Source organism: Actinosynnema sp. NPDC004786, from assembly GCF_053601135.1.
This window is the reverse complement of the sequence record NZ_JBSGBG010000002.1, coordinates 173,015-230,685: the sequence shown is the minus strand read 5'-3', so window position 1 is coordinate 230,685 and position 57,671 is coordinate 173,015. Positions and strand designations below refer to the sequence as shown.

General features: G+C 73.5%; 45 protein-coding genes (2 of these 45 running past the window's edge). 28 read left to right on the top strand and 17 right to left on the bottom strand.

Features of this window, described 5'->3' with window-relative positions:
* Positions 1 to 409, top strand: partial view of an EamA family transporter gene (locus ACWEFJ_RS03185; RefSeq protein WP_378093810.1) — the final stretch only. The gene continues 440 nt to the left of window position 1, outside the view; 409 of the gene's 849 nt are visible here — the last part of the coding sequence; the start codon falls outside the window, past its left edge; its stop codon occupies positions 407 to 409.
* 45 nt (positions 410 to 454) lie between these two features.
* On the opposite strand, the gene ACWEFJ_RS03180 is transcribed toward ACWEFJ_RS03185, so the two are convergent.
* The 3 genes from ACWEFJ_RS03180 to ACWEFJ_RS03170 all read right to left on the bottom strand — a co-directional run bounded on the left by ACWEFJ_RS03180 (position 455) and on the right by ACWEFJ_RS03170 (position 2,845).
* Positions 455 to 991, bottom strand: coding sequence for a hypothetical protein (locus tag ACWEFJ_RS03180; RefSeq protein ID WP_449712768.1), 537 nt, complete (start codon positions 989 to 991; stop codon positions 455 to 457).
* 132 nt (positions 992 to 1,123) lie between these two features.
* A complete protein-coding gene (locus tag ACWEFJ_RS03175) occupies positions 1,124 to 1,624 on the bottom strand; it encodes an ATP-binding protein (protein WP_378090869.1) in 501 nt (166 codons plus the stop codon).
* A 672-nt stretch (positions 1,625 to 2,296) separates the two neighbouring features.
* Entirely contained in the window at positions 2,297 to 2,845 is a 549-nt protein-coding gene (locus ACWEFJ_RS03170) for a YceI family protein (RefSeq protein ID WP_378090870.1), read from the bottom strand.
* A gap of 91 nt (positions 2,846 to 2,936) precedes the next feature.
* On the opposite strand from ACWEFJ_RS03170, the gene ACWEFJ_RS03165 reads away from it, so the two are divergent.
* The 5 genes from ACWEFJ_RS03165 to ACWEFJ_RS03145 all read left to right on the top strand — a co-directional run bounded on the left by ACWEFJ_RS03165 (position 2,937) and on the right by ACWEFJ_RS03145 (position 10,675).
* Complete coding sequence (locus ACWEFJ_RS03165) at positions 2,937 to 3,431, top strand: MarR family winged helix-turn-helix transcriptional regulator (protein WP_378090871.1); 495 nt, start codon at positions 2,937 to 2,939, stop codon at positions 3,429 to 3,431.
* Positions 3,432 to 3,882: 451 nt separating this feature from the next.
* Complete coding sequence (locus ACWEFJ_RS03160) at positions 3,883 to 6,054, top strand: hypothetical protein (protein ID WP_449712767.1); 2,172 nt, start codon at positions 3,883 to 3,885, stop codon at positions 6,052 to 6,054.
* Between the two features lie 55 nt (positions 6,055 to 6,109).
* Positions 6,110 to 7,096, top strand: a complete 987-nt coding sequence (locus ACWEFJ_RS03155; RefSeq protein WP_378090873.1) for an AAA family ATPase — start codon at positions 6,110 to 6,112, stop codon at positions 7,094 to 7,096.
* 5 nt (positions 7,097 to 7,101) lie between these two features.
* The gene (locus ACWEFJ_RS03150; protein ID WP_449712766.1) at positions 7,102 to 8,241 is read left to right on the top strand and encodes a DUF58 domain-containing protein; all 1,140 of its coding nucleotides are present in this window, start codon (positions 7,102 to 7,104) and stop codon (positions 8,239 to 8,241) included.
* Positions 8,242 to 8,257: 16 nt separating this feature from the next.
* On the top strand, positions 8,258 to 10,675 hold the full coding sequence (locus tag ACWEFJ_RS03145; protein ID WP_449712765.1) for a DUF3488 and transglutaminase-like domain-containing protein: 2,418 nt from the start codon (positions 8,258 to 8,260) through the stop codon (positions 10,673 to 10,675).
* On the opposite strand, the gene ACWEFJ_RS03140 is transcribed toward ACWEFJ_RS03145, so the two are convergent.
* Positions 10,672 to 12,273, bottom strand: coding sequence for a serine/threonine-protein kinase (locus ACWEFJ_RS03140; RefSeq protein WP_449712764.1), 1,602 nt, complete (start codon positions 12,271 to 12,273; stop codon positions 10,672 to 10,674). The two genes, ACWEFJ_RS03145 and ACWEFJ_RS03140, sit on opposite strands and share 4 nt — an antisense overlap.
* Positions 12,274 to 12,490: 217 nt before the next feature.
* Between ACWEFJ_RS03140 and ACWEFJ_RS03135 the strand changes: the two genes are divergently transcribed.
* The 3 genes from ACWEFJ_RS03135 (at position 12,491) to ACWEFJ_RS03125 (ending at position 15,768) form a co-directional block, all read left to right on the top strand.
* The gene (locus tag ACWEFJ_RS03135) at positions 12,491 to 13,360 is read left to right on the top strand and encodes a universal stress protein (RefSeq protein WP_378090878.1); all 870 of its coding nucleotides are present in this window, start codon (positions 12,491 to 12,493) and stop codon (positions 13,358 to 13,360) included.
* 94 nt (positions 13,361 to 13,454) lie between these two features.
* Positions 13,455 to 14,756: an MFS transporter gene (locus tag ACWEFJ_RS03130; RefSeq protein ID WP_449712763.1), complete on the top strand. Its 1,302-nt coding sequence runs from the start codon at positions 13,455 to 13,457 to the stop codon at positions 14,754 to 14,756.
* A gap of 226 nt (positions 14,757 to 14,982) precedes the next feature.
* Positions 14,983 to 15,768 carry a sugar phosphate isomerase/epimerase family protein gene (locus ACWEFJ_RS03125; RefSeq protein ID WP_449712762.1) on the top strand — a complete coding sequence of 262 codons (786 nt, stop codon included), beginning with the start codon at positions 14,983 to 14,985 and terminating at the stop codon, positions 15,766 to 15,768.
* 49 nt (positions 15,769 to 15,817) lie between these two features.
* Here the strand turns inward: ACWEFJ_RS03125 and ACWEFJ_RS03120 are convergent, their stop codons facing one another.
* Positions 15,818 to 16,942, bottom strand: coding sequence for a glycerate kinase (locus ACWEFJ_RS03120; RefSeq protein ID WP_449712761.1), 1,125 nt, complete (start codon positions 16,940 to 16,942; stop codon positions 15,818 to 15,820).
* 52 nt (positions 16,943 to 16,994) lie between these two features.
* Complete coding sequence (locus ACWEFJ_RS03115; RefSeq protein ID WP_449712760.1) at positions 16,995 to 17,618, bottom strand: hypothetical protein; 624 nt, start codon at positions 17,616 to 17,618, stop codon at positions 16,995 to 16,997.
* Positions 17,619 to 17,737: 119 nt separating this feature from the next.
* On the opposite strand from ACWEFJ_RS03115, the gene ACWEFJ_RS03110 reads away from it, so the two are divergent.
* Entirely contained in the window at positions 17,738 to 18,949 is a 1,212-nt protein-coding gene (locus tag ACWEFJ_RS03110) for a cytochrome P450 family protein (protein WP_378090883.1), read from the top strand.
* Here ACWEFJ_RS03110 and ACWEFJ_RS03105 read toward each other — a convergent pair.
* Complete coding sequence (locus ACWEFJ_RS03105; RefSeq protein WP_378090884.1) at positions 18,946 to 20,040, bottom strand: serine hydrolase domain-containing protein; 1,095 nt, start codon at positions 20,038 to 20,040, stop codon at positions 18,946 to 18,948. The two genes, ACWEFJ_RS03110 and ACWEFJ_RS03105, sit on opposite strands and share 4 nt — an antisense overlap.
* Positions 20,041 to 20,206: 166 nt before the next feature.
* Between ACWEFJ_RS03105 and ACWEFJ_RS03100 the strand changes: the two genes are divergently transcribed.
* On the top strand, positions 20,207 to 21,904 hold the full coding sequence (locus tag ACWEFJ_RS03100) for a cholesterol oxidase substrate-binding domain-containing protein (RefSeq protein WP_449712759.1): 1,698 nt from the start codon (positions 20,207 to 20,209) through the stop codon (positions 21,902 to 21,904).
* A gap of 130 nt (positions 21,905 to 22,034) precedes the next feature.
* Here the strand turns inward: ACWEFJ_RS03100 and ACWEFJ_RS03095 are convergent, their stop codons facing one another.
* Positions 22,035 to 23,393: a cellulose binding domain-containing protein gene (locus ACWEFJ_RS03095; protein WP_449712758.1), complete on the bottom strand. Its 1,359-nt coding sequence runs from the start codon at positions 23,391 to 23,393 to the stop codon at positions 22,035 to 22,037.
* A gap of 200 nt (positions 23,394 to 23,593) precedes the next feature.
* On the opposite strand from ACWEFJ_RS03095, the gene ACWEFJ_RS03090 reads away from it, so the two are divergent.
* The 4 genes from ACWEFJ_RS03090 to ACWEFJ_RS03075 all read left to right on the top strand — a co-directional run bounded on the left by ACWEFJ_RS03090 (position 23,594) and on the right by ACWEFJ_RS03075 (position 28,442).
* Positions 23,594 to 24,625, top strand: a complete 1,032-nt coding sequence (locus ACWEFJ_RS03090; RefSeq protein ID WP_449712757.1) for a LacI family DNA-binding transcriptional regulator — start codon at positions 23,594 to 23,596, stop codon at positions 24,623 to 24,625.
* A gap of 74 nt (positions 24,626 to 24,699) precedes the next feature.
* Entirely contained in the window at positions 24,700 to 25,437 is a 738-nt protein-coding gene (locus tag ACWEFJ_RS03085) for a helix-turn-helix domain-containing protein (protein WP_378090888.1), read from the top strand.
* Positions 25,438 to 25,534: 97 nt separating this feature from the next.
* On the top strand, positions 25,535 to 27,325 hold the full coding sequence (locus ACWEFJ_RS03080; RefSeq protein ID WP_449712756.1) for a glycine zipper domain-containing protein: 1,791 nt from the start codon (positions 25,535 to 25,537) through the stop codon (positions 27,323 to 27,325).
* A gap of 349 nt (positions 27,326 to 27,674) precedes the next feature.
* The gene (locus tag ACWEFJ_RS03075) at positions 27,675 to 28,442 is read left to right on the top strand and encodes an AAA family ATPase (RefSeq protein ID WP_449712755.1); all 768 of its coding nucleotides are present in this window, start codon (positions 27,675 to 27,677) and stop codon (positions 28,440 to 28,442) included.
* Positions 28,443 to 28,546: 104 nt separating this feature from the next.
* Here the strand turns inward: ACWEFJ_RS03075 and ACWEFJ_RS03070 are convergent, their stop codons facing one another.
* Positions 28,547 to 29,083 carry a hypothetical protein gene (locus ACWEFJ_RS03070; RefSeq protein ID WP_449712754.1) on the bottom strand — a complete coding sequence of 179 codons (537 nt, stop codon included), beginning with the start codon at positions 29,081 to 29,083 and terminating at the stop codon, positions 28,547 to 28,549.
* A gap of 61 nt (positions 29,084 to 29,144) precedes the next feature.
* On the opposite strand from ACWEFJ_RS03070, the gene ACWEFJ_RS03065 reads away from it, so the two are divergent.
* From ACWEFJ_RS03065 to ACWEFJ_RS03005, 13 genes are all read left to right on the top strand, one after another.
* Entirely contained in the window at positions 29,145 to 29,585 is a 441-nt protein-coding gene (locus ACWEFJ_RS03065; protein ID WP_449712753.1) for a MarR family winged helix-turn-helix transcriptional regulator, read from the top strand.
* Positions 29,586 to 29,905: 320 nt separating this feature from the next.
* The gene (locus tag ACWEFJ_RS03060) at positions 29,906 to 30,664 is read left to right on the top strand and encodes a GntR family transcriptional regulator (RefSeq protein ID WP_378090894.1); all 759 of its coding nucleotides are present in this window, start codon (positions 29,906 to 29,908) and stop codon (positions 30,662 to 30,664) included.
* Positions 30,665 to 30,803: 139 nt separating this feature from the next.
* Positions 30,804 to 31,031: a 4Fe-4S dicluster domain-containing protein gene (locus tag ACWEFJ_RS03055; protein ID WP_233817622.1), complete on the top strand. Its 228-nt coding sequence runs from the start codon at positions 30,804 to 30,806 to the stop codon at positions 31,029 to 31,031.
* A 26-nt stretch (positions 31,032 to 31,057) separates the two neighbouring features.
* Positions 31,058 to 32,407, top strand: a complete 1,350-nt coding sequence (locus tag ACWEFJ_RS03050) for an ABC transporter substrate-binding protein (protein WP_378090895.1) — start codon at positions 31,058 to 31,060, stop codon at positions 32,405 to 32,407.
* Positions 32,404 to 33,174 carry an ABC transporter permease gene (locus ACWEFJ_RS03045; RefSeq protein WP_378090896.1) on the top strand — a complete coding sequence of 257 codons (771 nt, stop codon included), beginning with the start codon at positions 32,404 to 32,406 and terminating at the stop codon, positions 33,172 to 33,174. Before ACWEFJ_RS03050 ends, ACWEFJ_RS03045 begins: the two co-directional genes overlap by 4 nt.
* Positions 33,171 to 33,836, top strand: coding sequence for an ABC transporter ATP-binding protein (locus tag ACWEFJ_RS03040; RefSeq protein ID WP_378090897.1), 666 nt, complete (start codon positions 33,171 to 33,173; stop codon positions 33,834 to 33,836). Before ACWEFJ_RS03045 ends, ACWEFJ_RS03040 begins: the two co-directional genes overlap by 4 nt.
* Positions 33,836 to 36,487 (top strand): fumarate reductase/succinate dehydrogenase flavoprotein subunit, encoded by a 2,652-nt coding sequence (locus ACWEFJ_RS03035; protein WP_449712752.1) that lies wholly within the window; start codon positions 33,836 to 33,838, stop codon positions 36,485 to 36,487. Before ACWEFJ_RS03040 ends, ACWEFJ_RS03035 begins: the two co-directional genes overlap by 1 nt.
* A gap of 594 nt (positions 36,488 to 37,081) precedes the next feature.
* Entirely contained in the window at positions 37,082 to 38,803 is a 1,722-nt protein-coding gene (locus tag ACWEFJ_RS03030; RefSeq protein ID WP_449712751.1) for an alpha-galactosidase, read from the top strand.
* Between the two features lie 197 nt (positions 38,804 to 39,000).
* A complete protein-coding gene (locus ACWEFJ_RS03025; RefSeq protein WP_378090900.1) occupies positions 39,001 to 39,396 on the top strand; it encodes a GntR family transcriptional regulator in 396 nt (131 codons plus the stop codon).
* The gene (locus ACWEFJ_RS03020) at positions 39,393 to 40,292 is read left to right on the top strand and encodes an ABC transporter ATP-binding protein (protein ID WP_449712750.1); all 900 of its coding nucleotides are present in this window, start codon (positions 39,393 to 39,395) and stop codon (positions 40,290 to 40,292) included. The genes ACWEFJ_RS03025 and ACWEFJ_RS03020 overlap by 4 nt, the downstream gene beginning before the upstream one ends.
* Complete coding sequence (locus ACWEFJ_RS03015) at positions 40,289 to 41,260, top strand: ABC transporter permease subunit (protein ID WP_449712749.1); 972 nt, start codon at positions 40,289 to 40,291, stop codon at positions 41,258 to 41,260. Before ACWEFJ_RS03020 ends, ACWEFJ_RS03015 begins: the two co-directional genes overlap by 4 nt.
* A gap of 240 nt (positions 41,261 to 41,500) precedes the next feature.
* Positions 41,501 to 42,967 carry a PKD domain-containing protein gene (locus ACWEFJ_RS03010; RefSeq protein ID WP_449712748.1) on the top strand — a complete coding sequence of 489 codons (1,467 nt, stop codon included), beginning with the start codon at positions 41,501 to 41,503 and terminating at the stop codon, positions 42,965 to 42,967.
* Complete coding sequence (locus ACWEFJ_RS03005; protein WP_449712747.1) at positions 42,964 to 44,457, top strand: PKD domain-containing protein; 1,494 nt, start codon at positions 42,964 to 42,966, stop codon at positions 44,455 to 44,457. The genes ACWEFJ_RS03010 and ACWEFJ_RS03005 overlap by 4 nt, the downstream gene beginning before the upstream one ends.
* Before the next feature lie 139 nt (positions 44,458 to 44,596).
* Here the strand turns inward: ACWEFJ_RS03005 and ACWEFJ_RS03000 are convergent, their stop codons facing one another.
* The 8 genes from ACWEFJ_RS03000 to ACWEFJ_RS02965 form a co-directional block, all read right to left on the bottom strand.
* On the bottom strand, positions 44,597 to 44,866 hold the full coding sequence (locus ACWEFJ_RS03000; protein WP_449712746.1) for a hypothetical protein: 270 nt from the start codon (positions 44,864 to 44,866) through the stop codon (positions 44,597 to 44,599).
* A gap of 122 nt (positions 44,867 to 44,988) precedes the next feature.
* Positions 44,989 to 46,716 carry a hypothetical protein gene (locus tag ACWEFJ_RS02995; protein WP_449712745.1) on the bottom strand — a complete coding sequence of 576 codons (1,728 nt, stop codon included), beginning with the start codon at positions 46,714 to 46,716 and terminating at the stop codon, positions 44,989 to 44,991.
* Positions 46,717 to 46,962: 246 nt separating this feature from the next.
* Entirely contained in the window at positions 46,963 to 47,508 is a 546-nt protein-coding gene (locus ACWEFJ_RS02990; protein WP_378086639.1) for an AAA family ATPase, read from the bottom strand.
* 238 nt (positions 47,509 to 47,746) lie between these two features.
* Complete coding sequence (locus ACWEFJ_RS02985) at positions 47,747 to 49,039, bottom strand: hypothetical protein (protein ID WP_449712744.1); 1,293 nt, start codon at positions 49,037 to 49,039, stop codon at positions 47,747 to 47,749.
* A gap of 33 nt (positions 49,040 to 49,072) precedes the next feature.
* Positions 49,073 to 49,501 carry a DNA glycosylase AlkZ-like family protein gene (locus ACWEFJ_RS02980; RefSeq protein WP_449712743.1) on the bottom strand — a complete coding sequence of 143 codons (429 nt, stop codon included), beginning with the start codon at positions 49,499 to 49,501 and terminating at the stop codon, positions 49,073 to 49,075.
* Complete coding sequence (locus tag ACWEFJ_RS02975; protein WP_449712742.1) at positions 49,471 to 50,772, bottom strand: FG-GAP repeat domain-containing protein; 1,302 nt, start codon at positions 50,770 to 50,772, stop codon at positions 49,471 to 49,473. The genes ACWEFJ_RS02980 and ACWEFJ_RS02975 overlap by 31 nt, the downstream gene beginning before the upstream one ends.
* 32 nt (positions 50,773 to 50,804) lie before the next feature.
* Positions 50,805 to 53,081 carry a hypothetical protein gene (locus ACWEFJ_RS02970; RefSeq protein WP_449712741.1) on the bottom strand — a complete coding sequence of 759 codons (2,277 nt, stop codon included), beginning with the start codon at positions 53,079 to 53,081 and terminating at the stop codon, positions 50,805 to 50,807.
* Between the two features lie 38 nt (positions 53,082 to 53,119).
* Positions 53,120 to 57,671, bottom strand: the 3' portion of a protein-coding gene (locus ACWEFJ_RS02965) for a LamG-like jellyroll fold domain-containing protein (protein WP_449712740.1). The gene runs 4,589 nt beyond the window's last position; only the last 4,552 of its 9,141 coding nucleotides appear in the window; its start codon lies off the right edge, out of view — the gene reads right to left on this strand; the stop codon is at positions 53,120 to 53,122.

The following is a 57,671-nucleotide window of genomic DNA, read 5'->3' as shown; positions in this document are numbered from 1 at the left end:
CGTGGCGTTGGCGCTGGTCGCGGGCCTGTCGTACGCGGCGTACTCGGTGATCTGCGCGCACCTCATCGGGCTCGGGCACCCGTCCCGGGCGGTGGTGGGCGTGGTGTTCGGCGGCGCGGCGGTGCTCGCGCTGCCGGTGGTGCTGCTGCTCGGCGTCGGGTGGGTGGCGAGCCCGTCCGGGCTGGCGGTGACCGCGCACCTGGCGGTGTTCACCACGTTCGCCGCGTACCTGCTGTTCGGCCACGGGCTGCGGCACACCGGCGCGGCGGCGGCGACCACGCTGACGCTCGCGGAGCCCGCCGTGGCGGCGGTGCTGGGGGTGGTCGTGCTGCACGAACGCCTGCCGCTCGTGTCGTGGGGCGGGATGCTCGTGCTGGGGTTCGCCCTGGTGGCGCTCGCCCGGCGGTGACCTGACGGGCCGGCGCCCGCGATCGGCGGGCGCCGGCCCCGGTCGTCAGTTCTCCAACGTCAGCTGCCACTCCTGGCTGCTGCCCGCCCGGGGCTCCTGGATGTCGACCCGCGGCGGGAAGATCAGCAGGGGGGACCGGTCGAGCCGCAACCCGCTGCCGACGACCGAGGTGATGAACATGCGGTCGGGCGTCGAGCCGGGGTGGATGGCCCACGAGTGCGGGTACGGGGTGGCGACGACGGGCCGGTGGTGCTTCGGTTCCTTCTCGCCGAGCCCCAGGTACAGGCCGCTGCCCACGTTCCGGACGATCTGGGTGGTCCGGCTGTCCCGGACGATCTCCCACCGCTGGTAGTCGCGGTCGTGGTGGAACGGCCCCATCAGGACCGTCGGCGACCCCTCCAGGCGCGAGATGTGGGACAGCAGGCCCTTCTGCTCGCCGTTGAACGCGATGCGGTACACGCCGTCCGGGACCACCAGGGCGGTCGTGGCCACGGCGGAGGGCGCGACGGTCAGCGCCGTCACCGCGCCCATCGCGGCGACCCACACGCCCATCACCCTGGCGGCACGTCGGAGCATCATCATCAGCGGATCCCTTCCCTGAGGTGCGTCTCGCGGGAGCGAGAACCCCTCAGGCATACCGCCATTCGGCCGCGCTGATAGCCTGCCGAACGGTGGTAGTACCCGCTCGGATGAGGGACGTGCCGGGAACGCCGGTCAGTCGGGCCGGTGCGCCCCGCCGCCCAGGCCGTAGAGGATGCGCTGGATGACCTCGGGATCGACGTCCGGCTCGTCGCCCAGCTTCTCGGCGGCGGGGGAGCGGCGCGGCTCCCGACGCGGCAGCGGCACGGCGGAGGCGTTCATGCCCGACGGCAGGGCCAGCTCGCACCAGGCCAGGTGCCCGCCCGCGGTGAGGTCCACCAGGCCCGCGCGGGTGCCGGCCAGCTCCGGCGGCAGCGCGACGCGGTTGCCCTCGACCTCGACCACCAGGTAGGTGCCGGTCAGGCGGAGGCGGACGAGCAGGAAGCCGGGGGCGCGCCGGTCGGCCACCTCGACCGCCGCCCCGACGAGCCGGCGGGCCGTCTGCGCGGCCTCGTCCTGCATCGCCCGCAGGCGCCACTCGCCGAGCGAGAAGCGCACGAACATGTCCGCGACGTTCACCGCGGTGGGCAGCGCGACGAGTCGAAGGTCGTCGACCTGTTCGGTCTGGCCGTTCACACCGATCCTCCTCGCCTGCTTCCGGCGCGTGCTGCGCCAGATGGTGCCATGAGTTCGTCCATCGTCACCCACGTGGTCTACGTCCGTGAGCGGACTGTGTCCGCATTGAGTTCTACAACTTCAGTGTTGATCGAAAGAGAACTCTGGTTTACACGACTCGCTACGGACCTACTACGGGTGGGGGCGGTGGGCGGTTCATCCGGGGTTGCGGCGGCGACCGGAAACTACCGAACGACGCGGCGAAAGGGAATGAGGGGTCACGTTCGCCCGGACGAGTTACCCGAGGCACGCAGCGTAGGTGGGTGGCGTGGCGGCCGATGGCGGACGGTGACCTGCGTTGACCGGTGGTGGTGGGTGGGTGACGAGGTGAGGGGTCGGTTGCGGGTGGCACGGCCAAGGGGGTGGTTGCGGGTGGCGTGACGGAGGGGGCGGGTGGCGTGACGGAGGAGGCGGCGAGTGGCATGGCGCGGGGTGGCGGTCGGGTGCGAACGCGGGCGAGCCGAGACGGTCGGCGGGTCCCGGCGGACGCGCCGCGGGTCCGGCGGAACCTGGCGATCGCGCGTGAACGCCGGCGAAGCCGGTGGAGCGGCAGCGCGAAGGCCCGGTGGAGCGGCAGCGCGAAGGCCCGCCGGAGCGCCGGCGGGCCTTCGGTGGTTCCGTCCGCGGGTGGGGTCAGCCCTCCTGCTTGACGGCCTCGATCTCCAGCAGGATGGTGATCTTGTCGCCGACGACCGCGCCCGCCGCGCCGCCGGTCACGCCGAACTCGCGGCGGTTGATCTCGGTGGAGGCGGAGAAGCCCGCCACCTTCGCGCCCTCGAACCCGTCGCCGAAGCCGTTCAGCTCCAGCTCCAGGGTCACGGCCTTGGTCACGCCGTGCAGCGACAGCTCGCCGTCGACGAGGAAGCCCTCGCCGTGGGCGCGCACGCCGGTGGAGGTGAAGGTCAGCTCCGGGAACTTCTCGACGTCCAGGAAGTCCTCGCCCTTGACGTGGGCGTCCCGCTGCTCGTTGCGGGTGTCGATCGAGGCGGCGTCGATCTTGGCCGTGACCGTGGACTCCAGCGGGTTCTCGGCGGTCACGATCGTGCCCTCGAACGTGCCGAAGTGGCCCCGCACCTTGGAGACGCCGAGGTGGCGGACCACGAACGAGATGTCCGAGTGCACCGGGTCGATCGCCCACGTGCCCGCGAGGTAGCCGGGGATCTGCACAGTCTGCGAGGTCATGGAGTGGTCCTTCTGGGTTGGTCTGGTTGAACTCTCAACAGAACATAGCGCATCCTGGTTGAAGGTTCAACAACGGTCGTATGATGGGAGCATGAGCGACGTGCGGTGGTTGAGCGCCGAAGAGCAGCAGGTGTGGCGTGCCTTCATGACCGCCGTGACGAAGTTCACCGAACACCTCGACCGGCAGTTGCAGCGGGACTCCGGGATGCCCATGGCCTACTACGAGATCCTGGTCGCGCTGTCCGAGGCCCCGGACCGGGCGTTGCGGATGAGTGAGTTGGCGTCGGTGTGCCACTCGTCACGGTCCAGACTCTCCCATGCCGTGGCCCGGCTGGAGAAAGAGGGTTGGGTCGAGCGGCGGGCGTGCGCGTCGGACCGGCGCGGCTCGATCGCGGCCCTGACCGACACCGGGTTCGCCGTCCTGGCGGCGGCTGCCGAGGGGCACGTGACGGCGGTGCGGGAGCACCTGTTCGACGTGTTGACGCCGGAGCAGTTGCGGTCGCTGGCCGAGATCAGCCGGGCGGTGGACGCGGGGCTGACGTCGGAGTGCGCGAAGGTGCAGCGCGAGGAGTTCGCGGACCTGTAGGGGTTGGGCCGTCTGCGAGGGCGTTCCCAAGATCAGAAAAGATCAACAGCGTCCTCGCCGGACGGGCAGATCAGCAGGATGGACAACCCCGTCCGGATGTTCCGTTGGGTGGTGGGGCCGGTGTCCGTGTCATCCCGCCGACCTCCACAAGGGCAACCACGCGTGTCAAGGGGGCCGTTCCAGCCTCGGGTGCGGTAGGGCCGGGAGTGCCCCCTTGACACGCGTGGTTGGGCGTTGCCAGGTCGGCGGGATGACACGGCCCCCTCCTTGGGGAGGAAGAGCCCTTGCACGGGTGGTGGCTGGTGTGCCCCTCGTTGGCCGGTCGGAACATCCCACCTCCGGGGGAGGGATGGTCCGAAGTGGACGCGGACGGCGGAATCGGGGTGAGCCGACCGGAGCAGGGGCGCGGGTTGTGCCGGAATCGTCACACGAGCCCGTTAGCATCCGGCGGGTGGGAGCCAAGCTGGGCAGGATCGCGCGTCGGGCGATCGGCGCGGGCCGGCGTGAGTCGGCCAGTGTCAGCGCCGCCGCGTTAGGGCTTTTGCTACTGGTCGGCGCCGCGCTGGGCGACGGCATCTCGCGCACCGCCGTCGAGGTCTCCGACGGCCTGACGTGGCTCAACGACGACCAGCGCGGCGAGGTCGTGCAGGTCAACCCCAGTTCCGGCAAGCCGCAGACCCGCCTCCAGGTCAGCGGCGCGGACGCGCAGTTGGAGATCGCGCAGTCCGACGACAAGCTGATCGTGCTCGACCGCCGCACCGGTCAGATCACCGTGATCGACCTCGCCACGCTGCTCTCGTCCGGTCGCAGGCAGGCGCCTCCCGGGCCGTCGGCGAAGGTGCTCATCGTGCTCGACCGGGTCTTCGTGGTCGACCGCGCGGCGGGGTCGATCCACAACGCCGACCCGGTGACGTTGGCCGACATCGGGTCGCCGTGGCTCGCGGGGCAGCCGTTGGCGGACGTGGTGGCAGACGACCACGGCGTGGTGTGGGCGGTGGACCACGGCGGGAACCTGCACGCGTTGGAGTGGTCCGACGACGACCTGGAGTTCCTGGAGCGGTCCAACAAGGCGGTGTCCGGGGCGGGTCCGCGCACGGCGCTGGTGCCGCACGAGCGGGGCGTGACGCTGCTCGGGTTGGAGGGCGGCGTGGTGGTGCGCGACGGCACCGGGCGCGACCTCACCACGAGCACGGCGTCGTTCGCGGGCGAGGTGCTGGCCGCGCAGACGAGCCCGACGGGCCTGGTGCCGGCGTCGGTGCCGGACGCGTCGGCGGTGGTGCTGGTGACCGGTGACGAGGTGGTCCGGGTCGACATGGGGCAGTTCACGTGCCCCAGGCCGGGCCGTCCGGCGGTGTTCCGCGAACGGGTGTACGTGCCGTGCCGGGGTTCGGGCAAGGTCGTGGTGTTGGACCGGTCCGGCCGGCGTGGCGGGGACGACGTGCGCACCGGTGGTCCGGGCGATCCGGCGCTGGTGTTCGACGACGGCAAGTTGTTCATCAACACGCCGGGCGCGGCCGAGGGCGTGATCGTGGACTCCGACGGGCGCACCCGCAGCGTGGTGGTCCGCAGTCCCGAGCTGCCGGTGCTGGACCCGGAGCGGCCGCCGATGCCGAGCGTGCCGAGCCCGCCGCCGCCGCGTCCCGACCCGCCGGCGCGGGACAACCGGGGTCACGGCCAGGACACCCAGCCGCGCGGTGAGGAGACGACCACCGCGCCGGTGACGACGACGACCCCGAGCGCCGGTGTGTCGGGCACGGCTCCGGGCCGGCCCGCGGGTGTGACGGTGTCGCAGCGCGGCAACAACGGCACGTCGGTGGTCGTGGCGGTCGGCTGGAGCGCGGCGGACGACGGCGGCGAGCCGGTCACGGGGTACGTGGTGACGGGGACCGGCGGGTTCTCGGGCGGCACCCGGGAGACGCGGGTCGCGGGCACGTCGGCGGAACTGGTGCTGCCGTGCGCGGGCACTTCGTTCTGCGCGAGCGGGAAGCTGGACGTCGCGGTGGCGGCCTACAACAGGTTCGGCACGGGAGCGGCGGCGACGGCGTCGTGGACGGTTCGCCCGGCGGCGGGTCCGACGATCACGAACCCGCCGGTGGTCACGACGACGACCACGGCCGCGCCGCCACCGCCACCGCCGCCGCCCCCTCCGACGACGACAACGACGACGACCCCTCCGCCGCCCCCTCCGCCACCGCCGTTGCCCGGCGCGGGTGCCGTGGTGATCAGCACGGTCGGCGTGGGCGCGCACAAGTACGAGAGGAAGGTGACCACGGCCCCGCCGGCGGACTGGGCGAGCCACAGCGGCACGTGCGAGGTGGTCAACAAGACCTACGGGAGCAGTGTGCCGATCGCGTGCTCGGGCGGCACGGTGACGATCGACGTCGACCTCGGCACGAACTCGATCGTCGTGCGGGCGCACGGGCCGGCGGGGTCGGTGGACTCGGCGGCGCGTTCGGTGCTCGTGCGCGAGCCGGTCGAGGAGTGCGGTGGGAGGATCTGCAAGCCGAACAGTCTGCCCGCGTCGGAGAGCAACCAGCTCGTCGGCGGCGGGATCGGGTTGCTGGCGACGGCGTGGCTGCTGACCCTGCGCAACCGGCGGATGCGGCGCGACGGGTCGGAGTAGCCGGCTGACCGGCGGTGTGGACGGGTGACGGGTCGGCGAGCACGAGGGGTTGGAAGTGACGACTGCGGCGGTTCCGGCGATCGGCGAGGACGAGATCGCGGCGTTCCGCGCCCTGCACGAACGGCTCGGCGACGCGGTCGAGTCCGCGGTGCGGGGCAAGCGGGACGTGGTCGACCTCGTGCTGGTCGCGATGTTCGCGGGTGGGCACGTGCTGCTGGAGGACGTGCCGGGCACGGGCAAGACCACGCTGGCGCGTGCGGTGGCGGGCGCGTTGGGCGGGGTGTCGCGGCGGGTGCAGTTCACGCCCGACCTGCTGCCGTCCGACGTCACGGGCACGTCGGTGTACGACCCGCAGACCGGGCAGGTGAAGTTCCGGCCTGGTCCGGTGTTCGCGAACGTCGTGCTGGCCGACGAGATCAACCGGGCCGCGGCGAAGACGCAGTCGGCGCTGCTGGAGGTCATGGAGGAGCGGACGGTCACGGTGGACGGCGTCGCGCACGCCGTGCCCGCGCCGTTCCTCGTGGTGGCCACGCAGAACCCGATCGACCTGGACGGCACGTACCGGTTGCCGGAGGCGCAGTTGGACCGGTTCATGCTGCGCACGTCGATCGGCTACCCGGCGGTGGAGCACGAGATCGACGTGCTGCGGCCGGGCAGCGGCGCGGGCCAGGTCGGCGCGGTGCCGACGGTGAGCAACCCGCACGTGGTGGCGGAGCAGGGTCGTCGGCTGGCGACGCTGCACGTGGCCGACCCGTTGCTGCGCTACATCAGCGACATCGGGGTGGCCTCGCGGGAGGACGGCCGGTTGCGGTTGGGCGCGAGCACGCGTGGTCTGCGCGCGTTGGTGCGGTGCGCGCAGGTGTACGCGGCCGCGCAGGGCCGGCACTTCGTGGTGCCGGGTGACGTGCAGGCGTTGGCCGTGCCGGTGTTGGCGCACCGGTTGGTGCTCACGCGCGAGGCGCAGTTGGCGGGGACCACGACCGCGGACGTGCTGGCGGACGTCCTGGCGGGCGTGGCGGTGCCGCGGCCGGCCGCGCGGTGACCCGGGTGCGGCTGACCGCGCGCGGGACGGGCGCGGTGGTCCTGGGCGGGGTGCTGGCGGTGTTCGGGTTGTGGTGGCGTTATCCGGGTGTGGCGGGGCTGGGCATCGCGTTGCTGGCGCTCGTGTCGGTCGGTGTGGTGTCGGTGCTGTCGCGGGCCAAGGTCGCGCCGAAGCGCACGGTGCGGCCGCGGACCGTGCAGCGGTTGGGCGCGTGCACGGGCGTGGTGGAGCTGACGGGCACCAGCAAGCGGTTCCCGGTGGTGTTCGACGCGACCGACCAGGTGGCGGGCGAGGTGGTGGCGGTGGACCTGCCGCTGCTCGCGCCGGGTCGGCGGGTGAAGGTGGAGTACCCGATCCCGACGCACACCCGCGGTCTGCTGCGGGTGGGTCCGCTGACGTTGAGCCGGCGCGGGCCGGCGGGCCTGGCGCACGCCCGGACGGTGGTGGGCGACGTGGTGGAGGTGCGCGTGGTGCCGCGGGTGCTGCCGGTGCGCGGGCTGCCGGGCGGGGTGCGGCGCGGGCACGTCGGCGCGGACGAGCGGGTGGAGCGCGGCGGCACGGACCTGGTGGGGCTGCGCGAGTACGTGCCCGGTGACGACCTGCGCCGACTGCACTGGGCGACGTCGGCGCGGACCGGGACGTTGATGGTCCGGGAGGACGCCGACCCGGCGCGCCCGCACCTGGCCGTGGTGCTGGACGACCACGCGGAGTCCTACGCCGGGGCCGAGGACTTCGAGGACGCGGTGGAGGTGGCGGCGTCCCTGGTGACGGTGGCGATCGCGGAGGGGCACCCGGTGCGGCTGGTGTCGTCGTCGGGCGCGGTGGACGTGGAGCTGCCGGCGGGCGCGGTGGACGCCGACGCGTCCGCGGTGCTGGCGGCGCTGGCCGACCTGAAGGCCGCCGACGTGACCCCGGCGGGACGTCCGCTGCCGGTGCGGGACCTGGACGTGGTCGCGGTGGTGTGCGGGGCGCGGGCGGAGTTGTCCGAGTTGACGCTGGAGGCGGGTCGGGCGTCCGCGGGGGTCGTGCTGGCGGTGGACCCGGCGCCGGCGCGGCCGGTCTCGGCGGTCGGTTCGGTGCTCGTGCTGCGCCACCCGAAGGCCGAGGGGTTGCTGGACGCCTGGAACACGGCGGTGTCGCGGTGAGCGCGGTGGTGCCGGCGTGAGGGCGCGGGTGAGCTGGTCGGCGTTGCTGGTGGTGGTGGCGGCGCTGCACCTGGGCTCGGGTTGGCAGGGGTACGCGGCGTCGCTGGCGTTCGCGGGCGCGGTGGTGGTGGCGTTCGGGTGCCTGCCGCTGCTGCGGTGGCGGCGGCTGCCGGCCGGGCTGGTGGCGTTCTCGTTGGCGGTGCTGGCGCTGGTCGGCGGCTACTGGGTGGCGCGGGACACGGCGGTCGACGGCCTGGACCCGGCCGGGGTGCTGCTGGACCTGGTGCCGCGGCTGCTGACCGCGGCCCGGCCCGCGCCCGTGACGCCCGAGCTGCTGACGCCGGGCGTGCTGCTGGTGTTCGGGGTGTCGTTGGTCGTGGTCACGGCGGTGGCGCGGCGTGGTCGGTCGCTGCTCGCGCCGGTGGCCGGCGCGGCGGTGCTCTACACGTGCACGGCGCTGCTGACGGCGGGGCGGGCCGACCGGTTCGGCGTGGTCGCGGTGGTGCTGGTCGTGCTGGTGGCGGTCGGGTGGCTGCTGGTGGACCGGCTGGAGGTCGGCGGGCGGCTGCTGCTGGGGTTGCCGGCCGTGCCGGTGGCCGTGGTGGCGGCGTTGGCGGTGGTGCTGCCGTCCGGTGACGCGTTCGAGCCGCGCGAGCTGGTGGAGCCGCCGGTGCGCGACCTGGGGGTGGCGAGCCCGCTGCCGCAGTTGGCGTCGTGGGCGAACCTGGGCGACGTCGAGCTGTTCCGGGTGCGGGGGCCGGAGCGGGCGGTGCGGCTGGTGGCGTTGTCGGACTTCTCGGGCGCGGCGTGGCGGGCGGCGTCGCTGTACGGGCCGATCGGGGCCGTGGCCGAGCCGGACCTGCCGCCGGGTGCGCGGGTCGACGAGGTCGAGGTGGAGATCACCGTGGGCGAGCTGGGCGGGCGGTGGCTGCCGACGGTGGGGCGGCCCACGGCGGTGTCGTTGGACGGCGCGGTGGTCGACCCGGACTCGGGGTCGTTGGTGCTGCCGGACGAGCTGACGCCGGGGTTGTCGTACCGGGTGCGCGGTGTGCTGGACGTGCCCGACGACACGGACCTGCTGGACGCCACCGTGCCCGCCGACGCCGGTCGGTACCTGGACCTGCCGGGGTTGCCGTACTCGCTGGCGGAGTACGCGCGGCAGGTCGTGCGGAACGCGCGGACGCCGTACGAGCGGGCCGTGGCGATCGAGCAGGTGGTGAAGCAGGACCGGAGGCCGGACGCGCAGGCGCCGGTCGGGTCGTCCTACGCGCGGCTGGAGCGGTTCCTGTTCGGCGGCCCCGGCGAGCCGGGGGCGAACGCGGGGACGGCGGAGCAGTTCGCGTCGGCGTTCGCCGTGCTGGGCCGGGCGGTCGGGTTGCCGACGCGGGTCGTGGTCGGCTTCCAGCCCGCGGCGGGCGAGGAGCGGGTGGTGCGGGGCAGCGACGCGACCGCGTGGCCGGAGGTGTACTTCTCGGGGTGGGGCTGGGTGCCGTTCGACCCGGTGGCGGGCGTGGCGTCGGGCGGGTCGAGCGCGGCGCGGAAGCGCGAGGTGCTGGACCGGTTGGCGTCGGTGACGGCCACGGCGACGAGCACCCCGCTGTCCGCCCCGCCGCCGTTGGTGACGCCGTCCGGGCCGGTGGCGGCCGAGGGGACGTCGGCCGGGTCGCGGAGGTGGATCGGGTACGCGGTGCTGGGCGGCGTGCCGGTGGTGGTGCTGCTGACGTCGGGGTTGGCGCGGCTGGTGCGGCGGAGGCGGTTGCGGGCCGCCGGCGCGACCGGCGCGTGGGCCTACGTGCTGGACGGGCTGTTGTTGGCGGGGCGCACGCCGTCGCCGGACCGGACCGCGCCGGACATCGCCGCGGACCTCGGTTCGCAACCGGCGGCGGAACTGGCCCGACTGGCCGACCACGCCGCCTTCGCCCCGCCCCGACCGGCCGGTCGGCCGGCGCCGGTCGGGGTCGGTGATCCCGGGGCCTCGGCCGGTTCCGGGTCGGCCGGTGGTGCGCGGGTGTCCGCGGGGCCTGGGCGCGGGGGTTCCGCCGGTGGTGCGTGGGTGTCCGACGAGCCCGGGCGCGGGGGTTCCGCCGGTGGTGCGTGGGTGTCCGACGAGCCCGGGCACGGGGGTTCCGCCGGTGGTGCGTGGGTGTCCGACGGACCCGGGCGCGGCGGTGCCGACGGTCGTGCGCGGGTCGGGCACGCGGCCGGTGGGGTGGGGATGCCCGCCGCGCGAGCCCGGGCCGTCGGCGAGGCGTGGACCCCGGCCGGCGCGCGGTCCCCGGCGGTGCGGGCGGGCGGCGTTCCGGCGGGTCCGGGCGAGCCCGGCAGGTCGGCGTGGCGGTTGGCGAAGCAGGTCCGGAGCGGTCTGCGGCACGGGGTGCCGTGGTACCGCCGGGTGTTCTGGGCGGTGGACCCCCGGCCCCTGTGGCGGCGTTAGCCGTTGCGCACGGCGCACGTGCGGGCCGATGCGCCGCGTTGCGTCGCCGGGTCCTCCAGCCCGATCGCGAGCACCTGGAAGCAGTACTGCGGAGCCCTCGGCTCCAGGCCCTCCAGCACGTGCGACGTCACGCCGGCCACCACCGTCACCAGCGGCTTGGCGGTGGAGCCGGTCACGTCCACCACGACGAACTGGGCGTTGCCGTCGCTCGGGTCGGTCCAGAACAGCTCGATCCGGTCGCCGTCGTCCTCCAACCGCTTGAGCACCGGCGTGAACCTCGGGTCGCCGCCCTCCGGCAGGTTCGCCGTGGTGGTCGTCGTGGTCACCTCGGTCGTCGTCACGGTCGTGGTGCCGGGGGACGCCACCCGGTCCGACCGCCCCGGCAGGTTCACCGCCACCCCGACCACCACGCCCGCGAACACCGCGCCCACCGCGGCGAGCTTCCAGCCCCGGCGGGACCGGCGCGGCGGCGGCTCCGGCAGCTCCACCGGCGGCGGCGGGGGCGGTGGCGGTGGCGGGCGGTGGTCGGTGTGGTGGCGGACGGTCAGGTCGGCCAGGTCCTCGGTCCACGTCCGCACCGGCTCGGCCTCGCTCGGGGCGGGTTCCGGCGGTGTCTCGCGGACCGGCCGGGGGCCGAAGTCGGGCAGCTCGGTCGGGCCGTCCGGGTAGTGCTCGGGCACCTGCCGCCGCACCGCCACCGTGTGCTCGGGGTCCACTGTGGACTGCGGTGCCCCGGTCGGCACCGCCGCCAGCGCCGCCCGCAACGACGCCGCGTCCGGGAACCGGTCCTCGCGGGCCTTGCGCAGGCACCGCAGGATGATCGCCACCAGCTCGGCCGGCACGTCGCGCCGCAGCAGCGACCGGGGCTGCGCCTCGCGGACCCGGCCGAGGTAGGCGAGCATGGTGTCCTCGCCGGGGTTGGCCGACGCGAACGGCGGTTGGCCGTCCAGCAGGGTGAACAGCGTCGAGCCCAGCGACCACAGGTCGTCGGCCGCCGCGGGCGGGTTGCCGTCCACCATCTGCGGCGCGGCGTGGCGGTAGCTCACCATCCCCAACGACGCCGTGTGCGCGGCGTCCGCGCCCCGCGCGATGCCGAAGTCGGCCAGCACGTACGACGTGGGCAGCACGAGGATGTTCTGCGGCTTCACGTCCCGGTGCAGGATGCCCTGGCCGTGCGCGAACGCCAGCGCGTCGGCCACCGCGACGCCGGCCGCGACGACCTCGTGCACCGGCAGCGGCCCGTGCCGGTGGAGGCGGTCGTGCAGCGACCCGAGGTCGTAGTACTCCATCACGATGCACGGCCGGCCCGCGATCACGCCGGTGTCCAGCACCGTGACGATGTGCGGGTGCTGGCGGCCCAGGCGGACGGTGATCTCCAGCTCGCGGCGGAACCGGCTGACCGTGTCGGGGTCGGTGACGTCCAGGACCTTCACCGCCACGTCGCGGCCCAGCCCGTCCTGGGTGGCCCGGTAGACCGTGCCCTCCCCGCCGTGCGCGACGAGCCGGAAGTCGCTGTAGCCGGGCAGCGCCACGGCCGGCGTCGCACCGCTCCGGCCGGGCGGGGGCGCCCAGGCCAGCAGGTCGTCGGCGGGGTCCACGACCGGGATCGTATCGGGCCGGCCCGGTGTCGCCGCACGCCTCCGAACGGGCGCGGCGCGGTGCGCCGGAACGGCCCACCGCCGCCGGTTCCGTCCGAAGTGGACCACCGTGACCGGCCGTTGCGGGGTCCCCGACCGGGTGGGCTCGACGTGCGGGCCGGGGCCGGGCGTCGGATGGTGGGTGCGTGTGCAGGCGTCGGCGGTGGAGGGACTTGCGATGAGTGGCCCGATCGTGGTCGGTGTGGACGGCTCGGAGTCGGCGTTGACCGCCGTCCGGTGGGCGGCGGAGGAGGCGGTCCGGGTCCGGGTGCCCCTCGAACTCGTGCACGCCTACGCGCTGCCCGTCCACGCCTACCCGGAGATGGTGATGACCGGCCCGGAGGTGCAGGAGGCGTTCGAGGAGCAGGGCCGGCAGTGGCTGGAGCAGGCGGCCGCGTCGGTGCGCGACCTGGTGCCCGACCCGAAGACGTCGATCGTCGCGCGCCAGCCCTCCGCCGCGATGGTCGACGCCTCGCGCGACGCCCGGCTCGTCGTGCTCGGCTCGCAGGGCCTCGGCGGGTTCTCGGGCCTGGTCGTGGGATCCGTGGCGGTCGCGGTCGCCACGCACGGGGAGTGCCCCGTGGTCGTGGTCCGCGGCGAGGCCCGGACCGGCGGTCCGGTCGTGGTCGGCGTGGACGGCTCGCCCGCCGCCGAGGAGGCGATCGACTTCGCGTTCCAGGCGGCGTCCATGCGCGGCACGTCGCTGGTCGCGCTGCTGGCCTGGACGGCGCTGTTCGCCGAGGCCCCCTACGCCGACCGGTTGCGGGTCGACTGGGACGACGTGGCCGAGCAGCAGCGGCAGCTGCTCGCGCAACGCCTGGCGGGCCGGCTGGAGGACTACCCGGACGTCGCGGTGGACCGGCGGGTGGTCCGCGAACGCCCGGCCAAGGCCCTGCTCGACGCCGCCCGCGAGGCGCAGCTCCTGGTCGTGGGCAGCCGCGGCCGGGGCGGGTTCGCCGGCCTGCTCCTCGGCTCCACCAGTCAGGCCATGGTCTACCACTCGCCGTGCCCGGTGGCCGTCGTCCGACCGACGGGCTCGCGCACCTGACCGCGCCGGCACCGTGCCGCCGGAGGCGATCTTGGGGCATGATCGGCACCCCACGGGTCGGTGACGGTATCCGACGGCGGCGCAGAGGAGCGGGATGGTCGCGGTGCTGGGCGGTCTGCGCGCGAATCGGGACCTGGCGGTGCTGGTCGGCGGCGCCGGGCTGGCCGGCCTGGGCGCGCAGCTCACGCTGGTCGGGTTCACCACCGGGCTGGCCGGGTCGGGGCCGTTCGCGGTCGCCGGGCTGTTCGTGACCGCCGCGTTCGGCGCGGTGCTCGGCGCGCCCCTCGGCGGGTGGGCGGTCGAGCGGGTCCGCAACCACCTGCTGCTGTCCGTGTCGGTGTTCGCCCAGGTGCTGCTGCTGGTGGGCCTGCTGTTCGGGCACGAGCGGCTGCCCGTGCTGTACGGGTTGACGGCGCTGCTCGGCGTGGCCGGCGGCGTGGTGCGGACGTGCGCCTCCGCGCTGATCCCCCTCACCGGGGGCGACGACCAGGACGGCCAGGCCCGGCTGTCGTCCGCGCAGAACACCGGCGCGGTGGCGGGCATCGTGCTCGGCGGCGTGATCGCGGTCGGGCCCGGCGTCGAGGTCGCCGTCATGTTCGACGCGGTGACCGCGTTCGCGCACCTCGCGCTCGTGGTGCTGGCGCTGCGGGTGGACCGCGACCCCCGGCGCGACGACACCGCCGCCGCCGGGCCGGGCGGCCAGTGGAGCGGCTGGGTGCTCCTGCGCAGCGACCGGCTGCTGCTCGGCCGCGTGGTGGCGCAGACCGTCGTCGGCGTCGCGGTGGCCGTCGCGCTGGTCAACGAGGTGTTCCTGGTCCTCGGGCCGCTCGGCGGCAACGGGTTCACCTACAGCGCGGTGCTCGCGTGCTGGACCGCGGGCCTGCTGCTCGGCGCGCGGTTCGGTCGCCGCTTCGCCACCGCGCGGGCGCTGGTCACCGCGTTCGTGGCGGTCAACCTGGTCATGGCGGTGTCGCTGGCCGCGCCCTCCCTGGTGCCGCACGTGGTCGTCAACGCGCTGGCGTGGCTGGTCGCGGGCGGGTGCGGCGCGGTGCAGCACGCCACGCTGACCGGGCTGGTGGAGCTGCGCACGTCGGAGGCCGTGCGGGGACGGGTGCTGGCCACCGCCGGCGCGGTCACGGCCTGCTCCGGCACGGTCGGCATCCTGGTCGCGGGCGCGGTCGTCGCCGCCGCGGGCCCGCTCTCGGCGCTGACCGTCGCGAGCGGGTTGACGCTGGTCGCCGCGCTGCTGGCGGGGTGGTCGGTGCTGCGCCGCGACCACCGGCGCGAGTCGGTCGTGGCGGCCGACCTGGAGCCGGCCGAGCCCGCGCAGGACGACGAGCCGGTTCGGGACCGGGTGGTCGCCGGTTCCGGGCGGTGGACCCCGCGCGGTCGGTAGCCCGGCCCTCTCGGCCAGTCCGAGCAGGTCGGCGAGTCGGCCACGTCTCCGGGCCCAACGTGCTCGTCACGCCGCACGGGGCGCAGGGGCGCGAGCTGCGGCGGCTGGGGTTCGCGGTGGCGGAGGTCGGCCGGTTCGTGCGCGGTCTGCCGCTGGTGGGCCGCGTCGAGCCGGAACGCCTGTCGCGCATCGCGTGGCGGCGTTCGCGGGAACGGGAGGGGCGGGGATGGACGGGTGGCGGTTCGCGGTCAGCACGCTCGGCGCGCCCGGTGCGCCGGTGCGGGACACCGCGCGCGTGGCGGCCTCGCACGGGTGTCACGGGCTGGAGGTCCGCGTGCACCCCGACGAGGAGGTGCGCGTCGGCCTGCCGCCCGACCGCGCCGCGCGGGTGCGGGCCGAGGTCGCCGACGCCGGTCTGGAGGTGGCCTGCCTCGCCGGGTACGCGAAGGTGTGCGGGCCGGGGCCGGTGGTGGACGAGCTGCGCGCGTTGGTGGAGTTGGCGGTGCTGCTCGGGGCTCCCGCGGTCCGGGTGTTCCCCGGCGGTGACGGCACGCGGGACGGCGGAGCGGCGGCGGTCGAGCGCATCGGCGCGGTGCTGCCCGACCTGCGGGCCGCGGGCGTCCGGCTGCTGGTGGAGACGCACGACTCCCACCCGACCGGCGCGGCGGCGCGGCGCCTGGTCGAGCCGTTCGCCGAGCCGGAGCGGGTGGCGGTGCTGTGGGACGCGGTGCACCCCTGGCGCGCGGGCGAACCGCCGGCCCGGACCCGCGAGGTGCTGGGGGAGTACCTGGGGTACTTCCAGGTGAAGGACGTGACCGCCGCCGACCCGACGCCGGTGCCGCCGGGCGAGGGCGACGTGCCGCTGGCCGAGTGCGGGCGGCTGCTGGCCGACTGGTCGGGCTGGGTGTCGCTGGAGTGGGAACGCGCCTGGTACCCCGACACGGCTCCCCTGCCCGTGCCGCTGCGGGCCGCCGCCGACTGGTACGCCCGGTGGCGGCCGGGGGAGCGGTGACCCCCGCGCCGACCGGTGCGCGGGGCCGACCGGTGGCGCGGTGGTGGGTTCAGGTGGCGGGGAACGTGGTGGCGATGCGTTCGCCGAGGCGTTCCAGCAGCGGTTCGGCGCGGGTCAGGCACACGGACACGTCCGGTTCCAGGTCGGTCAGCGCGAACGCGCCGGCGAAGCCCGCGGCGGCCAGTTCGGCGCGGTCCAGGGCGCAGCTCCCGGTCGCGGCGACCGCGGTCACCCCCACCCGCCGCGCCGCCGCCGCGACCCCCACCGGGGCCTTGCCCCGCAGCGTCTGGCGGTCCAACCGCCCCTCCCCGGTCACCACCAACCGCGCACCGGGCAGCCGGTCCGCCAGCCCGGTGAGCCCCAGCACGAGGTCGATGCCGGGCCGCACCGAGGCCCCGAGCGCCAGCAGCGCGAACCCCGCACCGCCCGCCGCGCCCGCGCCCGGCACGGTCGCGGCCCCGGCGTCCAGCAGGTCCGCCCACCGGGCGAGGTCCGCGTCCAGCGCGGCGACGAGGGCCGCGTCCGCGCCCTTCTGCGGCCCGTACACCGCCGCCGCGCCGTGCGGACCCGTCAGCGGGTTGTCCACGTCGGTCGCCACCACCAGCTCGACTTCCGCCAACCGGGGGTGCAGACCGGTCCGGTCCACCGCGCGGACCGCCGGCGGCGATGTCATGGCCTCCACCACGTTCCCGTCCCCGTCGAGCAGCCGGGCGCCGAGACCCGCGAGCAGGCCGGCGCCGCCGTCGGTGGTGGCGCTGCCGCCCAGCCCGACCACGACCGCGGTGCAGCCCGCGTCCAGCGCCGCGGCGATCACCAGGCCCGTGCCGAACGTGGACGCGGCCGCCGCGCGCTCCGGCGTGACCGGCACGTCCGCGACCCGGCCCAGCCCCGACGTCTCGGCCAGCTCCACCACCGCGACCCCGTCGCGGACGGCGTAGCGCGCGAGCACCGGGCGGCCCAGGGCGTCGACCGACGCCACCGGCACGGCGGTGAAACCGGCCGTCAGCACGGCGTCGAGCGTGCCCTCGCCGCCGTCCGCGACCGGGTGCTCGTGCACGGTCGCCCCGTGCCGGCGCAACCCCCGGGCGACGGCGGCCGTGGCGAGCCGCGCGGACAGCGAACCCTTGAACGAGTCCAGCGCCACGACGACGTGGCCGGGTGCGGGGTGCGTCACCGCACCATGGAAAACGTTTTCCTCGTTTCCTGTCAAGCGCTTGGCGAACCGGTCACGCGGGTGCCGCGTCGCCGCAGAGGAACGCGTACAGGTCGTCACCGGTCGGCACCGGCAGCGCGTCGTCGTGCCGCACCACCCACAGGCACGCGTTGTCGGCCATCCCGTACCGCTCGAAGTCCTCGCCCTGCGCCAGCACCACGAGGCGGTCGCGGACCCGCCACACGGCGTGGTGCCACGCCTCGTCGTGCCGGCCGACGGCGTGCGGCTCGCCGAGCCGCGCGGTCAGCCGCGCCACCGCCTCGTCGTGCCGGGCGTCGAACTCGGCCCGGCCGGCGAGCGCGTCGCCCGACCACGGCGCGCCGCACGCGGACAACAGGTCCTCCACGTCCGGGTCGTCGGGGTCGGACTCGTCGACGTACGTGGCGAAGGGGAGGAAGAAGCCGACCACCTCGTCCGGGTCGAACCGCACGGCCACGCCGACCCACCGGTGCTCGTCCACGGCGAAGCGGTACTCGTGCGCGCCGTACACCTCCTCCGCCACCGACCGCCCGCGCGGCGACGGCCACCCGGCCGCCGACCACGCCCCGTCCAACTCCGCCCGCCCCCACGACGAACCCGCCAACGCCAGGAAGCCGTCGACCACCCGGTCGTCCGGCGCGAGCCACACCAATGCCATGCGACAGAACATAAACGCCGCCGCGATCACCCCACTGCCGCACTGCTCACGTGGACACATCCGGTGCACGCCGTGCAATTCCCTTGTACCGACTGTGATCTTCCGGTAGCGATGGGTACATGACTGCGGATGCGTACACGCTCGATCCGACCGGTCGCGACATCCACGCCGAGGCGGCCGCGTTACGCGCGCTGGGGCCCGTGGCGCGGGTCGAGCTGCCGGGCGGCGTCAAGGCATGGTCGATCGGCGGGCAGGAGCTGCTGCGCCGGCTGCTGAGCGATCACCGGGTGTCGAAGGACGCGCGCCGGCACTGGCCCGCGCTGGCCGACATCCCGGAGGACTGGCCGCTGTACCTGTGGGTCACGTCGCACAACATGTTCACCGCCTACGGGGCCCAGCACCGCAGGCTGAGGTCGTTGATCTCCAAGGTGTTCACCGCCCGCCGGGCCGAGTCGCTGCGCCCGCAGGTCGAGCGGATCACGGCCGACCTGGTCGAACGGCTCGCCGCCGGACCCGACCGGACCGACCTGCGCGCCGGCTTCGCCTACCCGCTGCCGATCGAGGTGATCTGCCGGTTGATGGGCCTGCCCGAAAACCTGCGCCCCGACCTGCGCCGGATCGTGGACAGCCTGTTCGCCACCACGACCACGCCCGAGGAGGCGATCGCCAACCAGCGTCGGCTCTACGAGGTCCTCGACGAGCTGGTCGCCCTCAAGCGCGCCGACCCCGGCGACGACCTGACCAGCGGCCTGATCGCGGCCCGCGAGGAGGACGGGGCCCGCCTCAGCGAGGAGGAACTGCTCGACACGCTCATCCTGATGATCGCCGCCGGCCACGAGACCACCGTCAACCTCCTCGACCACGCCGTCATCGCCCTGCTCACGCACCCCGACCAGCTGCGGCTGGTGCTGGCCGGCGAACGGCGCTGGGCCGACGTGGTCGAGGAGACGTTGCGGTGGCAGGCCCCGGTGGCGCACCTGCCGCTGCGCTACGCCGTCGAGGACATCGAGGTCGGCGGCACGACGATCCGCCGCGGCGAGGCGATCCTGGCCGGGTACGCCGCCGCGGGCCGCGACCCGGCGCACCACGGCCCCACGGCCGCCGAGTTCGACATCACCCGCGCGGACAAGACCCACCTGTCGTTCGGCCACGGCGTGCACTTCTGCCTCGGCGCACCGCTGGCGCGCATCGAGGCGGAGGTGGCGCTGCCCGCGTTGTTCGGGCGGTTCCCGGACCTCGCGCTCGCCGTGCCCGTCGAGGAGTTGGACCACGTGCCGTCGTTCATCTCCAACGGCCACCGCTCCCTGCCGGTCGTGCTGCGGCACGCCTAGCGGAGCCCGCGGTAGGCGGCCAGCACGACGCCCAGGCCCCGGTTGTCGCCCACCGTGCCCTGGCCGAGCATCTGGTTCATCACGTACGCGACGGCGAGCCGGGCGTCGAGGTCGATCACCACGACCGAACCGCCCCAGCCGCCCCACGAGCACGTCCGTCCCTCGACCCGGTAGCCGAGCCCGTACCGGATCGGCACGCCCAGGTACCGGTCCACGCCCCGGAACTGCTCCTCCAGCACCCGGCGGCACCCGGCCTCGGACAGCAGCCGCACCCCGCCGACCGCGCCGCCGGACGCCAGCACCGCCTGCACCCGCGCCACCGACCGCGCGTTGCCGTGCCCGCCCGCCGACGGGATCTCCGCGCGCCGCCACGCCGGGACGTTCGCGTCCTCGGCCACCACCGGCGGGTTGGGCTCCTCGCCGGGCATGGCCGGCGCGGGCCGGCGGACCGCGCCGGGTGGCGGGATCACCGCCGCCACCCGGTGGTCGTGCTCCACCGGCAGGCCGATGTGGAAGTCCGCGCCCAGCGGCCCGGCCACCTCCTCGGCGAAGAACGCGCCCAGCCGGCGACCGGTGACCCGGCGGACCACCTCGCCGACCAGGAACCCCTGCGTCAACGGGTGGTAGCAGCCGACCTCGCCCGGCGCCCAGCGGGCGGGCTGCGCGGCCAGCCGGGCGGCGGCGTCGTCCGGGTCGAACAGGTCGGGCAGGGTGATCGGCTCGTGCCACGTGGGCAGGCCGGCGGTGTGGCCGAGCACGTGCCGCACCCGCACGCCCGCCTTGCCCGCGGCGGCGAACTCCGGCCAGTACTCGGCGACCGGCGCGTCCAGGTCCAGCACGCCCCGGTCGGCGAGCACCAGCACGCACAACGCCGCCATCGTCTTGGTGGTGGACCAGACGTTGACGATGGTGTCGCGTTCCCACGGCGTGGTGCGGGCCGCGTCGGCGTGCCCGCCCCAGAGGTCCACGACCGGTTCGCCGTCCAGGTACACCGCGACCGACGCGCCCACGTCCGCCCGGTCGAGCGTCGCCGCGAACACGTCGCGCACCGCCCGGAACCGCTCGTCGCAGGTGCCACGGATCTCCGCCACCCCCGGAACGTAACGCCGCCCGGCCCCGCCCGGCGACCGCGATCGTGCCGCGTTCCCCCCGCCGCTGCGGTGGTCCGCGCCGACCGGGACGCCGCGGGTGCGCTGTTCGGCCCAACCTCCCCCGGCCGGCGCGCCGTCCGCCCGAGATCGACTTATCGTCGGTGCCATGAGCCCTTCAGGCGATGCCTTCTCCCGCCGCCGCTTCCTCGGGGCGTCGGCCGTCGCGTGGTTGCCCGTCGGCGTGGTCACGGCGGGCGAGGCCGCGGCCGACCCGCCGCCCTCGTTCCCGCCGGGCATCGACCTGTACCGCCAGGCGTACCGGAACTGGGCGGGGGAGATCCGGACCGACGACCTGTGGACGTGCGCCCCGCGCACCCCGGAGGACGTGGTCGTGCTCGCCAACTGGGCACGCGGCCGGGGTTTCTCCCTGCGGCCGCGCGGTTTCCGGCACGGCTGGGCGCCGCTCACCGTCACCGCGACCACCACCGGCGCGGACCGCGTGGTGCTGGTCGACACCACCCGGCACCTCACCGCCATGACCCTGTTGCCCGACGCGGTGCGGGTGCAGACCGGCGCGTCGATGGACGACCTGTTGGCGTTCCTGGAGGACGCGGGCCTCGGCGTGACCAACACCCCCGCGCCAGGCGACCTGACCGTGGGCGGCGTGCTGGCGATCAACGGCCACGGCACGTCCGTGCCGGCGGTCGGCGAGACCCGCCCGCCCGGCCACACCTACGGCTCGCTGAGCAACCTGATCCTCTCGTTGACCGCCGTGGTCTGGGACGGCGGCGCGTACCGGCTGCGCACGTTCGAGCGCGACGACCCCGGGTGCGCCGCCCTGCTGACCCACGTCGGCCGGGCGTTCCTGACCGAGGTCACGTTGCGGGTGGGCGCGAACCCGAACCTGCGCTGCGTGAGCCGGGTGGACATCCCGGCGAGCGAGCTGTTCGCGCCGCCGGGCAGCGGCGCGACCCGCACGTTCGCGAGCTTCCTCGACGAGACGGGCCGCGTGGAGGCGATCTGGTTCGCCTTCACCGACCGGCCCTGGCTCAAGACGTGGAGCGTCGCGCCGACCAAGCCGGCGACCTCCCGCCACGTCGTCACGCCGTACAACTACGTGTTCTCCGACAACGTGCCCAAACCCGTGTCCGACCTCGCCGACCTGCTCGTCACCGGCGCGTGGGCGCTGACCCCGACGTTCGGCCAGGTGCAGTACACCACCGCCGCCACCGGCCTGACCACCACCCTCACCACCGACCTGTGGGGCGCGTCGAAGAACCTGCTGCTGTACGTCAAGCCGACCACCCTGCGGGAGACCGCGAACGGGTACGCGGTGCTGACCAGCCGCGCCGAGGTGCAACGCGTGGTCAGCGACTTCGCCGCGCACTACGGAACCCTCCTGGACGCCTACCGGGACCGCGGCCTCTACCCCGTGACCGGCCAGGTGGAGATCCGCGTCGGCGGACTGGACGACCCGTCGCACGTCGGCGTGCCCGGCGCGCAGACCCCGGCCCTGTCCGCCGTCCGGCCGCGCGAGGACCACCCCGAGTGGGACGTCGCGGTGTGGTTCGACGTGCTGACCTTCCCGACCGCGCCCGGCGCGGCGGCGTTCTACCGGGAGCTGGAGCAGTTCTTCTTCACCCACTACACCGGCGCGTACGCGACCACGCGCGCCGAGTGGTCGAAGGGCTGGGCCTACACCGACCAGGCCGCGTGGTCCGACCGAACCGTCCTGACCTCGACCGTGCCCGACAGCTACCGCCAGGGCCCGAACCCGAGCTGGGACGCCGCGCTGGCCACGCTGAACGCCCACGACCCGCACCGGGTGTTCAGCAACCCGTTCCTGGACGTGCTGCTGCCCTGACGACACCTCGCGGCGAACGGCGCGCCCTCCTCGACGCGCCCGCAGGAGCACGCGCCCGTGCCGCCCGCCGGGTCCTGGACGGACGTGGCGGGCGGCATCGGGCCGGCGCGTGGCCGTCACCGGGTGGTCGTCAGGGGCTTTCGCAGGTCAGCACGAGCGTCGCGGGCGTTCCGGCGGCCAGGAAGCCGAACTTCGCCGTGCCGTTGGGCGGCAGGGTGCCGTTCCAGTTCAGGTTCTTCACCGTCACCGCCGACCCGGTGACGCTGAGCGCGCCGTTCCACACCTGGTTGACCGTCTGCCCGGCCACCGCGGTCCAGCGGATCGTCCAGCCCCTCACCCCGGAGGTCCCGGCGACGACCGTGACCTCGCCTTCGAACCCGCCGGGCCAGGAGTTGACCGTGCGATAGGTCGCCGAACAGGCACCGGCCGGGGCGGTGGTGGTCGTCGTCGTGGGGTTCGTCCCCTTGTACTGCGCGACGACCTTGGCCAGGTCGGTCCCCTTGCCCCTCATGTACGCCCGGTTGACCCAGGCGGTGAAGGCCGCCTGGGTGGCCGCCGACGACGTGCCGGACCAGAGCTCCTCCTTGTCCTGGTCGAAGTAGTTGACCAGTTTCAGGTCCGGGTAGCGCCCGGAGTCCAGGGCGGCGGACAGGTCGTCGATCCACCGCGCCTTGTCGCCGCCGTCCTCGCTGGACGCGATCTCGGCGATCATCACCGGGCGCTTCGGCGCGATGGCGCGGGCCTTGGCGTAGGGGCTGAGGTACGCGGCCTCGAAGCTCGTCCAGTGGTTGCCGGCAGGGTCCCAGGACGGGGCCAGGCCCCAGTTGTAGCCGTCGATGGCCACCCAGTCGACGTAGTCGTCACCGGGGTAGGCCCGCGCCGGGTCGTTGACGGGGCTGTCGGGCGTGGAGCCGTTGTTGAAGCACCACACCCACTGCACGTTCGTCGCCCCCGCGGCGACCACCAGGTCGTGGACGCGCCGGTAGGCGGCGACGTACAGGGCGGGGTCGCCGCCGTTGTTGACGATGCCCCACGGGTACCAGTCGCCGTTGAACTCGTGCCCCCAGCGCACCATGATCGGCGCGCCGACCGACGCGAACTCCGCGCCGCGCGCCCGGATGTAGGCGTCCCACTTCCCGTCGACGATGTCCCGGAGGTGGATTTGGGCCGGGTCGGCCACGCCCAGGGCGGTGTTCCACGGCTCCCAGGTGTAGTGGGTCATGATCCCCTGGCTCCACAGGGTCCGCGCCGCGGCGGCGTCGAAGGCGCGGCCGGTGGCCCAGCTGTCGAACCACTGGACGCTCGCCGGGGCGACCCCGTAGCGGCTGACCGTCCCCGAGGGCACCTCGGTGGGGCCGGTCTCGCGGAACACCCCGAGGTACTTGGTCGACGTGTCCGCGGCGGCGCTGCCGGTGTCGACGGCCCAGGCCATCCCCAGCAGGAGGCCCGCGGCGACGAGCGCGGTGGCCGTTCGGAAGCGCCCTGACATGGATCTGCGTGACATGGTGTCCCCTCCGTAGTCCTGGGTTGGGAGCGCTCCCAGCGTCTCTACCGGCTGTGACGTACGGCACGAGGCGGTCTTCACACCATGGCGCACGCAGCCGCGCACGTCAACGTTCTCTCCGGGGAGAGAAATTTTCGCAGTCCCGCCTCGGAGGGCCGGACGACGTCACGGCATACGCTGTCGTCGTGGACGACACGACGGTGCGCAAGCGCGGTGAGGTCGGGGTTTCGCACATCGCCGCGCTGGCCGGCGTGTCGGCCTCCACGGTGTCGAAGGTGATCCACGGGCGGACCGGCGTCTCCACCGGGACGCGGCGGCGGATCGAGGAGCTGATCCGCGAGCACGGGTACCGGAAGGTCGAGAAGGCCGAGGCCGTGCCCATCGTGGAGGTGGTGTTCCAGGCGCTCGACAGCCCGTGGGCACTGGAGATCGTGCGCGGCATCGAGCACGCCGTGCGGCCGCACGGGCTGGCCGTGACGCTGACCGAGATGGACGGCGCCCACACCCCGGAGAGCGCGTGGGCGCGCCAAATGCTCGCCCGCCGGCCGGTCGGCGTGATCGCCGTGTCGGCGGTGTTCACCGAGCACCAGCTGGCCCAGCTCGACAGCCGCGGCATCCCGCTCGTCGCCCTGGACCCGACCGGCGAGCCCAGCCACCCGATCGCGTCGGTGGGGGCCGCGAACTGGAACGGCGGCCTGGTCGCCACCCGTCACCTGATCGCGCTGGGCCACCGCCGCATCGGCATGGTGCGCGGTCCCGACGACCTGCTGTGCTGCCGCGCCCGCCTGGACGGCTACCGCGCCGCGTTGGACGAGGGCGGCATCCCGCACGACCCGGACCTGGTCCGCACGGCCCCGCTGTACTTCGACGGCGGCAAGGACGCGGCCGCCGGGCTGCTGAGCCTGCCGGACCGGCCGACCGCGATCTTCGCGTCGAACGACCTCCAGGCGCTGGGCGCCTACCACGCCGCCAGCGCCGCCGGCCTGGCGATCCCGCGCGACCTGAGCGTTATCGGGTTCGACGACCTGCCCATGACCCAGTGGTCGGACCCGCCGCTGACCACGGTCCACCAGCCGCTGGCGCAGATGGGGGCCACGGCCGCCGGCTTCGTGCTGGCGCTCGCCGAGGGGCGGGCCATCGAGCACGACCGCCTGGAACTGCCGACGAAGCTGGTCGTCCGGGGCAGCACCGCCGCGCCGCCGACCCCGACCGGCTGAACCGGGTCCCGCGCCGTAACAGCAGGTGCCCGGGCAGCGAACCTGCTGGTATCCAGCTGTGGACGGAGCACGCGATGGACGGTGACGGCGAGCCGGCCGGCGACCGGGGCCGCGGTGTGCTGGAGGGCGCCTTCCGGCTGCTCGACGTGCTGTCGCGCGCCCCGGCCGGCGCCGGGCTCTCCGAGGTGAGCCGGGACGCGGGGCTGCCGAAGGCCTCCGCCTACCGCCTGCTGGAGCAGCTGGTCGACCTGGCCGCCGTGCAGCGGGACGACCGCCGCTACTTCGTCGGGCCGCACCTGGCGCGGCTCGGTGGCGCCTGGCAGCCGCACCCCGTGCTGGAGCGGGCCGCGCGGGAGCCGGTCCGGCTGCTGTCGGCGTGGGGATCGAGCGCCGCCCTGGTGACGGTGCTGCGCGAGAACCGCGTCCGGGCGGTGTCCGCGACGCGGGGCGCGGTCACGGAGATCCCCCGGATCCGGCCGTACGACGAGTTCCCCGTCCGGAGCGCGGCCGGTCGGTTGCTGCTGCTCGGCAGCCGGGCTGCGGACGGCCCCCCACCCCCGGGGTTCGGCGAGGAGGAGTGGCGGTCCGCGGCCAGGGAGTTCCGCCGGACCTCGGTCGTGGTCGACCACCAGGACGTCCTGCCGGGCGTGTGCTGCGTGGCGGCGCCGGTCCGCGGTCCGGCCGGCGAGGTGGTCGCGGCGGTCAGCGCGCTCGTCGTCAAGCCGGTCCTGCCCGCCGGGCTGACCGAGCTGGTCGTGCGGGCGGCACGGGACATCACGCGCAACCTCGGGTTGGCCACGTCGGTTCGCTGAGCGAACCGCCCGCTTCCCCGGCCGCGAGTCGGCGGCGGAGACTCCGGCGACGTTCGTCCGCACAGCCGAACGCGGACGTCCTTCGAGGGGAGTCGACATGAGCCAATGGCTGCAGGGGACACCGGGGGAGGGCGGCGTTCCGGTCATGCCCGGCACCTCGCCCACGTCGTGGTACACCACGCCGGAGAACGTCCAGCACATCGCGTACGTGGGCACGGATCAGAAGATCCACGAGTGCTTCTTCTTCATCGGCGGCGAGAACAAGTGGTTCCACAGCACTCCCAGCGAGGGCGGTGTTCCGGTCATGCCGGGGACGTCGCCCACGTCGTGGTACACGACGCCCGAGAACGTCCAGCACATCGCGTATGTGGGCACGGATCAGAAGGTGCACGAGTGCTTCTTCTTCATCGGCGGGGAGAACAAGTGGTTCTTCAACACACCGAGTGAGGGTGGTGTGCCGGTGATGCCGGGGACGTCGCCTACGTCGTGGTACACGACGCCGGAGAACGTCCAGCACATCGCGTATGTGGGCACGGATCAGAAGGTCCACGAGTGTTTCTACTTCATCGGCGGCGAGAACAAGTGGTTCCTGGGCACGCCCAGCGAAGGGGGACCGCTTGTCATGCCCGGGACGTCCCCGACCTCGTGGTACACGACTCCCGAGAACGTGCAGCACGTCGCGTACGTCGGTACGGATCAGAAGGTCCACGAGTGTTTCTACTTCATCGGCGGTGAGAACAGGTGGTTCCTGGGCACGCCGAGCGAGGGTGGTGTTCCGGTGATGCCGGGGACGTCTCCGACGTCGTGGTACACGACTCCCGAGAACGTCCAGCACGTCGCCTATGTCGGTACGGATCAGAAGATCCACGAGTGCTTCTTCTTCATCGGCGGTGAGAACAAGTGGTTCCTCGGCACCCCCAGTGAGGGCGCACCGCTTGTCATGGCCGGTACATCGCCCACGTCGTGGTACACGACCCCGGAGAACGTGCAGCACATCGCCTACGTGGGCACCGACCAGAAGATCCACGAGAGCTTCTTCTTCATCGGCGGCGACAACCGCTGGCTCCAGAACACCCCCAGCGAGGGCGCTGTGGCCGTCGCGCCGGGGACGTCGCCGACGTCGTGGTACACCACGCCGGAGAACGTGCAGCACATCGGGTACGTGGGCACGGATCGGAAGATCCACGAGAGCTTCTTCTTCATCTCACCCCCGATGCCGGCCCGGTTGCAGTTCCGGCTGCGGTACTTCCGCGAGTTGGAGTCGACCGACGACGTGGGTGGCGACACCGTGTGGATCGGCGGCGTGGGCCTGGACTCCGCCGCCGTCACCGTCGGGCCGGACCACCGCCCGACCGCCGGCCCCGTCACGGCCCCGCGGGTCGGCGACGTGTCCGACGACCGGGTCCGGGACGGCTGGCGCACCTCCCCGCACGTGCTCCTCGACTTCGACCTCCGCCGGAACGGCGACTGGCCCAGGTCCTTCACCGCCACCCTGCTGATCGTCGAGGAGGACGCGGGCGACGTGGCCGAGTCCTTCGCGAAACTCGGCTCCGTCGTGGTGGACGAGGTCAGGAGCGCCGCGGTGTCCGCCGCGCAGAAGGCCGCCGGCGCGTTGGTCGGCGCCGTCGTGGGCAGCGCCGTCCCCGGCGTCGGCACGGTGGTGGGAGCGGCCGTCGGCGCGCTCGCCGGGGCGGTCTTCGACGCCATCGTCGACGAGATCAAGGCCGGCCTGGCGAACGACGTGTTCACCCCGATCCCCCTGACCCTGACCGTCCCGGACCCCAGGCTGATCCGACAGCACCGGGACATCGGCGAGGTCCGCACCCTGACCGTGCGGGAGAACGGGGCGCACTACGAGATCGACTACGACTGGCACCTGGTCGAGTAGCACCCCGCACCTCGAAGGCGCTGCCCGATCACTGGACCGTCGACCCGCTCGGACCACCACGGCCGGGCCGCCGGCACCCCGTTCGCCGAACGGGGTGCCGGCGAGGCGTCGGCTCCGGCATGCCTCCGCGACGTCCCCACGCCGCCGCTGATCGGGGCGGAGCCGTCGCTCGTGCGGCACCGCGGCGGCCGGGCGCTGGAGCTGGGTCCCGCCAAGCAGCGGTGCGTGCTGGCGGCGCTGGCGGTGGACGCGCCCCGGCTGGTGACCGCCGACCGGCTGGTCGAGCGGGTCTGGGGGACGGACCTCCCGCGCCGGGCGTGCGGCGGACGCCCTGGCGCACTACCGGCGGGTGCGGGAACGACTGGCCGAGGAGCTGGGCGCCGATCCCGGCGCGGCGTTGCGGCGGGTGCACGCCGGCATCCTGCGGACCGTGCCGGAGGACGGGCACGGTCCGTCCTACCTGCCGTACCGGACGCCGGACTTCGTCGGGCGCGACCGCGAACTCGCCGAGGTGCTCGGCGCCCTCCGCGGCGGGGCCGCGGTCCTGGTGCACGGCATGGCCGGGGTCGGCAAGACCGCCCTGGTGATCCGCGCCTGCCACGACGCCGCGGCCGACTTCCCGGACGGGCGGGTGTTCGTCGACCTGCACGGCTACTCGCCGGGACAGGACCCGCTGCGGCCCGCCGCCGCGCTGGCGGCCCTGCTGGCGCAGGTGGACGTGCCGCCGGCGCAGCATCCGGACAGCCTCGACGGGCGCGCCGCGCTGTGGCGGGCGCGGACGGCCGGGCGCAGGTTCCTCGTCCTGCTCGACAACGTCGCGAGCGCCGACCAGCTGCGGCCGCCGCCCGGTGGTCGAGCCGGCGTTGGAGCGGCAGCGGCACGAGCACGCGTGGCGCATCGCCGACCACACCGCACGCCACCTGCGCGCGCGAGGCCACCGCGACGACTTCCTCGCCGTGGCGCGAGCGGGACTGGAGGCCGCGCGAGCGGTCGGCGATCCGCCCGCGCTGGTGCGGAACCTGGACAACCTCGCCAACGCCCACTGGGAGTGCGGCGACCTGGAGCAGGCCATGGCCACGGCCCGGGACTGGTTGCGGCTGGCGACGACCACGGGTGACCCGGTCGCCCGCGCCGCGTCGCTGTCGCGCATCGGCACCCTGCACGGCATGTTCGGCGACTACACTCCCCGCCTGAACCGCTCGCGGGCGGGGACGAGCCGCGTCACGCCGTCCCGACCGCCGCCGGACCCGTCGCCACCGGGCCTTCCCCGGTCGCGCGGTGGAAGACCGCGAGCAGGGCGAACCAGACCAGGATCAGGATGCCTGCCGGGCGCAGGAACGACTCCGGGAGCACGGTCCCCACGAAGGAGTACGCGGCGAGCCAGGTCCCCGTGACCACGCCGACCACGCGGACCGGCCACGCCCGGCTGACCAGGGAGGCGGCCACGATCCAGACGCCGGCGAGGACGTGCCCGCCGAGCCGGACCGCCCAGGCGGTGTCGTGCTCGACGTCGTTGATCATCAGGATGCCGGCGAGCACGTCCAGCGCCACCCACCCGTAGCCGGCCGCCCTGGCCCACGGCGCCGCGTCCAGGCGTGGGACGAGGAAGAGGATGGAGAGGTGGAAGAAGACCCCCAGGTACTCACCCCACACCACGTCCGGGTCCACGAAGAAGGCGATGACGGCCGGGAGGAAGAGCACGAGCGGGAGGAGTGCCACGGCGCGGAAGCCGGCGCAGTGCCTTCGGGTGTCGGGCATCGGGGAAGTCCTCACGTGTGAGCTGCCTTGTAGGGTCGAACCGTAGAAGGGAGGTGTTGACATGTCAACACCTGGTCCGGCGGAGTCGACCGAGCTGTGGCTGGTGTGGAAGCGCGCGTACGAGACGGTCCGCGCCGCGGTCGTCGCCGACGTGACCGCGGCGTCCGGCCTGTCCGAGGCGGAGCTGAGCGTGTTGGTGTGCCTGCACGAATCGGGCGGCGTCCTGCGCCAGAACGCCCTCGCCGCAGCCCTCGGCTGGGACCGGACCCGGCTCTCGCACCTCCTGACCAGGATGGAGAAACGCGACTACGTGGCACGGGACAAGGTCGCGAACGGGGTCGAGGTCACCCTGCGGCCGACGGGCCGGCGCACGGTCGACGCGTCGGTGCCCGCCCTGGACGCCGCGACCCGTCGTCACCTGGTGGACCGCCTCGACCCGCGCGACGCGAAGGCGCTCAAGGACATCGTCGGGCGACTGGTGTCCGGCGGGGGCAACCCGTGACCGCCCGGCGTCGAACGTGCTGATCGGGCCGGCCGGGTCGCACCGCGACGGCTGCCGGCCCGTGCGGTGGGCGCGGGAGCCCGGCGGCACTGGCGGTCCAAGTGTCGGTGTGCGATCATTGCGCACACCGACGGATCTCTTGCGGCGGCGGTGAAAGCGGTCGGCCGGCCGGGTGAAACCACGTGCGGGACCCACTGTCCACATGGTGGACCGCGCCGCAGGTGGCGGAACGGCGCCGTTCTCGCAGGAAACAGCCCGTTCCAGGTGGCGTAATCGGGTCGTTACCCGACACCTCGGCGGCAGACCGCAGACTGTGCCGCGTGAGCAGCCCGCGACCGGCCCCGTCCGAGCGACGCCTGCGCGCCGACCGGGCGCGGCAGGCCGCCGACGTCATCCGCCAACTCGTCGTCCAGCGCGCGTTCCCCGACGGCGTGCTGCCCGACGAGCGCTTCCTCGCCGCCGAGTTCTGCGCCTCCCGCAACGGCATCCGCGAAGCGCTCGACCTGCTGCGCGAGGAAGGGCTCATCGAACGCGTGCCGGGCGTCGGCACGGTCGTGGTGGCGGAGAAGTACGCGCACGGCCTCAACCACCTCATGGGACTGGCCGAGACCCTGCGCGAGCACGGCGAGGTCGGCAACGACGTGCGGGCCGCCGGCCTGATCCGACCGCCCGGCCCGGTGGCGCAGCGGCTGCGCCTCGCCGAGGGGGAGCAGGTCGTCTACATCGAACGGTTGCGACGGCTCAACGGGTTGCCGCTCTCGCTCGACCTCACCTACCTCCCGCGCGACGTCGGCGAGCCGCTGCTGGAGCAGGACCTGGAGAACCGCGACATCTTCTCCCTCATCGAGCGCACCAGCGGCCGACGCCTCGGCGCCGCCGCGGTGACGCTGGAGGCCGTCAACGCCGACCTGCACGCGTCCGCGGTGCTGGAGGTGCCGCAGGGCGCGGCGCTGTTGGTCGTGGAACGCCTGAGCCACTTCGCCGACGGCCGCCCGGTCGACCTGGAGTACATCAGGATGCGCGGCGACCGGCTCACCATGCGCGCCGAACTGGTGCGCGGCCCGCGGGAGGCGCGGTGAACGTCGCACCGCGGTTCCGGCTGCACGTCGACCTGCGCCGCCAGGCCAGCGCCATCTGTCGCTGACCCCGCGCCGAAACCCGAGCTGCGCCCACCCCGGGCGGAGCCGTCCCGTCACGCCCATTTCCAGGAGAACCGCTGTGGCTCTGGTGAACAACCGCGCCGACGTGCCGGTGACCATCGACCAGTCGCTGTGCATCGAGGGCTGCCGGCTGTGCGTGGACATCTGCCCGCTGGACTCGCTCGCGATCAACCCCGACACCGGCAAGGCGTTCATGCACGTCGACGAGTGCTGGTACTGCGGGCCGTGCGCCGCGCGCTGCCCCACGGGCGCCGTCCAGGTCAACATGCCCTACCTGCTGCGCTGACACCGTTGCGGGCGAAAGGAAGAACGATGTTCAGGCGAATCCTCGGCGTCGCGTTCGTGGCCGCGGCGGTGTCCTCCTGCGCCGCCGGCGCGGCGTCCGCGGACGTGGTGCCGGTCGTGGTCGGCTACCAGTCCAAGACCATCAACACCGTCACGGCGGGCACCCTCCTGCGCGAGCAGGGCCACTTCGAGCGCAGGCTCGCCGACCTCGGCGCGCGCACCGGCAAGAGGTACGAGGTCACCTGGCAGGACTACGACACCGGCGCGCCCATCACCGCGCAGATGCTGGCCGGGAAGATCGACATCGGCTCCATGGGCGACTTCCCGTTGCTCATCAACGGATCCCGCGCGCAGCAGTTCGGCGACGACGGCACCCGCATGGTGTCGGTCACCGGCTACAACGCCCGCGGCGCGCTGAACATGGTCGTCGTCCCGCCGGACTCCACCGCGACCACCCTGCGGGACCTCGCCGGGCAGCGGGTGTCGGCGAGCGTCGGCTCCGCCGGGCACGGCACGCTCGTGCGCGCGCTGGGCGACATCGAGGTGACCGTCGAGAACCAGCAACCCTCCGTCGGCGCGTCCGCGTTGCAGGCGGGCAACGTCGCCGCGCTGTCCCAGTTCGTCGCCTGGCCGGGCCAACTGGTGTTCGCGAAGCAGGCCAAGCTGCTCTACGACGGCGCGGCGCTCGACCTGCCGACGTTGCACGGCGTCGTGGTGCGCAACCGGTTCGCGCGCGAGCAGCCCGAGGTGCTCGCGGAGTTCCTGCGCGCCCAGGCCGACTCCACCCGCGACCTGCACGCGGACCCGCTGGCCGCGGCGCAGGTCGTGGCGAAGGCGACCGGCCTGCCGGTCGAGGTCGTGTACCTCTACAACGGGCCCAACGGCATCGCCACGTTCGACCTGGGCCTCAAGCCGCTGCTGCGCGACGCGTTGAAGCAGGACGTGCCGCTGCTGAAGTCGATCGGCGACATCGAGGAGCTCGACGTCGACCGGTTCATCGACGACGGCCCGCTCCGGGCCGCGGTCGGGGAGGGCGCCGCCGACACCGCCAACCCGGCGCGGATCACCGGCACGGACACCGCGTGCGGCGTGGAGGTGACCGACCCGGCGACCGCGAGCGAGGTGTGGTTCGAGGGCGAGGAGACCACCCACCCGGCCGCCACCCCGACCTGCCTGCTCAAGCTGATCAACCAGAGCGGCAAGAAGGTCCGCGTGGCCTACGTGCCCGACGCGGGGACCGGCACCCGGTGGTTCGCCGACCACGCGCACTGGGTCCGCGCGGACGACGGCACCCTGCGGCCGTACACGACGAAGGCCGCCGCCGGCCCCGGCGCGCTGGACTACGCGCAGGCCCTCGCCGCGGCGGGCACGCCGTGAGCGGGCGGTGGGCGTTGCGGATCGGCTCGTTGGCCGCCGGGCTGCTGCTGTGGCAGGTGCTGACCGCGACCGGGACGACCGCGTGGCTGCGGTTCGACCGGCTGCCGACCGTCGTGGAGGTGGCGGAGCGGCTGGTCGAGCAGGCCGGCGCCGCCGAGTTCTACACCGACCTCACCGCGAGCCTGGGCCGCATCGCCGCCGGGTTCCTGCTCGCCGCCGCGCTGGGCACCACGCTCGGGATCGTGGTGGCGCGGTCGAAGGTGCTCGGCGACGTGTTGCAGCCGTTGCTGGAGGTGGTGCGGCCGATCCCCGCGATCGCGCTGGTGCCCATCGCGATCCTGCTGTTCCCCACCGACGAGCAGGGCATCGTCTTCATCACCTTCGTGGCCGCGTTCTTCCCGATCCTGGTGAGCACGCGGCACGCGGTGCGGGCGCTGCCGACCATGTGGGAGGACGCCGTCCGCACGATGGGCGGCGACCGGCGGCACGTCCTGCTCAACGTCGTGCTGCCGGGCACCCTGCCCGGCGTGTTCGGCGGCCTGTCGGTCGGCATGGGCGTGTCGTGGATCTGCGTCATCTCCGCCGAGATGATCTCCGGCCGGTACGGCGTCGGCTACCGCACCTGGCAGGCATACACGATCGTGGACTACCCCGGCGTCATCGTCGGCATGGTCACGATCGGCCTGCTCGGCTGGGTGACGTCCGCCGCGGTGGAGCTGGCGGGCCGCCGCGCCACCCGGTGGCTGCCGCGGGAGGCGACGGCGTGAGCGTCCTGGTGGAGGGGCTGACCGTGCGCTTCGGCGACGCGGTCGTGCTGAGGGACTTCGACCTCGCCGTGCGCACCGGCGAGCTGCTGGTCGTGGCCGGGCCGTCGGGCTGCGGCAAGTCGACGTTGCTGCGCGCGGTCGCGGGCCTGGTCCCGGCCGCGGCGGGCCGGGTGGTCGTGGACGGGCAGGTGGTGCGCGGCACGTCCCGGGACCGGGCGATGGTGTTCCAGGAGGACGGGTTGCTGCCCTGGCGCACGGCGCAGCGCAACGTCGAGCTGCCCCTCGCCCTGCAAGGGGTGGACCGGGCGCGGCGGCGGGCCGCGGCCAGGCGCTGGCTGGACCGCGTCGGCCTGGCGGGCTTCGAGCGGCACCTGCCGCGCGAGCTGTCGGGCGGGATGCGGCAGCGCGTGCAGCTGGCCCGCACGCTGGCCCAACGACCGAAGGTGGTGCTGATGGACGAGCCGTTCGCCGCCCTGGACGCGCAGACCAGGGCCGACATGCAGGAGTTGGTGGTGGAGGTGTTGCGCGAAGCGGGCGCGACCACGGTGTTCGTCACGCACGACGTGGACGAGGCCGTGCGGCTGGGGGACCGGGTCGTGGTGCTCGGCACGGGCGAGGTCGACGTGCGGCGCGAGGCGATCCTGGCGGCGGTGAGGTCGTGATGGAGATCCCGGACCTCCGCGAGCGCACGCACCTGTCGTGCGACGTGCTCGTGGTCGGCGGCGGCACCGCGGGCTCCATGGCCGCCATCACCGCCGCCGAGCACGGCAAGGACGTGCTGCTGCTGGAGAAGGCGCACGTGCGGCACTCCGGCGCGCTGGCGATGGGCATGGACGGCGTCAACAACGCCGTCATCCCCGGCAAGGCCACCCCGGAGGACTACGTCGCCGAGATCACCAAGGCCAACGACGGCATCGTCGACCAGCGCACGGTCATGCAGACCGCCACCCGCGGCTTCGCCATGGTGCAACGGCTGGAGCGGTACGGGGTGAAGTTCGAGAAGGACTCCTACGGCGACTACCACGTGCGCCAGGTCCACCGCTCGGGCAGCTACGTGCTGCCCATGCCGGAGGGCAAGGACGTCAAGAAGGTGCTGTACCGGGTGATGCGCGAACGCCGGATGCGGGAACGCATCCGCATCGAGAACCGCGTGATGCCGGTCCGGGTCCTGGTGTCGGACGGCCGCGCGGTCGGCGTGGCCGGGTTCAACACCCGCACCGGGGAGTTCGTCACCGTCTCGGCCGGCGCGGTCGTCCTCGCCACCGGCGCGGCGGGGCGGCTCGGCCTGCCCGCCAGCGGCTACCTCTACGGCACCTACGAGAACCCCACCAACGCGGGCGACGGCCACTCGATGGCCTACCACGCGGGCGCGGAGCTGTCCGGCATCGAGTGCTTCCAGGTCAACCCGCTGATCAAGGACTACAACGGCCCGGCGTGCGCGTACGTCGGCAACCCGTTCGGCGCCTACCAGGTCAACCGGCTCGGCGAGCGGTTCGTGGACTGCGACTACTGGTCCGGGCAGATGATGGCCGAGGTGGCGCGGGAGATCGCCTCGCCGCGCGGGCCGGTCTACCTCAAGGTCACGCACCTGCCGGAGGAGTCGATCTCGGCGCTGGAGGGCATCCTGCACACCACCGAGCGGCCCACGCGCGGCACGTTCCACGCGAACCGCGGGCACGACTACCGCACGCACGACATCGAGATGCACATCTCGGAGATCGGGCTGTGCGGCGGGCACTCGGCGTCCGGCGTGTGGGTCGACGAGCACGGCGCCACGACCGTGCCCGGCCTGTACGCGGCGGGCGACCTGGCCTGCGTGCCGCACAACTACATGATCGGCGCGTTCGTGTTCGGCGACCTCGCGGGCGCGCACGCGGCGTCGCACGGCGTGCCGCCGGGGCCCCTGCCCGAGGACCAGGTCGCCGCCGCCCACGAGCTGGTCTACCGGCCGTTGCGCAACCCCGACGGCCCGCCGCAGCACCAGGTCGAGTACAAGCTGCGGCGGTTCGTCAACGACTACGTGGCGCCGCCGAAGACCGAGGCCAGGCTGGAGATCGCGCGGGAGGCGTTCGCGCGCATGGAGGGCGAGATCGCGGCGATGGGCGGGACGACGCCGCACGAGCTGATGCGGTGCGCGGAGGTGACGTTCATCCGCGACTGCGCGGAGATGGCCGCCGCGTCCTCCCTGATGCGCACGGAGAGCCGGTGGGGTCTCTACCACGACCGGCTCGACACGCCCGACCGCGACGACGAGAAGTGGTTCCACCACCTCAACCTGCGCAAGAACGAGGCGGGGGAGATGGAGTTCGTGAAGCGGCCGGTGCACCCGTACCTGGTGCCGGTGGACGGGCTGGAGCACCGGGCGGGCGAGGTCGAGGAGCTGGGGACGCTGTCGGTGCGCGCGGCCTCCGTCACGAGCGCCCGGGCGGGCGGCGGGGTGGCGGCGTCCGGCCGGGTGCTGGAGCTGGTGGCGCTGACCGAGGAGCAGCCGGGGTTGGCGCGGTTCGAGGAGTACCTGGTCGACCCGGACCCGGCGGTGCGGCGGGCCGCGGTGGCGGCGTTGACCGAGGTCGTGCCGGAGGGGTTCGAGTTCGCCCTGGTGCGGGCCATGTCCGACGAGGAGGAGGCGGTCCGCGCGGCGGCCGCGGCCGGGTTGCGGGAGTTGGTCGAGGTCGTGCCGCGTGGCGACGCGTTGCGGCGGGCGTTGGAGGGGTCGCCGGCGCGGTCGGTGGCCCTGGAGGTGTTGTGGGCGCTCAAGCTCGGCACCGCCGAGGTGTACGCGGCGGCGTCGTCCGACGCCGACCCCGAGGTGCGCTCGGCGGCGTTGCGCGGCCTGGTGTCCCTGCGGGAGCTGCGGCTGGTCGAGTCGCTGGCCGGCGATCCCCGGCGCGAGCTGCGGGTGGAGGTGGCCAAGGGGCTGGGCAGCCTGGGTGATCCGGCCGCGGCGGCGACGTTGGGCGTGCTCGCCGCCGACCCGGACCCGTTGGTGCGTGCGGCGGCGCTGGAGGCGGCGGGGCGGATCGGCCGGCCCGCCGCGCTCCAGCCGGCGGCCCGGGCGGCGGCGACCGATCCGGCCTGGCAGGTCCGCGTGGGCGCGGCCTGGGCGCTGGACGAGCCGGACGCCGTGCTGCCCCTGCTGGCCGACGGGGACAGCGACGTGCGCAAGGCGGCGGTGCGTGCCCTGGCCGAGTGGGTCGAGCTGCCCGCCGTGCGCTCCGGGCTCGCCGCGGCGGCGACGGACAACGACGCCGACGTGCGGGCCTACGCGCGCCGAGCCTTGGACGAGGTGAGCCGGCCCCCGGGGAACCGCTGAACAGCACGGTAGCGATGCCCGGCACGGTGGGGCGGCTGTCGTTTGCACGGCCCGCCGACCAGGACCTGCTCACCGTGGGCGGCGCGCCGAGCGGCCCGGCAGGGGAGCGGGCGACGCCCACCGCCGGGCGGGCTTGCCGCCGCGTGGCCCGGTCCGGCGGTCACGTCGCAGGTCCCCGTCCGCCGGCGCGGCACCGCACCGCGGCCGTACGGGATCACCGGCGCGGACGCACTCCGGTAGCGCGCCTGACGCGAACCTCCGGGCGCGGGCCGCCGCCGTGAGGTTCCCCGCACCCGCTCTCGACCGATCCGCGAGCCACCCGGCGTGCGAGCCGACCCGCCGTCCCTCCGTGACGGCGGCGGAGCGAGGTTCGGCCGAACGATGTGAACGATCACATCTCCTGTCGGTACCGCCGGCGACGGCTCGATCCGAGAATGTGAGCGTGAACATCCCGCCGCCGCACGGCCGATCGACGAGGACGGGAGAGCACGGGTGCGACACATTCGATCACGACGGGCGCGGTGGGCGGGGGCGGTGTCGGCCGCGCTGACGGTGGCGGCCACCACCCTCGTCCCGGGAACGGGGAGTCCCGCCGTGGCCTGGGACAACGGGGTCGCCTCGACCCCGCCGCTGGGGTGGAACAGCTACGACTCGTTCAACTGGAACGTGACCGAGGCGCAGGTCAAGGCCAACGCCGACTACATGCGGGACAACCTCAGGCAGCACGGCTGGCAGTACATCGTCATCGACTGGGCCTGGTACTACCCCGGCCGGGGCACGGGCAGCCCGAACCAGAGCGCCGACTTCCAGCCCCGGCTGCGCACCGACGCCAACGGCCTGCTGCTGCCCGACACCACCCGGTTCCCCTCCGCCGCGGGCACGAACGGGTTCAAGCCGCTGGCCGACTACGTCCACACCGCCGGGCTGAAGTTCGGCGTGCACCTGATGCGGGGCATCCCGCGCCAGGTGGTGGCGGACAACCTCCCGGTGCCCGGCACGAACTGCCGGGCGAACGAGATCGACAACACCACGACCGCGGCGTGGCTGAACCTGAACTGGGGCCTGGACATGGCCAACCCGTGCGCCCAGGCGTACCTGGACGCCCAGTTCAGGCTGCTGGCCTCGTGGGGCGTGGACTACGTCAAGGTGGACGACATCGCCGCGCCCACCTACCGGCAGGCCGAGATCGAGGGCTACCGGCTGGCGATCCAGCGCAGCGGTCGGCCGATGGTGCTCAGCCTGTCGCCCGGACCGACGTCGACCGCCAACGGCTCGCACGTGGCGGCCAACGCGCACATGTGGCGGGTCGTGAACGACCTGTGGGACAACTGGGCGGCGTTGGACGCCCTGTTCGAGCGGCTGCACGCGTGGACGCCCCACCGCGCGGTGGGCGCGTGGCCGGACCCGGACATGATCCCGATCGGGCGGCTGTCCCAGCAGGGGCCGGTCGGGTCGCCGCGCTACTCCAACCTGACCGCCGACGAGCAGCGCACGCTGATGACCCTGTGGTCGATCACCCGGTCGCCGATGATGTGGGGCGGTGACCTGACGCAGAACCGGGCGTCGGAGCTGGCGCTGATGAACAACGCCGCCGTGCTGGCCGTGGACCAGCACAGCCGGAACAACCGGCAGCTCTACAGCGGCACGGGCACGGTGTGGACCGCCGACGCGCCCAGCGGCGCCGACAAGTACGTCGCGCTGTTCAACCGGGGTGGCGGCACGGCGAACGTCTCGGTGCCGCTCGCGGACCTCGGGATGAGTTCCGCGACGGTCACCGACCTGTGGTCGGGCGCGAGCCTCGGCACGGTCAGCGGCAGCCTGTCCCGCCCGCTGCCCTCGCACGGTTCCGGGCTGTACCGGCTCACCCCGCAGGGCACCACGCCGACGCCGACCGACCAGACGCTGACCGCGCGGCACAGCGGCAAGCTCGCCGACGTGTTCAACGCCTCGACGGCCGACGGCGCGGACGTGGTGCAGTGGGGCGCCAACGGCCAGGCCAACCAGCGCTGGCGGTTCCGCGAGGTGGGTGGCGGCTACTACAACGTGGTCAACGTGGGCAGCGGGAAGTGCCTGGACGTGTACGGCGGCGACGCGGCCACCGGTGACGGTGTCCGCGTGGTCCAGTGGACGTGTGGATCCGGCGCGAACCAGCGGTGGCGGTCCGAGGACGCCGGCGGCGGGTACGTGCGGCTGATCGCCCAGCACAGCGGCAAGTGCCTGGACGTGCTCAACGCCGGGACCAGCGACGGCGCGAGGCTCGTGCAGTGGACCTGCGGTGGTGGCGCCAACCAGCAGTGGCAGCGCAGGAACGCGTAGAGGTCCCGGGGCGCGGTGAGCCCGAGCGTCCCGTCGGTGTGCCGCACCGCCGGTCCGTCGTCATCGCCGCGCCCCGACCGCACGGTTCCCGCGCGGTCGGGGCAGGTGGGTCCGGTTCCGGCGCGCGGTCGTGTGGGCGTTCTTGACCGGCTCCTCACTGCTTTACTATGTTACTAGGAAAGCAGTAAGGAGCAACCGTGTTCGCATTCCGGCTCGACAGCCACTCCGGCGTGCCGCCGTACCTGCAACTCGTCCAGCAGGTACGCCAGGCGGTGCTGCTGGGCTTCCTCCAACCCGGTGACCGCCTCCCGCTCATCCGCGAGGTGGTCGAGGACCTGGCGATCAATCCGAACACCGTCGCCAAGGCGTACCGGCAGATGGAACAGGAGGGCCTGGTCACCGGCCGGCCCGGCCAGGGGACCTTCGTCAACGAACAGCAGTCGGCCGCGATACCGGCGTCGACGTACACGTCCCTGCGCCGCGGCCTGGCGACCTGGCTGCGCCGCGCCTACGCGGCCGGCCTCGACGAGCAGGCCGTCACCGCGCTGTTCACTTCCGTCCACCAGGACACGAGGAACGAGGGCGTGGCGTGACGGCGACCGGGTTCGCGCTGCGCACCGACGGCGTGGGCAAGCGGTACCGGAAGGGCTGGGCGTTGCGCGACTGCACCCTGGACCTGCCGGCGGGCGGCGTGATCGCCCTGGTCGGGCCGAACGGCGCGGGCAAGACCACGCTGCTGCGCCTGGTCGTCGGGTTGCTGGCGCCGAGCACCGGCACGGTGGAGGTGCTCGGCCACGACGTCACCGCGAGCACCCCGCACACCCTGTCCCGGATCGGGTTCCTGGCCCAGGACCACCCGCTGTACAAGCGCTTCACCGTCGCGGAGATGCTGCGCTTCGGCCGGGCCTGCAACCTGCGGTTCGACCAGGGGCTCGCGGAGCGCCGGCTGACGAAGCTCGGCATCCCGCTCGACCGCCGGGCCGGCACGCTCTCCGGCGGCCAGCAGGCCCAGGTCGCCCTGGCCCTGGCCCTGGCGAAGCGGCCGGACCTGCTCGTCCTGGACGAGCCGGTGGCCAGCCTCGACCCGTTGGCCCGGCACGAGTTCCTGCAGGTCCTCATGGGCGCGGTGGCCGAGGGCGGCGTGACCGTCCTGTTTTCCTCCCACGTCGTGCACGAGCTGGAACGCGTCTGCGACCACCTGGTGGTGCTCAACCAGGGCCGCGTCACGCTCGCCGGTGACATCGACACCCTCCTCGCCGAGCACCGGCTGCTCGTCGGTCCGCGCACGGCCACCGACCTCGACCGGGCCGGCCCCGTCGTGGAGGCCGTCCACAGCGACCGGCACACGACCCTGCTGGTGCGCGACGGCGCGATCCCGGCCGCGCCCGGGTGGCAGGCCCGGCCCGTCGCGCTGGAGGAGCTGGTGCTGGCCTACCTGCGCCGGCCGGCCGGATCGGACACCGCGATCACCTCGGTGGGTGCGGCATGACGTGGTTGATCTGGCGCCAGCACCGGACCGAGGTCTGCGTGGTGGGTCTGCTCATCGGCGTCTTCGGCGTCGCCCTGCTCGTGCTCGGCGCGCAGGCCCACGACCTGTTCCCCGGCGGTCCCGCCGCGTGTGCGGGCGACGCCGGGCTCAACGAGACCTGCGCGGCTTCCTTCCGCCGGCTCGACGAGGAGTACGGGTTCGTCGAGAACCTTTTGGCGGCCTTCTACCTGGTCCCCCTCGTCATCGGCGCGTTCCTCGGCGCGCCGCTGCTCGCGCGGGAACTGGAGGACGGCACCTGGCAGCTCGCGTGGACGCAGGCCGTGCCGCGGATGCGCTGGCTGGCGGCCAAGCTCGCGGCGCTGGCCGGCGTCACGGTCGTCCTCACCGGGATGTTCACCGCGGTGCTCACCTGGTTCCGGCAGCCGTTCGACGCGTGGGAAGGGCGGTTTCAGTACGACGCCTTCGACCTGGAGGGACTCGTCCCGGTGGCGTACGCGCTGTTCGCGTTCGGCGTTGGCGTCGCCGCCGGGGCGATCCTGCGGCGCAGCCTGCCCGCGTTCGGCGTCGCGTTCGGGGCGTTCCTCGCCGCCCGGATGTCGGTGGCGCTGCTGGCCCGTCCCGCCTACGCCACACCGCTCACCACCGTGGCGCCGGTTCCGGTCGGCGGCTCGGAGGACCTGATGGGCCGCCGGACCGGCGTCACCGACTGGGTGATCGAACGGGGCTACGCGGACGCCACGGGGCGGAGGCTGGGCTCGGCGGAGTACTTCGAGCTGGAGGCCGCCGCCGACCGGGCCGGCACGAACCTCAACCAGTTCCTGCACGGGCGGGGCGTCCAGCAGTTCGGGGTCTACCACCCGGCCGACCGGTTCTGGCCGTTCCAGCTCGTCGAGACGGCCCTGTTCGTCGGCGTCGCGGCGGTCCTGATCGGTGTGGTGGTGTGGCGGGTACGGCACCGCGTGATCTAGGAGCCGGCCGGGGCCCGGATCATGCGGTCGGGTCGGGGCCTTTCGGCGGCGTGCCCCCGGTCGAGTTCCCACCCGACCGGGGGCACCACCCGGGACCATGTCGGCGACCACCGGGGTGTCGATGCCGCCGGGGCACGGGGCGTTGACGCGGTCGACCCGGTCACACTCGGCCGATCAAGACCGATAACCCCTGCGGAGGCGTCCGCCGTGAGGGCGGGCGCCCGGTCCAGGGGGAAGCGCATGCACTCGTCCTCGAGAAGAGGAACCCGATCAACGACGCTGATCGCGCTCGTGGTGGCGGTCGTCGTGGCGGCGCCGGGGGTGGCGCACGCGGCGCCGCCGGCGAACGACGACTTCGACCAGGCCGTCGCGATCACCGCCCTGCCGTTCGCCGCGGACCTCGCCCTCGACGAGGCCACCTCCGCCGCCGACGACCCGGTGTGCTCCACGTCCGACGAGGGCTCGGTGTGGTTCGACTACACCGCGACCTCCGACGCGGTGCTGGAGATCGACCTCGCCGAGAGCGGCTACGGGCACGTCGCGGTCTTCACCGGCACGCGGGGCGCGCTGGCGCGGGTGCCGGGCACCACCTGCGCGAGCAGCTACAGCGATCCGATCCGCGTCGAGGCCGCGGAGGGCACGACCTACCACGTCATGGTGGTCGTGGACCTGTGGCGCGACCCGCTCCGGCTCACCGTCGACGCGGTGGCGCCGCCCGCCAACGACGATTTCGCCGACGCCACCCCGATCTCGGCCGTGCCCGCCACCGCCGAGACCCGGCTCGGCGCGGCCACCGTGGAGCCGGGGGAGCCCCGACCCGGTTGCGAGACGAACCCGGCGACGACGGCGTGGTTCAGGTTCACCGCGCCGCGCACCGAGTCGATCACCATCGACCGCACCAGTTACGACGACGGCACCGCGTTCGCGGTCTACACCGGGGACTCCCTCGGCGCGTTGACCGAGGTGCTGTGCGAGCGCTACGACCGCCGGGCCCTGGCGGTCACGGCCGGGTCGACCTACCACATCCAGGTGAGCAACGCGTTCGCCAGGCCGGGCCCCACCACGCTGGCCCTGGCCGTGGCGCCGCCGCTGAACACCTACTTCGGCCAGTCCAGCGCCGACCCGTCGGTGCTGGACACCGTCACCTTCACCGACCAGAGCTACGACGGCGCGGGCGAGCCGATCACCCGCACCGAGTGGGACTTCGGCGACGGGACCACGGCCGCCGGCCGCCAGGTGGAGCACCGGTTCGCCGCCGACGGGGACTACGTCGTCCGGATGACCGTCACCTCCCGGGACGGCCGCACGGCCACCATGACCCGGACCGTCCCGGTGCGCACGCACGACGTGCGGATCGCCTCGTTCACCGCGCCCACCAGGGGCCGGACGGGGCAGACGAAGTCGATCGAGGTCACGGTCGGCAACACGAGGGCGCCCGAGCAGGCCACCGTCACGCTCTACCGCGGCGGCCCCGGCGGCTTCGCCGAGGTGGCCCGCGCCACCCAGTACGTGCCCGCGCGCCCCGACCGCACGGTGGCGTTCCCGTTCAACTACACGTTCACGCCCGACGACGCCGCGGTCGGGAGGGTCACCTTCCGGGCCGTGGTGACGCTGCCCAGCGGCGTCCGCGACGCGCGGACGATCGACAACGAGGCCGTCGCGCCGGCGACGACCGTGCTGCCCGGCGCCGGCGAGTCCGTCCGATGAGCCACGACACCGAGGGGGACCAGGACATGCGCCGCAACCCGGGACGCGGGCGGTCGGTCGCGGTGGTCGTCGCCGCGATCGCGCTGGCCGCGCTGCTGCCGGGCGTGGCGCACGCCGCGCCGCCGGCGAACGACGACTTCGACCAGGCCGTGGCGATCACCGCGCTGCCGTTCGCGGACGAGGTGAACCTCGGGGAGGCGACCGGGGCGCCGGACGACCCGAACCCCTGCTACCACCTGGAGACCGCGACCGTCTGGTACTCGTTCACCCCGACCGAGGACGTCACGCTGGCCGTCGACTTCGGCGACTCCTGGGTGGAGAGCGCGATCTTCACCGGCTCGCGCGGGGCGTTGCGGCTGGAGCCCGGCACGTGCGAGTCGGGCGGCGGCACCCGGACCAGGCTGGACGCCCGCGCCGGCGTCACCTACCACCTGCTCGTGCGGTCCGTGTCGTGGATGGGCGTCGTCCGGGTGACGGCGGAGGCGATGCCCCCGACCCCCAACGACCACTTCGCGGATCGCAAGGCCATCGACGCCCTGCCGGTCTTCGACCGGTTCCCGCTGGCGACGGCCACGGTCGAGGCGAGGGAGCCGGTCGGCAGCTGCGACCACAACCCCGGTTCGCCGTCGGTCTGGTACACCTACACCCCCGCGGTGACGGAGACGATCGTGCTCGACGCCGACTCGTGGGCCTACCGGCACCTCACCGTGGCCGCGGTCTACACGGGCACCTCCCTGGCCGACCTGACCGAGGTGGCCTGCGCCTCCTCCTACCGGACGCTGTTCCGCGCCGAAGCGGGCCGCACGCTCCAGATCCAGGTCAACGCGGCGGACGCGGGGGCCGACGACGTGTCCTTCGGCCTGAGCCGGGCGAGGGACCTGGAGCCCGGCCTGACCGTCTCGCCGGCGCCGGCGTCGATCCACGAGGACGTCTACTTCGGCAACCGCTCGCACGACCCGGAAGGTGGCGGGACGAGCATCGTGGAACTGGACTTCGGCGACGGCACGGTCCTGGTGAGGCCGACCGCGGGCTACGCCTACCACCGGTACGCCGCCGACGGCGACTACACCGCCCGGCTGACGGTCGAAGGGTGGGGCGGGCGCACCGCCACGACCAAGTCGACCGTCACCGTGCGCACGCACGACGTGGCCGTCACCGGCTTCGCCGCGCCCACCTCGGCCAGGGTCGGGGCGACCAGGACGCTGGAGGTGGAGGTGGCCAACACCCGGTACGACGAAACCGTCGCGGTCACCCTCTACCGGGGCGGCTCGGCGGGCTACCAGGCGATCGGCACGGTGACCAAGCCGGTGCCCGCGCGCCCGGGCCGGATGGTGCGGTTCGCGTTCGACTACACCTTCACCGCCGCGGACCTGGCCGAGGGCAACGTGGTCTTCAAGGCGGTCGCCGAGCCGACGGGCGTGCGCGACGCCGCGCCCACCGACAACACGGTGATCGCACCGGCCACCGTCGTGCTGCCGAAGAAGGGGTGACGCCCCCGCCGCCGTCCAGCCGGCCGAGCAGGTCACGTCCAGCCGTGCGGCACGACCGCGCGCACCGGACACGGCCGGCTGGAGGCGGCTCCGCCGAAGACGAGCCGGTGGTGCCGCACGGCCGCGCTCCGCACCGCGGTCACCGGCGTCGCCACGCCTCCAGGAGTTCCGCCCGGAGTTCGAGCATGTTCAGGGCCAGGGCCGGCTGGATCAGGTGTGGATCATTTCGCGACGACGTGGTCATCTCGTCGCACCCGCGCCGTGCCCACGGCAGACCATCACGAGGTCTGCCCGCTTCCGCCGGTCGGACGCCCGGCAGGACCTCGGCCCACGCCCGATAGCGGGAGGTCGCGTCGGCTGACCGCGTCTTGCCCTGACCCCCGGCGCCGTGCACGAGCAGCACCGACACCGTTCCCCGAACGGGAGTTCTGGTGGCGGTGTCGGCACGACTTCACCCTCAGCCCAACGCGCTGCGTCCGCGGTACTCGCACTGGCGTCGCAGTGATTGCACGGGGGAGTGTTCGACCGAGCCTACGACGATGGAATCGGATTGTTCCTCAAGTGGGGGTTGTGTCGGTAGGAATGCGCCAGGTACTGGCTCCATGCGTGCGGATCGAACTGCTTCGGCTCCGTCTCGTCGAGACGGGCCTTGAGTTCGGGAAGGGTGAGGACGTCGATTCCCGGTGCAACCGAGTCGAGTTCGTCGAGTTCGTCGGGGGTGAGCAGTATCGGCATGGATGTGCACACCACGCCCTGAACTCCGGTCAAGCTGTGCGGTGCGACCAGGCGGTTGGCGAAGGTCGAGATTTTCTCGATGTCGGCATGGAGCTTCTTCGCTGCCTTGATGGTGTCGGCGGCGCGGTTGCGGCGGGTGGAATAGTCGAGGTTGTCGTACCTTTCGGTCATCTGCCAGCTCTTGCAGCTGACGATCAGCAGGTTGCCGTGGTGTGCGCCGGCGGCGTCGAGATCGCTGAACACTCTGCCGTTCAGCTTGAGTGGGCGTGACACCGCAGCGGCCAGCGGCGGACCAGGCCTCCAGCGCGTGCCGTCGATCGCACGCTGAACGGCCTCCTCCCACATCTTCGCCCGCAGGTTGGGCGCGACCCCGCCGCCTGCGGTGCACGCGGCGATCGTGGATTCGAGACGTAGCCAGGTGGTCAGCAGGTCGATGCTGAAGAAATCGTGTCCTACTCGAATCGCTGGCCCGTAATAGCGACCCGATCGTCCTCCGGATATTTCGGTGACCATCGTCACGACATCGGTCTTGCTCGCCCGTGCGGCGCCGGGGAACACGGCGTCACCCCAATCGTTCGCCTCCTTGTGCAACCCGTCTGCATATGCTTCCCACTCCTCTCGTGGTCGGTTGATCAAACCGGTCTGGTGCAACCTTTCCCACAAGGTCGGACGTTCGCCGATGTCCACGAACGCGAGACGCATCACCGCCGCCAGTACCCGTGCCTGCCGGCCCAGTTCATGGGGTAGGTCGGCCCAGGGCAGTCGCATGACGCTCTCATTGAGGACGACCATTACGGGTGCGAACTGCAAGACGTCGGCGAGTTCGCTCGTGCGGAACGTCTCCCGGGTGAAGGGGAGTTCCAGTGCCGACAAAGCTACAAGGGTTCGGTTCAGGTCGATTGCCGCAGGGTTCAGCGGCTCAAGGTAACTCGCGCCCATGCGCGTCAGGAGTCCCTGGTCGCTTGCCCTCAACTGCCTGTCGAACCGGTGGAACGCTGCGGTGAGTCCTTCATCGAGCACGAGTTCGTACCGCTGCTCACCGTCGGGGTGTAGCGCGGCGCCCGCGCTCACGCACCCTGCTGCGGTGCGCAGGTCCTCGTACAGCGCTGAAGTGGTGACGAATCTGATTGTGCGTTTGACTTGTGGCTCGCCCAACAGTCCTGCGGAGTTGCCGCTGTCAAGACGGCGAGTGCTCCGCGCACTCATGCGCTCGGCACAGCCGCGATACCTTGAGTAGTTCCCGCCGCCGCTGCCGAAGATCACCGGTGAGATGTACCTGAGGAGCAGTAGCCACCAGTGACTCGGGAAAGCTTGCGCCTGCTTCAGCAGGTCTGCCTTCACGCGTGCCGACTGACGGGCCAAGTAGTCTGCGGCGTCAGCGCCCGACAATGGTTCGGATATCGCGTCGAGTTGCCGCCGAGATTGCGAATAGAGGTCTCGTCCTACCTGCTCGTAGATTTCCCTGGACATCGTTCGCATCATGGGTAAGATTTGAGCGCGGCTCATCAGGAACGGATCGGGCATGCCGGCATCTTGTCATGATCGCCCAGGTGCCGCGTGATGCGTCCTTGCTCGGGTAGCGGGTCCGGGTGTGGACGGGGTGCACAGCTTCCGAGCAGGTCGAGGGGTTTCACCGTGCCGCTTGCGCCGGCGTGTGCGGTAGTGGATCCGGTCGGGTCGGAGAGCTTCGCCATGAAGTCGGGATCGGTGAGGCTTCCGGACCTGTGGGGTGCCTGTCGCGCCTGGGAAGTCCGGCCTCGAAGGGCCCGGTCACGGCACCCGGGCCTCGGTCCACGCGCGGTCGAGGAGGTCGTTCACGGTTTCCTCGGGGGTCTGGGCGGAGGTGTCGAGCCAGAGGCCGAGGCGTGGGGTGTCGTGGCGCAGGCCGCGGTCGAGCAGGCCGACGGTCCACTCGTCGTAGGCGTTCTTCGCCCGAGCCGCCTCCCGGGCGAGGACGGCTTCGGCGTCCGGGGCGAGCACCACGACCAGCAGCGGCCGATGCCGGATCATCCGCACCACGTCGGCGAGGTGTTCGCCCAGGATGACGTCCTGCGCGACGACGGTGAACCCCTCCCGGGAGTACTCGTCGGCCGCGGTCGCCATCAGCCGGTAACGCAGGCGCAGCTGCCGCACCGCGTCCTCGGACGGCTCGGGAGTCATGTCCGCCCTGCCGTTGACCACCATCCGCCGGAACAGGTCACCGCGCAGGTGCACCGAACGCGGCAGCCGTTCGGCCACCATCTGCGCGACGGTCGACTTCCCGGCCGCCTGGATCCCGGTGATCAGCACGACCGCCTGCTCCCGCACTTCCCGCATTCGATCATGCTACGGGAACCGGCGCAGACCCCGGAGGAACGCCGCGAACGCCGCCGCACCGGAGCGTCCTCACCGCCGATCGGAGTCTCGCGGGACGCGCATTGGAGCCTGCTGTCACCCACGCCGACCGCGCTTCGCCGAGTCCGGCGCCCGTCCCGGCCACCGCATCGCCTCCCGCGGTCCGGCTGGTCTTGCGCCAGGCACAGGTGCGGTTCCTCCCGAAGGGCGGCGATCGGGATCACGACTGCCCGGCCGGGCCGTGGAGCACGAGTGCCGCGGTCCAGTCGCGAACGTCCTCGCGGCGCAGCAGCAGTCCACCGGCGAGCAGGCCGACGCCGAGCAGGAGAGCGACGATGTGGACGTTGATCAACGACATCGCGGTGGTCATGGTGCCGAAGAACAGGCTGACGCCCCTGACCATCATCACGGACAGGTAGCCGCCGCGCCACACGCGATACAGCAGCACACCGGGCAGCGCGACCATCGGTAGCGCCCAGAGGAGCCCGGGAACGGTGTCGGCGGACAGGCAGAGCAGCAGGACGGCGACCGCCGTGGTCAGCGCGTGTGCCGTGATTGCGGCGGTCACCGCCCACGGGCGCGGACGCGGGCCTCGCGGGAGCCCCGGCAGCGCCAGCCCCGCGCGTTCGTACACAACACGCAGCGCCAGGGGGAATGCCGTCTCCACCCAACGGTCGTGTTGGACAACCATGTCGGCGTTGCTGTCGGTGTACAGCTGCGCCAGGTGTGGCGTCCAGTCGGCGTCGAACCAGACGACCGCGCGCACGAAAGCGCGTGCGGCGACCCTGTCCGTCGGTTCCACCTCTTCGTAGTCGGGCAACCCGCGGGGGAAAGCGTCCTGCATGGTCGCCCTGAACGACTCGTACTGCGTGGCCCCGCGCACGATGACCAGCACCAGCCGCTCGGGCTCGTCACGCGCGACCACCTGCTCGACCTCCCAGCGCAAGCCCGGCCCGGAACCACAGGCCAGCAGGACGAGCGCGGCCTGGTCGAGTGCGGCGAGCACCTGGTCCTGCCAGGCGCGGTCGGACGCGTAGTGGCGATCCGCACCCGGGTAAGGGACCGAGTCGGAGGGCGCACCGAGGGCGACCATCCTCCCGAACGGCGCGACCGCCCTGGTGATCTGCATTTCCTCCGTGACCGGATCCGGACCCCACGGAGCCACCGGAATGCCGCTCGACATCCGGGCGAAGCCCTCGTCGTCGATGAACGCCCGCAGGAACAGCACGACGGGCCCGGTCCGCGGCAGGGTTTCGAGCACGGTCGCCAAGTGCCCTTCCCCCCGGCGGACCGCCCAACGCCCGCCGGCCAGCAGCACGGCCATCGCCGCCAGGGCCACCACGGCCTGGGGCCAACTGCGCAGCACGGACACGCTCCCGCGGAAGTACTGACCGCCGGCGGCACCGCTCGCGGCACCCAACCCCAAGGCGGCGTAACCACCGATCCGGAGGGCCTGACCCCACATCCGCCGTTGGCTGATGGCGGCTGCGGGACGCAGGGGCCGATCCGTCACGACGTCCAGGGTATAGAGTCGCCGAACCCGGCTTCACCCGTTCCCGGCAACCGCCGCCGACGGGGTTCGGGCCAGGTCGCGGAGCACTGTGCGACGGGTGTGGTCGTCGGTGGCGTCCGGGGCGACGGTGGTCTCGGCGCAGCCGACGGCGTGCGCCATGTCGCGGCGGGCACGGGTGAAGCCGGTGATCGTGTCGGGTGAGTCGAACAGCCGGGCGACGCGTGGTCTGTCCCAGATCAGGTTGTCGAACGGGCCGAGGAACGCCGCCCGCTCGAGTGGTCGGGTGTGTTCGAGGTCGTCGGGGTGTGCCCAGGCCGGTGCGCTCCACCCGTGCACGGCGACCGGTCGTAGGGCGGTGCTTCGTCGATCCGGCGCGCGGTGGGGCTCGCGGTCCTGGTCGCCAGGGTCGGCTGGTGCGCGTGCGCCCCGGCCTAGTAGGTCGCGGGCCGGAAGCCGGCCCACCCGTGGCCGACTTCCTTGGCCGCGCCGAACGTGCCGTCGCCCGCGCCCCGCCAGAAGAAGAGGGCGTGGTCGCTCGCGCGCACCGCGACCAGGTCGGCGTGGGCGTCACCATCCACGTCCAGCACGTTGAACGGGTCGAAGGCCGCCCACCCCGAGCCGACCTTCCGGCCGGCGGCGAACGTCCCGTTCCCGTTGCCCTCCCAGAACCACAGCTCGCCGTCGCCGTTGGTGGCCCACAGGTCGCCGTCCCCGTCGCCGTCCGCGTCACCGCCACCGAACTCCGGGAACGCCGCCCAGCCCTCGCCGACGAACACCCGCTGGGCGAACCCGCCCGCGCCCCGGCCCGGGTACCAGTACAGCCGCCCACCGTCCCGGCCGACGACGTCGGCGCGGTTGTCGCCGTTGACGTCCACCACCGCGAACCACTCCAGCGTGTTCCAGCCCGCCCCGTCGTTGGCGAGCTTGCTGAACGTGCCGTGGCCCGAGTTGTGCCAGTAGTGCAGCGCGCCCGCCGTGTCGGTCGCCAGGATGTCGGCGAAGCCGTCGGCGTTGGTGTCGCCGACCCCGATCCGGTGGTACGCGGCCGACCACCCCGGCCCGATCTCGCTCGACCCGCCGAACGTGCCGTCCGACCGGCCCGGGTACAGGCGCAGCACGTTGTCGGGATCGACGGCCAGCAGGTCGTCGTAGCGGTCGCCGTTGACGCTCTCGGCGGCGATGGTGCGGGCCGCCGTCCACCACGTGGTCTGCTTGCGCGCCCCCGCCCAGCTGAAGCTGAAGTGGATGTGGTCGGTGTGCGGGTTGTCCCCGTTGTACGCCTGCCACCCGGCGGACGGCTCGTACGCCTTCCAGATCCGACGGTTCCAGATGACGTACATCAGGCCGAAGCGGCGGGCGAGCGCGTGGGTGTTGCCGTACCGGTCGGTGGCCAGCAGCCAGTTCAGCAGGTCGTTGGCCTGCGCCACCTGCGCCGGATCGCCCGCGTTGAACGCGTAGTCGAGCGCACGGCCCTCCTTGTGCTCGCTGGCGCCGCCGACGTCGCAGGCGCGGACGATGCCCATGTCGCCGCGCCCGTACTCGGCCTTGACCAGGTCGCGGAACCCGACGACGCCCGGCTTGGCGACCGGGTCGCACGTGGTCTGCCCCACGTACGAGGCGTAGCGGTCGATCGCCGATCCGAAGACCGGGGTCGGCGGCGCGGCCGACGCGGGGGCCGCGAGCCCGACCGCCGTCAGGACGGCGGTCGCGAGCACAGTCAACGATCTCTTCACCTGGTACTCCTCGTGGTGCGGATCAGGGGTGACTACCGCGGGGCGGACAGCACGGTCGGCGTGCCGAACGCCGTCAGGCCCGGCACGCCGCGCCGGTCGTAGACCACGACGGTGCCGTTCGGCGTGCGGTAGGTGATGGTCCACAGTGGAGTGCTGCCGTTGGCCACCGCGGTCGTGGTCGGGTCGGTGGCCGACGGCAGGTCCGGGGTGTTGACCGGGGACCAGTCGCCGAACACGCCGGAGCCCGGGCTCGTCTCGAAGCTCGCGTGCACGATGCCGTCCGCCGCGCGGGCGACGACGGCGGTGCGGCCCAGCTGGGGGTCGAGGATCCCCGACGGCGCGCCGGCCGCGACGAACGCGCCGACGGCGTCCCACGCGGCCGGGAACACGCCCGTCGCGTCCTGGATCTTCGTGGTGACCGTGCCGTCCTCGGCCGTGGCGAACACGCGCAGCCGGTAGCCGGGGTAGACGACCACCGACGGCGTGCCCCGGCCCGCACCGCCCAGGCTCGTCCACGCCGACACCGTGCCGTCGGTGCGGTACAGCAGGGTGCCGACGCTGCCGTCGGCCACCCGGCCGAACACCTGGACGCCGTCGCGCACCGGGACCGCGGCGGGCGTGCCGGTGAGGTCGACGTCGCCGAGGTTGCGCCACGGCGACCCGTCGTGCAGCCACAGCTTCCCGTCGGTGTCGGCGGCGAACAGGCCGGTGGCGCCACCGGCGAGGGTGACCGCGGCGGGTGCGGCGGCCATCGAGCCGCCGAGCCCGGTCCAGCCGGTCCAGGTGGCGGCGCGGGGCGCGGTCTGGGCGGCCGACCACACGTTCCCGCCGTCGATGTGCTGGGCGAACACGGCCAGCGAGCCGTCGGGCTTGACGCCGAGCGCGGGCCGCCCGGTGAACGCCTCGTTGCCGGAGATCACCGTGTACTGGACGGTGGCGAAGTTGTCCAGGTTCTCCTGGTGGCCGATGACGACCCGGCCGATGTTGTCCACGTACGCGTATTCGAGCGCGCCGACGAGCTGACCGCCGGTGGCGGGCGCCTGCACGACCGTGACCGGGGTGTCGGGCAGCACGGGCACGACGGGCTGCGGTTCGGCGAACCAGCCCTCCAGGTCGACGAAGGCGGTGACGGGGCCGGCGCTGAGGTTGCGCACGCGGATCTTGCCGTCCGTGCCGGGCCTGATGACCGTGGACGAGCGGTGCGAGGAGTTCGCCGCGAACTGGGTCTGCGTCGCGGACGGTTCGGTCGTGCCGGTGGGCCACGCGCGCAGCGTGCCCGCCGCCGTGCCGCCGAGGGCCTCCAGGCTCAGCGCCGCGCCCGCGATGCCGCGGGTGGGCAGGCCGTGGGCGCCGCCCACGGCGATGTCGACGACCGAGCCGGCCGGGATCTGGCCCGCGAACAGTCGTGCGGTGAGCGGTCGCAGGCCCGCGCCCGCGGTGGCCGTCTTCGTCGCGTAGCCCATCAGGTCGATCACCAGGTGCGCGGCGGCGGCGCCCTTGTTGGTGATGGTGACCTTGCCGTCCGCGCCGAGGGTGATGGCGGCGCCGGCGGCGTTGTTGATGCCGTCCTCGTAGTCCATCAGGGGTTGGACGCCGGTCGTGCCGGACGCGCTCGCCTGGAAGTAGCCGCGTGCGGCCGGCGGGCCCAGGGTGATCTGCGCGAACACGGCCGCCGCGCCGACCGGGACCCCGGCCGTGGCGAGGGTGAGGGTCCGGCTGGCGCCGGGCTGGATGGCGCCGAGCGTCGTGCCGAGCCCGATGTTGGTGTTGACCACGCGGCTCGGCGTGACCGGGACGAAGCCGCCGTTCGTCGCGCCGGTGCTGGTGGTGAAGTAGCCGTGCGCCTCCACCAGCAGGTGCGCCGTGCCGGCGTAGTTGAACACCGAGATCCGGCCGTTGGCCCCCGGGCGCACGATCGCGCCGTTGGACAGCGTCTGCGCGGCCATCACGTTGACCATCGACACGCTCGGCCGCGCCGTGCCGTCCGGCCACGCGGTCAGGTAGGTGTTGGCCGTCGGCGAGATGGCCACGATCCTCAGGTACAGGGCGCTGACGCCGGTCGCGGGGATGCCGCCGACCCCCAGCACGGGGAACGTGGTGACGCTGCGCGCCCCGCGCGTGCCGCTGACACCGCCGACACCGCTGCGGGTGTCCAGCACGGACCTCGCGGTGGTGAACGGCACGTAGTCACCGCCCCGGCCCGCCGCGTCGGCGTGGGCGGCGGGCGCTCCCGGCACGACGACCAGCGCCAACACCACGAGCACGGCGGCGAGCACCGCCACCGGCCCTCGTCTCTCCACTGCGGACATCCGTCCCCCTCTGCTGCCGGCGCCGCCGCTCCCGGGCGTCACCACGACGAACTCCTCGGACACCCGATGAGGCACTTCGAGTCCGACACCCCGACACCGACGTCGATCGGGCTGTCGCCGGGCTGCTTGACCGGCGAGCCGATGGACACCCCCGCCTCGTAGGCGAACTCGCGCATGTCGGGCAGGGTGTGGGACGTGCCGACCGCGGGCATGATCCAGTAGCGCTGCGCGGTCGCGGTCCACCCGGCCGACGGGCCGACCGCGAACCCGTTGATCTCCTCCTTGGTCGGCTGGGCCTTGTTCAGCCAGCCGCCACGCAGGCCGATCCCGGCGCCGGGGGTCGAGACACCCGCGCCCATGCCCCAGGACACCTGGCCGTGGCTGGTGACGGTGATGCTGATCGACCGGCTGAACGCCACCGGCAGCGGACCGATCGCCTTGGCCACCGAGGCGTCGAGGGTGACGTAGTCCGGCGCGCTGTCACCGCCCACCAGGCTCAACGGCCCGCTGCCCATCGTCATCCGCCACGCGCAGTTGAACGCGCTCTCGCACGGCAGCGACTGGAACACCGGGATCTCGGCGACCTCCCGGGCCGCCGCCACCGCGCCGACCGCCGGGGCGGCCGAGGCGTCGACGGCGGCCTTCACCAGCTCCCTCGACACCCGCGCCACGCCCGCCGCGTCGCCGCGGAACACGCCCACCACCGCGGCCGGCACGTGGGAGGCGGCCGACACCAGCGGCTTCACCGCGGACATCACGGGTTTCAGCGCGGCGGCGACGATCTTCACCGGCACCTGCTTCGCGGTCCACTCGATGACCGCGCGCGCCTTGCGGGTCACCTCGCGGCGGGCCTTCTCCACCGCCGCCTTGCGCGCCTTCTCCACCCGCCGCGCGGTCTCCTCGGCCCACTCGCGGGCGCGTTCGGCCTTCTCCCCGGCGTCACGGATCATCCGCCTGCCGCGATCCTCGGCGCGTTTGAGCAGCCGCCCGACGCCCCGGCGTGCCCGGTCGAGCCCGTCCTTGGCCCTGGACCACTGCCTGCGGCCCCACGAGCGCGCCTTGTCCCACTGCCGGGAGACCCACTTGCGGGCGCTGTCGTAGGTGCGCTTGCCCCAGTTCCGGACCTTCGCCACGAGCTTCCGGCCCTTGTCCACCAGGCCGGTGACCTGCTTGACGGCGCTCTTGAACAGGCGCTTGCCGAAGTCCTCCAACCGCCGCAGCCCCGAACCGGGCGAGCGGACGAACGAGACCGCCTTCTGCGCGGTGGAGGAGACGAAGTCGCCGACCTTCTTGCAGACGCCGCAGGAGAACTTGGGCCAGTTCCCGTCGGGGTCCTCGTTGCCCAACGGGTCGGCCGCGCCGTAGGTGTACCGGTTGGCCAGCACCGAGTCGCCCTCGGTGTAGTCGACGCGGTCGCGGGACAGGAACGTGCCGCTGTCGGGCGAGTACCAGCGCGCGCCCATGTCGACGTCGCCGGTGTCGGGGTCGGTCCAGTCGCCCTGGAAGCCCAGGTTCCCGGTGTCCCCGGTGGTGGCCAGCACCTTGCCGAACGGGTCGTAGGTGGTGGTGTCGGTCAACCGGGGCAGGGCCAGGTCGGCGGCGAGGAACGCGCCGACCACGTCGCCGTGCTCGTCGCCGAGCGCGATCCGGTCGCCGACGGCCAGCAGGTCGTCCGCGGGACCGCGGGCGTAGCGCTCGACACCGTCGGACACCGGTTCGTCGGACAGCCCGGCGTAGGCGAACCGGCCGTTGCCCCGCTGGACCAGCCGGTCCAGGGCGTCGTAGGCGTAGGTGCGCCCGCCGGCGCGGACGAGCTGGTCGAACGCGTCGAACTCGTAGGTGACCTCGCCACGCGAGGCGAGGGTGCCCCGCGCGGTGTAGGTGTAGGCGCGCTCGCCGTCGTGGAGCAGGCGGTTGCGCGCGTCGAAGGTGGCCGTCCGGCCGCCCGCCCGGACGCGGTTGCCCGAGGCGTCCCAGGCGTAGTCGACGGTGCCCGCCCCGCTGGTCCACGAGACGAGGCGGCCCGCGAGGTCGTACCGGTAGGACTGCTCGCCCGCGGCGGTGGTCTTGCCGATCAGGCGGTCGTTGTCGTCGTAGCGGTAGGTGACGGACGAGACGGTCGCGCCCCCCGTGTTGCGCAGCACGTCGGAGGTGGTGCGGCCCAGTTCGTCGAACCCGTGGGCGCGCACCCGGCCCGCGCCGTAGTCCACGGTGGACAGCCGGCCCGCGACGTCGTAGCCGTAGCGCTGGGTGGTGCCGGTCAGGCCGTCGGTGACGGTGGCCAGGCGGCCGCCCGAGTAGCCGAACGTCGAGGTGCCCGCCGCGTCGGTGCGGGCGGTCGGCCGGCCGTCGGCGTCGTAGGCGAAGTCGGCGCTGCCGGACGGGCCGCGCGCGCTGAGCAGGTTGCCGCGGTCGTCGTAGGTGTAGGTGTTGTCGCCGTCCGGGCCGCCCGCCGCCACCGGCCGGTCCAGCGCGTCGTAAGCGCGGGTCCGGGTCGGTGTCGGCACGGACGCGCCGGACCCGGAACGGGAGGTCGGCCGGCCCGCCGCGTCGTAGACCACCTCGGTCACCACGGCGCCCGGCGCGGTCATCTTCACCAGGTTGCCGTTCGCGTCGTAGGCGGCGGTCCAGGTGCGGTCCGCGAGGGCGGGGTGCGCCGGGGTGGACGGCTCGACCAGGGACTCGACCAGGCCGAGCGCGTTGAACGTGAAGGTCGTCGCGTTGCCGCGGCCGTCGGTGTACCGCGTGCGGCGGCCGGCCGCGTCGTAGCCGAACGACGTGGTGATCGACTCGGTCGCGGACACCGGCTCCACCTGGCGCACCACCCGGTCGTCCGCGTCGTACTCGAACGTCGAGGTCACGCCCATGGCGTCGGTGGACGAGGTGCGGTTGCCCTCCGGGTCGTAGGTGTGCCGCTGGGTGCGGATCACGGACCCGTCGGCCCGCAGGTCGGCCTGCGCCACCAGCCGCCCGGCCGTGTCGTAGGTGCTCTGCGCGGTGCGCCCGGTGCCGTCGGACTGCCGCACGGCCCGGCCGCTCGCGTCGTAGCCCAGGTGCGTGACCACCCCGGCCGGGTCGGTCGTGCGGATCACCCGGCCCACCGGGTCGTAGGCGGTCAACGTGACCGCGCCGCCCGGCGTCCGGGCCCGCACCACGCGCCCGGCGTCGTCGTAGGTGAACCGCGACACCAGGTTGTCCGCCACGGGACGGCGCTCGACCACCGTGGACGTCACCCGCCGGTCGAGGTCGTCGTACGTCGCCTCGGTGCGGCCGCCCAGCGGGTCGGTGCCGGTCAGCTCCTGCCCGGTGCGGGTGTAGGTGTGCCGCCACACGGCGCGGTCCCCGTCGGAGGCCATCGGCCGGTCGACCTCGACCACCCGGCCCAGCTGGTCGTAGGTGTAGCGGACGCTGTTGCCGCGCGGGTCGGTGACCTCCACGACGTTGCCGAGCGCGTCGTACCGCGTCCGAGTGGTCGGCGTGACGGTGTCGGTCGCGCCGGGCGCGCGGTAGCCGGGTTCCGCCTCGGTGACCCGCCTGCCCAGCCGGTCGTGGGTGAACCGCCGCACCAGGCCGACCTCGTCGGCCGACGCCGTCTGGTCGCCGAACGCGTCGTACCCGGTCCGGGAGGTGGGGCGCACGGTGGCGGGCGTGCCGCCGACGGCCTCGGCGGACACCGGGGGAGCGGTCTCCGCGATCTCCCGGCCCAGCTCGTCGTAGGCGGTGTCGGTGGTGAACGCGGCCGGGTCGGCGCCCGGCGCGTTGCCGCGCGGCGAGGTCTCGGAGACCTTGAGGCCGCGCTGGTCGTACCGCGCGGTGGTGACCATGGTCGTGTCGCCCGCGGTGACGGTCTCGCGCACGGCGTTGCCCGCGTCGTCGTAGGCGTAGTCGACGACCTCGGGCGCGGTGGACACCGGCCACGGCACGTTGGACGCCTTGCCCGACCGGCTGACCCGCGTCACGTTGCCCGCCGCGTCGTAGGTGGTGACCGTGGTGAGCGCCAGGCCGTCCGGGTCGTGCACGACGGTGGTCGGGTTGCCCGAGCGGTCGTAGGCCGAGGTCGTGGTGGAGGTGCCGTCGCCGGTCACCGCCCGGACCACGTGGCCCGCCGCGTCGTAGGTGTTCTCCTCCAGCACGTAGTCGCGCGTGCTGCCGTCGGGGTTGTGGAAGCCCTTCAACACCGCCTTGTGCAGGCGGTCGTCGCCGAAGTAGGTGTACTCGACCCGCCTGCCCATCGCGTCGGTCTCGCTCGCCTTGCGGCCGGCGAAGTCGTAGGAGTAGGAGCGCAGGACGAGGTAACCGTCGGTCAGCCCGCCCCCGTCGTCGCCGCGGTAGTCGCGCAGCCGCACCTCGGCGAGCGCGTTGCGCGCGGTGTAGGCGAAGTCGTGGCGGGTGCCCGCGGCGTTCGTGGTGGACACGACGTTGCCGAACCGGTCGTAGTCCCGGGTGGACTCGCCGCCCTCGGCGTCGGTCACCCGGACCGGGCGACCGGACTCGTCGTAGGCGGTGCGGGTGGTGCGGGTGGCGCCGCCGCCGAGCAGGTCGACCTCCTCGACCGCGGTCTGGTTGCCGTCGGCGTCGTAGGCGGTGCTC

Bases quoted from the DNA above. Each gene is read 5' to 3' on its own strand.
- ACWEFJ_RS03180 (WP_449712768.1), bottom strand. From the start codon at position 991: ATGATGATGCTCCGACGTGCCGCCAGGGTGATGGGCGTGTGGGTCGCC.
- ACWEFJ_RS03170 (WP_378090870.1), bottom strand. From the start codon at position 2,845: ATGACCTCGCAGACTGTGCAGATCCCCGGCTACCTCGCGGGCACGTGG.
- ACWEFJ_RS03165 (WP_378090871.1), top strand. From the start codon at position 2,937: ATGAGCGACGTGCGGTGGTTGAGCGCCGAAGAGCAGCAGGTGTGGCGT.
- ACWEFJ_RS03135 (WP_378090878.1), top strand. From the start codon at position 12,491: ATGAGTGGCCCGATCGTGGTCGGTGTGGACGGCTCGGAGTCGGCGTTG.
- ACWEFJ_RS03130 (WP_449712763.1), top strand. From the start codon at position 13,455: ATGGTCGCGGTGCTGGGCGGTCTGCGCGCGAATCGGGACCTGGCGGTG.
- ACWEFJ_RS03125 (WP_449712762.1), top strand. From the start codon at position 14,983: ATGGACGGGTGGCGGTTCGCGGTCAGCACGCTCGGCGCGCCCGGTGCG.
- ACWEFJ_RS03115 (WP_449712760.1), bottom strand. From the start codon at position 17,618: ATGGCATTGGTGTGGCTCGCGCCGGACGACCGGGTGGTCGACGGCTTC.
- ACWEFJ_RS03110 (WP_378090883.1), top strand. From the start codon at position 17,738: ATGACTGCGGATGCGTACACGCTCGATCCGACCGGTCGCGACATCCAC.
- ACWEFJ_RS03100 (WP_449712759.1), top strand. From the start codon at position 20,207: ATGAGCCCTTCAGGCGATGCCTTCTCCCGCCGCCGCTTCCTCGGGGCG.
- ACWEFJ_RS03095 (WP_449712758.1), bottom strand. From the start codon at position 23,393: ATGTCAGGGCGCTTCCGAACGGCCACCGCGCTCGTCGCCGCGGGCCTC.
- ACWEFJ_RS03085 (WP_378090888.1), top strand. From the start codon at position 24,700: ATGGACGGTGACGGCGAGCCGGCCGGCGACCGGGGCCGCGGTGTGCTG.
- ACWEFJ_RS03080 (WP_449712756.1), top strand. From the start codon at position 25,535: ATGAGCCAATGGCTGCAGGGGACACCGGGGGAGGGCGGCGTTCCGGTC.
- ACWEFJ_RS03070 (WP_449712754.1), bottom strand. From the start codon at position 29,083: ATGCCCGACACCCGAAGGCACTGCGCCGGCTTCCGCGCCGTGGCACTC.
- ACWEFJ_RS03065 (WP_449712753.1), top strand. From the start codon at position 29,145: ATGTCAACACCTGGTCCGGCGGAGTCGACCGAGCTGTGGCTGGTGTGG.
- ACWEFJ_RS03050 (WP_378090895.1), top strand. From the start codon at position 31,058: ATGTTCAGGCGAATCCTCGGCGTCGCGTTCGTGGCCGCGGCGGTGTCC.
- ACWEFJ_RS03035 (WP_449712752.1), top strand. From the start codon at position 33,836: ATGGAGATCCCGGACCTCCGCGAGCGCACGCACCTGTCGTGCGACGTG.
- ACWEFJ_RS03015 (WP_449712749.1), top strand. From the start codon at position 40,289: ATGACGTGGTTGATCTGGCGCCAGCACCGGACCGAGGTCTGCGTGGTG.
- ACWEFJ_RS03010 (WP_449712748.1), top strand. From the start codon at position 41,501: ATGCACTCGTCCTCGAGAAGAGGAACCCGATCAACGACGCTGATCGCG.
- ACWEFJ_RS03005 (WP_449712747.1), top strand. From the start codon at position 42,964: ATGAGCCACGACACCGAGGGGGACCAGGACATGCGCCGCAACCCGGGA.
- ACWEFJ_RS02995 (WP_449712745.1), bottom strand. From the start codon at position 46,716: ATGCCCGATCCGTTCCTGATGAGCCGCGCTCAAATCTTACCCATGATG.
- ACWEFJ_RS02990 (WP_378086639.1), bottom strand. From the start codon at position 47,508: ATGCGGGAAGTGCGGGAGCAGGCGGTCGTGCTGATCACCGGGATCCAG.
- ACWEFJ_RS02970 (WP_449712741.1), bottom strand. From the start codon at position 53,081: ATGTCCGCAGTGGAGAGACGAGGGCCGGTGGCGGTGCTCGCCGCCGTG.